The sequence below is a fragment of the Xenorhabdus stockiae genome (assembly GCF_002632825.1).
GTDB classification, from domain to species: domain Bacteria; phylum Pseudomonadota; class Gammaproteobacteria; order Enterobacterales; family Enterobacteriaceae; genus Xenorhabdus; species Xenorhabdus stockiae.
Genome location: NZ_NJAJ01000010.1, coordinates 1 through 57671 on the forward strand (window position 1 = coordinate 1; position 57671 = coordinate 57671).

General features: G+C 43.1%; 47 protein-coding genes (1 of these 47 running past the window's edge). 32 read left to right on the top strand and 15 right to left on the bottom strand.

Going from position 1 to position 57671, the window contains the following annotated elements:
- Nucleotides 1-165 precede the first annotated feature (165 nt).
- Together Xsto_RS21375 and mdtD are read left to right on the top strand one after the other, a co-directional pair.
- Nucleotides 166-423, top strand: coding sequence for a hypothetical protein (locus tag Xsto_RS21375; protein ID WP_169926600.1), 258 nt, complete (start codon nt 166-168; stop codon nt 421-423).
- 112 nt (nt 424-535) lie between these two features.
- Nucleotides 536-1933, top strand: coding sequence for a multidrug transporter subunit MdtD (gene mdtD, locus Xsto_RS06530; protein WP_099124452.1), 1398 nt, complete (start codon nt 536-538; stop codon nt 1931-1933).
- A 45-nt stretch (nt 1934-1978) separates the two neighbouring features.
- Here mdtD and rbsK read toward each other — a convergent pair whose 3' ends face one another.
- Entirely contained in the window at nt 1979-2908 is a 930-nt protein-coding gene (gene rbsK / locus Xsto_RS06535; protein ID WP_099124453.1) for a ribokinase, read from the bottom strand.
- A 307-nt stretch (nt 2909-3215) separates the two neighbouring features.
- Between rbsK and ravA the strand changes: the two genes are divergently transcribed.
- Nucleotides 3216-4718, top strand: a complete 1503-nt coding sequence (gene ravA / locus Xsto_RS06540; RefSeq protein ID WP_099124454.1) for an ATPase RavA — start codon at nt 3216-3218, stop codon at nt 4716-4718.
- Between the two features lie 4 nt (nt 4719-4722).
- On the top strand, nt 4723-6180 hold the full coding sequence (gene viaA / locus Xsto_RS06545) for an ATPase RavA stimulator ViaA (RefSeq protein ID WP_099124455.1): 1458 nt from the start codon (nt 4723-4725) through the stop codon (nt 6178-6180).
- A gap of 27 nt (nt 6181-6207) precedes the next feature.
- On the opposite strand, the gene asnA is transcribed toward viaA, so the two are convergent.
- The gene (asnA, locus tag Xsto_RS06550; protein WP_099121050.1) at nt 6208-7200 is read right to left on the bottom strand and encodes an aspartate--ammonia ligase; all 993 of its coding nucleotides are present in this window, start codon (nt 7198-7200) and stop codon (nt 6208-6210) included.
- Between the two features lie 166 nt (nt 7201-7366).
- Here asnA and asnC point away from each other — a divergent pair, with 166 nt between their 5' ends.
- The 15 genes from asnC to glmS all read left to right on the top strand — a co-directional run bounded on the left by asnC (nt 7367) and on the right by glmS (nt 22448).
- A complete protein-coding gene (gene asnC, locus Xsto_RS06555) occupies nt 7367-7828 on the top strand; it encodes a transcriptional regulator AsnC (protein WP_099110088.1) in 462 nt (153 codons plus the stop codon).
- 92 nt (nt 7829-7920) lie between these two features.
- Entirely contained in the window at nt 7921-8361 is a 441-nt protein-coding gene (gene mioC, locus Xsto_RS06560) for an FMN-binding protein MioC (RefSeq protein WP_099110087.1), read from the top strand.
- Nucleotides 8362-8734: 373 nt separating this feature from the next.
- The gene (gene mnmG, locus Xsto_RS06565) at nt 8735-10624 is read left to right on the top strand and encodes a tRNA uridine-5-carboxymethylaminomethyl(34) synthesis enzyme MnmG (RefSeq protein WP_099124456.1); all 1890 of its coding nucleotides are present in this window, start codon (nt 8735-8737) and stop codon (nt 10622-10624) included.
- Between the two features lie 12 nt (nt 10625-10636).
- Nucleotides 10637-11251, top strand: coding sequence for a 16S rRNA (guanine(527)-N(7))-methyltransferase RsmG (gene rsmG / locus Xsto_RS06570; protein WP_099124458.1), 615 nt, complete (start codon nt 10637-10639; stop codon nt 11249-11251).
- Between the two features lie 615 nt (nt 11252-11866).
- On the top strand, nt 11867-12244 hold the full coding sequence (gene atpI / locus Xsto_RS06575; RefSeq protein ID WP_099110084.1) for a F0F1 ATP synthase subunit I: 378 nt from the start codon (nt 11867-11869) through the stop codon (nt 12242-12244).
- A 31-nt stretch (nt 12245-12275) separates the two neighbouring features.
- Nucleotides 12276-13100, top strand: coding sequence for a F0F1 ATP synthase subunit A (gene atpB / locus Xsto_RS06580; protein ID WP_099110083.1), 825 nt, complete (start codon nt 12276-12278; stop codon nt 13098-13100).
- A gap of 49 nt (nt 13101-13149) precedes the next feature.
- Nucleotides 13150-13392, top strand: coding sequence for a F0F1 ATP synthase subunit C (gene atpE / locus Xsto_RS06585; RefSeq protein ID WP_038266976.1), 243 nt, complete (start codon nt 13150-13152; stop codon nt 13390-13392).
- A 54-nt stretch (nt 13393-13446) separates the two neighbouring features.
- Nucleotides 13447-13917 (top strand): F0F1 ATP synthase subunit B, encoded by a 471-nt coding sequence (gene atpF, locus Xsto_RS06590; protein ID WP_099110082.1) that lies wholly within the window; start codon nt 13447-13449, stop codon nt 13915-13917.
- Nucleotides 13918-13929: 12 nt separating this feature from the next.
- A complete protein-coding gene (atpH, locus tag Xsto_RS06595; RefSeq protein WP_099124460.1) occupies nt 13930-14463 on the top strand; it encodes a F0F1 ATP synthase subunit delta in 534 nt (177 codons plus the stop codon).
- A gap of 14 nt (nt 14464-14477) precedes the next feature.
- The gene (gene atpA / locus Xsto_RS06600; protein ID WP_099110080.1) at nt 14478-16019 is read left to right on the top strand and encodes a F0F1 ATP synthase subunit alpha; all 1542 of its coding nucleotides are present in this window, start codon (nt 14478-14480) and stop codon (nt 16017-16019) included.
- A gap of 72 nt (nt 16020-16091) precedes the next feature.
- Nucleotides 16092-16955 carry a F0F1 ATP synthase subunit gamma gene (atpG, locus tag Xsto_RS06605; protein WP_099110079.1) on the top strand — a complete coding sequence of 288 codons (864 nt, stop codon included), beginning with the start codon at nt 16092-16094 and terminating at the stop codon, nt 16953-16955.
- Between the two features lie 34 nt (nt 16956-16989).
- Nucleotides 16990-18372 (top strand): F0F1 ATP synthase subunit beta, encoded by a 1383-nt coding sequence (gene atpD / locus Xsto_RS06610; protein WP_099110078.1) that lies wholly within the window; start codon nt 16990-16992, stop codon nt 18370-18372.
- A 21-nt stretch (nt 18373-18393) separates the two neighbouring features.
- Nucleotides 18394-18816: a F0F1 ATP synthase subunit epsilon gene (locus Xsto_RS06615; protein ID WP_099110077.1), complete on the top strand. Its 423-nt coding sequence runs from the start codon at nt 18394-18396 to the stop codon at nt 18814-18816.
- 233 nt (nt 18817-19049) lie between these two features.
- A complete protein-coding gene (glmU, locus tag Xsto_RS06620) occupies nt 19050-20480 on the top strand; it encodes a bifunctional UDP-N-acetylglucosamine diphosphorylase/glucosamine-1-phosphate N-acetyltransferase GlmU (protein WP_099124462.1) in 1431 nt (476 codons plus the stop codon).
- Nucleotides 20481-20618: 138 nt separating this feature from the next.
- Nucleotides 20619-22448 (top strand): glutamine--fructose-6-phosphate transaminase (isomerizing), encoded by a 1830-nt coding sequence (gene glmS, locus Xsto_RS06625; RefSeq protein ID WP_099124463.1) that lies wholly within the window; start codon nt 20619-20621, stop codon nt 22446-22448.
- Nucleotides 22449-22786: 338 nt separating this feature from the next.
- On the opposite strand, the gene Xsto_RS06630 is transcribed toward glmS, so the two are convergent.
- Nucleotides 22787-23773 (bottom strand): YecA family protein, encoded by a 987-nt coding sequence (locus Xsto_RS06630; protein WP_099124464.1) that lies wholly within the window; start codon nt 23771-23773, stop codon nt 22787-22789.
- 79 nt (nt 23774-23852) lie between these two features.
- Nucleotides 23853-24149 carry a TM2 domain-containing protein gene (locus Xsto_RS06635; RefSeq protein ID WP_099124466.1) on the bottom strand — a complete coding sequence of 99 codons (297 nt, stop codon included), beginning with the start codon at nt 24147-24149 and terminating at the stop codon, nt 23853-23855.
- A 649-nt stretch (nt 24150-24798) separates the two neighbouring features.
- On the opposite strand from Xsto_RS06635, the gene Xsto_RS06640 reads away from it, so the two are divergent.
- Both Xsto_RS06640 and Xsto_RS06645 read left to right on the top strand, forming a co-directional pair.
- Complete coding sequence (locus Xsto_RS06640) at nt 24799-25095, top strand: hypothetical protein (RefSeq protein ID WP_099124467.1); 297 nt, start codon at nt 24799-24801, stop codon at nt 25093-25095.
- 95 nt (nt 25096-25190) lie between these two features.
- Nucleotides 25191-25757, top strand: coding sequence for a 3'-5' exonuclease (locus Xsto_RS06645; RefSeq protein WP_141554494.1), 567 nt, complete (start codon nt 25191-25193; stop codon nt 25755-25757).
- A gap of 61 nt (nt 25758-25818) precedes the next feature.
- On the opposite strand, the gene Xsto_RS06650 is transcribed toward Xsto_RS06645, so the two are convergent.
- The gene (locus Xsto_RS06650; protein WP_099124470.1) at nt 25819-26967 is read right to left on the bottom strand and encodes a hypothetical protein; all 1149 of its coding nucleotides are present in this window, start codon (nt 26965-26967) and stop codon (nt 25819-25821) included.
- A gap of 82 nt (nt 26968-27049) precedes the next feature.
- On the opposite strand from Xsto_RS06650, the gene Xsto_RS06655 reads away from it, so the two are divergent.
- Both Xsto_RS06655 and Xsto_RS06660 read left to right on the top strand, forming a co-directional pair.
- Nucleotides 27050-28075: a Fic family protein gene (locus Xsto_RS06655; protein WP_099124472.1), complete on the top strand. Its 1026-nt coding sequence runs from the start codon at nt 27050-27052 to the stop codon at nt 28073-28075.
- 146 nt (nt 28076-28221) lie between these two features.
- The gene (locus Xsto_RS06660) at nt 28222-28869 is read left to right on the top strand and encodes a CPBP family intramembrane glutamic endopeptidase (RefSeq protein WP_099124474.1); all 648 of its coding nucleotides are present in this window, start codon (nt 28222-28224) and stop codon (nt 28867-28869) included.
- A 69-nt stretch (nt 28870-28938) separates the two neighbouring features.
- Here the strand turns inward: Xsto_RS06660 and Xsto_RS06665 are convergent, their stop codons facing one another.
- The 3 genes from Xsto_RS06665 to Xsto_RS06675 all read right to left on the bottom strand — a co-directional run bounded on the left by Xsto_RS06665 (nt 28939) and on the right by Xsto_RS06675 (nt 31553).
- The gene (locus Xsto_RS06665; RefSeq protein ID WP_099124476.1) at nt 28939-29571 is read right to left on the bottom strand and encodes a LysE family translocator; all 633 of its coding nucleotides are present in this window, start codon (nt 29569-29571) and stop codon (nt 28939-28941) included.
- A gap of 66 nt (nt 29572-29637) precedes the next feature.
- Nucleotides 29638-30573, bottom strand: coding sequence for a LysR family transcriptional regulator (locus tag Xsto_RS06670; RefSeq protein ID WP_099124477.1), 936 nt, complete (start codon nt 30571-30573; stop codon nt 29638-29640).
- A gap of 74 nt (nt 30574-30647) precedes the next feature.
- On the bottom strand, nt 30648-31553 hold the full coding sequence (locus Xsto_RS06675) for a LysR substrate-binding domain-containing protein (protein WP_099110067.1): 906 nt from the start codon (nt 31551-31553) through the stop codon (nt 30648-30650).
- 104 nt (nt 31554-31657) lie between these two features.
- On the opposite strand from Xsto_RS06675, the gene Xsto_RS06680 reads away from it, so the two are divergent.
- The 5 genes from Xsto_RS06680 to Xsto_RS06700 all read left to right on the top strand — a co-directional run bounded on the left by Xsto_RS06680 (nt 31658) and on the right by Xsto_RS06700 (nt 38507).
- Entirely contained in the window at nt 31658-32743 is a 1086-nt protein-coding gene (locus tag Xsto_RS06680) for a tartrate dehydrogenase (RefSeq protein ID WP_099124478.1), read from the top strand.
- A gap of 325 nt (nt 32744-33068) precedes the next feature.
- Entirely contained in the window at nt 33069-34682 is a 1614-nt protein-coding gene (locus Xsto_RS06685) for a BCCT family transporter (RefSeq protein WP_099124480.1), read from the top strand.
- 42 nt (nt 34683-34724) lie between these two features.
- Nucleotides 34725-35846: an aromatic ring-hydroxylating oxygenase subunit alpha gene (locus tag Xsto_RS06690; RefSeq protein WP_099124482.1), complete on the top strand. Its 1122-nt coding sequence runs from the start codon at nt 34725-34727 to the stop codon at nt 35844-35846.
- 10 nt (nt 35847-35856) lie between these two features.
- Nucleotides 35857-36822, top strand: a complete 966-nt coding sequence (locus Xsto_RS06695) for a PDR/VanB family oxidoreductase (RefSeq protein WP_099124484.1) — start codon at nt 35857-35859, stop codon at nt 36820-36822.
- Nucleotides 36823-37058: 236 nt separating this feature from the next.
- Nucleotides 37059-38507 (top strand): flavin-containing monooxygenase, encoded by a 1449-nt coding sequence (locus Xsto_RS06700; protein ID WP_099124486.1) that lies wholly within the window; start codon nt 37059-37061, stop codon nt 38505-38507.
- Nucleotides 38508-38859: 352 nt separating this feature from the next.
- Here Xsto_RS06700 and Xsto_RS06705 read toward each other — a convergent pair whose 3' ends face one another.
- The 3 genes from Xsto_RS06705 to Xsto_RS06715 form a co-directional block, all read right to left on the bottom strand.
- Nucleotides 38860-43815, bottom strand: coding sequence for a DNA repair ATPase (locus Xsto_RS06705; RefSeq protein ID WP_099124487.1), 4956 nt, complete (start codon nt 43813-43815; stop codon nt 38860-38862).
- 95 nt (nt 43816-43910) lie between these two features.
- A complete protein-coding gene (locus Xsto_RS06710; protein ID WP_099124600.1) occupies nt 43911-46133 on the bottom strand; it encodes a flotillin family protein in 2223 nt (740 codons plus the stop codon).
- A 178-nt stretch (nt 46134-46311) separates the two neighbouring features.
- On the bottom strand, nt 46312-46947 hold the full coding sequence (locus tag Xsto_RS06715) for an OB-fold-containig protein (protein ID WP_099124489.1): 636 nt from the start codon (nt 46945-46947) through the stop codon (nt 46312-46314).
- Between the two features lie 466 nt (nt 46948-47413).
- On the opposite strand from Xsto_RS06715, the gene asd reads away from it, so the two are divergent.
- Both asd and Xsto_RS06725 read left to right on the top strand, forming a co-directional pair.
- Nucleotides 47414-48520 carry an aspartate-semialdehyde dehydrogenase gene (gene asd / locus Xsto_RS06720; RefSeq protein WP_099124490.1) on the top strand — a complete coding sequence of 369 codons (1107 nt, stop codon included), beginning with the start codon at nt 47414-47416 and terminating at the stop codon, nt 48518-48520.
- Nucleotides 48521-48863: 343 nt separating this feature from the next.
- A complete protein-coding gene (locus tag Xsto_RS06725; protein WP_099124492.1) occupies nt 48864-50069 on the top strand; it encodes a hypothetical protein in 1206 nt (401 codons plus the stop codon).
- Nucleotides 50070-50327: 258 nt separating this feature from the next.
- Here the strand turns inward: Xsto_RS06725 and gyrB are convergent, their stop codons facing one another.
- The 4 genes from gyrB to dnaA are packed head-to-tail and all read right to left on the bottom strand — an operon-like array spanning nt 50328 to nt 56433.
- The gene (gyrB, locus tag Xsto_RS06730) at nt 50328-52742 is read right to left on the bottom strand and encodes a DNA topoisomerase (ATP-hydrolyzing) subunit B (RefSeq protein ID WP_099124494.1); all 2415 of its coding nucleotides are present in this window, start codon (nt 52740-52742) and stop codon (nt 50328-50330) included.
- Nucleotides 52743-52781: 39 nt separating this feature from the next.
- Nucleotides 52782-53909: a DNA replication/repair protein RecF gene (recF, locus tag Xsto_RS06735; protein ID WP_099110053.1), complete on the bottom strand. Its 1128-nt coding sequence runs from the start codon at nt 53907-53909 to the stop codon at nt 52782-52784.
- A gap of 30 nt (nt 53910-53939) precedes the next feature.
- Entirely contained in the window at nt 53940-55040 is a 1101-nt protein-coding gene (dnaN, locus tag Xsto_RS06740) for a DNA polymerase III subunit beta (RefSeq protein WP_099110052.1), read from the bottom strand.
- Between the two features lie 4 nt (nt 55041-55044).
- A complete protein-coding gene (gene dnaA, locus Xsto_RS06745) occupies nt 55045-56433 on the bottom strand; it encodes a chromosomal replication initiator protein DnaA (RefSeq protein WP_099110102.1) in 1389 nt (462 codons plus the stop codon).
- A gap of 760 nt (nt 56434-57193) precedes the next feature.
- On the opposite strand from dnaA, the gene rpmH reads away from it, so the two are divergent.
- Together rpmH and rnpA are read left to right on the top strand one after the other, a co-directional pair.
- Nucleotides 57194-57334 (top strand): 50S ribosomal protein L34, encoded by a 141-nt coding sequence (gene rpmH / locus Xsto_RS06750; protein WP_038267117.1) that lies wholly within the window; start codon nt 57194-57196, stop codon nt 57332-57334.
- An 18-nt stretch (nt 57335-57352) separates the two neighbouring features.
- Nucleotides 57353-57671: the 5' portion of a ribonuclease P protein component gene (gene rnpA / locus Xsto_RS06755; RefSeq protein WP_099110051.1), read on the top strand. It continues 41 nt past the right edge of the window; the window shows 319 of its 360 coding nt (coding positions 1-319); it begins with the start codon at nt 57353-57355; its stop codon lies off the right edge, out of view.

The window sequence follows — 57671 nt, forward strand, 5'->3', positions numbered from 1 at the left end:
ACTCTTCAATTAAAAGTTTGATGCTCAAAGAATCGTTACTGTTAGTTCGTAATGAATTAACTGCTTCAGTCACTCTTCAAGACTTTAATCTTTTTTTGCCTTTCGGCTGTCGATAGTGTCTTGCGAGTGCCCACACAGATTGTCTGATTAATTTGTTAAAGAGCAATGGCAACCGAACCTTTCGTTCCGGGTTGCGAGGCTGCGTATCTTACGCTTTTTGCCTCCGGAGTCAAGCGATTATTTTCGCTTTCCTGCCGCTGGCCTTCGCGGCATGTTGCAGCTCAGCGTCGGTCAGTGGTGGCGCATTATAGGGAGTTTTTCGGCCCTGACAATAGTTTTTTTGCATTTTTTTTTCGTTCGTTTTTTTTTTCAACAAATTCAGCAAAAATGTTCATTTTGAATTCAATTATTGATGGCATCTAAAGCGATTTTAAAATTCATGCTGCGAAACTAGAAATCTACTGGGTATATTTTTATGCATTAAAATGATACTTAGTTACCAAATAATCATCATGACAACATCACAGGACATCTAATGGTCAAATCTGCGCGCAGCATGTCCGGATTGCCTTGGATTGCAGCAATGGCTTTTTTTATGCAATCCCTGGATGCAACAATCCTGAATACCGCACTTCCGGCAATTGCAAAAAGCCTAAACCACTCTCCATTAGCAATGCAGCCAGCTATTGTCAGTTACACATTAACTGTAGCAATGTTGATTCCAGTCAGTGGTTGGTTAGCAGATAGGTTTGGTACTCGGCGGGTTTTCATTTATGCCGTGTCCTTATTTTCTTTAGGTTCTCTTGCCTGTGCATTATCCAGCTCACTTTCTTTTTTAGTCATTTCACGCGTTGTGCAGGGGATCGGCGGCGCAATGATGATGCCCGTTGCTCGTTTGGCTTTATTACGGGCTTATCCGCGTAGCGAACTATTATCTGTGCTGAATTTTGTCACGATGCCCGGATTAGTAGGCCCTATTTTAGGACCTCTGCTTGGTGGGGTATTAGTAACTTATGCAACTTGGCACTGGATATTCATTATCAATATCCCCATTGGCTTATTAGGCATTATTTACGCCAAAAAACATATGCCCAACTTTACTATGCCAAAAAGTCCCTTTGATTTTGCTGGATTTGTGATGTTCAGTTCAAGCTTAGTGATGATTTCAGTCAGTCTGGATTTATTTGGTAATAGCCCATTACCGAACTATGTTCCCGCTGTAGTATTCGCTTCCGGGATTATGATGCTATTCGGGTATTGTTTTTATGCCAAAAGACACCCCAACCCACTTATCAGTCTTAGTTTATTTGAAACTAGGACATTCTCGGTTGGTATCGGCAGTAATATTGTGACGCGTTTAAGTACTGGCTCACTTTCTTTTCTTATTCCGCTGATGCTACAGGTAGGTTTCGGTTATTCAGCTATTATTGCAGGCATTATGATGGCACCGAATGCCATTGGCGCTATTCTAGCCAAATCTTTTGTCTCTCGGATACTGTCACGATTCGGATACAGAAATACCTTACTCTGGATCACAATCATTATCGGTCTCATGATTGCCCAGTTTTCGCTGCAATCCCCAGAACTGTCACTCGTGTTTTTGATTATCCCTCTATTTATATTGGGAATGGTTATGTCTACTCAATTTACAGCGATGAACACAATTACTCTTGGTGACTTAAACGATAATAATGCAAGTACTGGGAATAGCCTGCTTTCTGTAGCCCAACAATTATCCATTAGCTTAGGGGTCACAGTCAGTGCGGCAATCCTGCGGTTTTATGATGCAACAAATTATGGTTCTACTATAGATAACTTTCACTATACCTTTCTTACGATAGGTATGATTACGCTAACTTCTGCCTTTATCTTTCTGTTCTTAAAGAAAGAGGATGGTATCAACTTGGTTAAGAAAAAGCGGCCTAAAAAATGATGTTACGCCCGCAAGGCGGGCAACGTACTTTGATGATTATTCCGGTTAACCTTGCTCAGACAAAAACTCATCAACTTCATTTCGCCAAGGAATAGAAGGCTGTGCTCCACGACGAGTCACTGCTATCGCCGCCGCTGCATGGGCAAAACGAATTGCTGATAAAATTTCTTTTCCTTCTAATAGTCCCGTAACCAAAGCTCCATTAAATGTATCTCCTGCAGCAATCGTATCGATAGCTTTTACCTGAAACCCAGCAATCACTTTACCTTGCTTACCTTGTTCGCTGAGCCATACTCCACGACTCCCTAATGTAATGATAACTGTCTCTATTCCTTTATTATGCAGAACATGAGCCGCTTTTTCTGCTCCTGAATCATCTGTTACGGCAATACCTGTCAGATATTCTACTTCTGTTTCATTAGGAGTAATAATATCTACCAGAGAAAGTAGTTTATCTGAGATTTTTTGGGCTGGAGCAGGATTAAGGATCACTTTGGTATGATATTTTTTCGCTATCTCCGCAGCCAACAATACAGTCTCTAATGGTGTTTCCAACTGCAGCAGTAACGCATCTGCCTCCCTAATAACTTGTTCATGGTAGCGGAGATATTTTGGTATCAGTGCACCATTTGCACCCGCATTAATACCAATAACATTTTCGCCCTGTTGATTAACAAAAATCAGAGCGACTCCTGTTGTTTCACCTTCAATCATTTCTATGGCAGAAGTATTGATATTATCTTCTATTAATTGCTGACGAATACGTTGACCAGCATCATCCTGACCAACACAGGCAATAAATGTAATATCAGCCCCACAGCGACCAGCAGCAACTGCCTGATTTGCACCTTTTCCCCCGAATGCTACCTGATACTGTTGCCCCTGCACCGTTTCCCCTGCCTGAGGAAACGATTTAAGATTCAATATATGATCGACGTTAATACTTCCCATCACTACCAGTTTTGCCTTACGCATTATATTTACTCCTGTTCAAGGATCCTTCAGTTATCAAAAATAACAATCGTACAATGACAATGATTTTTAGTAATACACTCTGTGAACGGTAATAGTGGTATCAGTTTTTGTTCTCGATAAATATCTACATCTTTTACAAGTATCACTTCAGATACCCCACAAAGTTAATGCTAAATCAATTCCATAGGTAGAACCAGAAATTGGCAGTGCAACAAAAATTCAACAAATATTCATCAAAACCTTTGCATAGATAGTTTTTTACCTATAAATAAAGGAGAGTTACTATTTGAGCTATGGTGTTCACGATATGCAATTGGTTGAGAAAATAGCCCGGCTAAGTCAGTATCTGGAAAGTGGGTTGTATGAAAGACGACAGACCATCAGGCTTTGTCTACTGGCTGCTTTATGTGGAGAAAGCGTTTTCCTTCTCGGACCTCCGGGCATAGCCAAGAGCCTAATCGCGCGTCGGATAAAATTTGCTTTTCAGAATGCCCGTCATTTTGAATACCTGATGACACGTTTTTCCACCCCGGAAGAGATTTTCGGCCCTCTCTCTATTCAGGCGTTAAAGGATGAAGGCCGTTACCAGCGTCTTACTGAAGGCTATTTGCCTGAGGCTGAAATTGTTTTTTTAGATGAAATCTGGAAAGCAGGGCCTGCTATTTTAAATACGCTACTAACAGCAATAAATGAAAAAAAATTCAGAAATGGCAATCAGGAAGAACAATTACCAATGAGGTTGTTGATCACCGCGTCTAATGAACTACCTGATGCCAATAATGGCCTGGAAGCACTTTATGATCGCATTCTGATCCGGCTTTGGCTGGATAATATTCAGGAAAAGAAAAGTTTTCATGCTTTACTCACAGATCACAGCAATGAAAATACCAATCCTGTACCCGATCACTTTCAAATTATCCATGAAGAGCTTGATCAATGGCAGAATAAAATCAGCCACATCTCCCTTCCGATCCCTATTTTCGAGTTGATCTATCAGCTGCGTCAGCAAATTAATGCTATGGAAAATACGCCTCATACCTCGGATCGCCGATGGAAAAAATCTATTCGTTTGTTACAGGCCAGTGCTTTTTTCAGTGGAAGAAACTCTATATCTCCCCTGGATCTCGTTCTACTAAAAGACTGTCTATGGCACGATCTGAATACTTTAAAACTTACCCCTCAACTTCTGCATAATTTACTGACAGAACAAGCTTATCAACAACGCTCTTTAACCCACAAAATGGAAGTTCTATACCAACAGTGGATGAAAGCCAGACAAGATGAAACCCCTCATCCACCTTTACAGCTAACCACAAAATTATCAGTTTTTGGTCACCATACTTACTATTTGCTCCCTGAAAATATAATCGGTGAGAAGCTGACACTATTTCTGTCACCTTCATTAAATTTACATGATCTCGCTGTTAATTTTATCGAAGTAGATAAATCTCATCTGGAAAAATCCCTTAAAAAGAACAGTGACACTTTATCTGTCCGGTTAAATGGAATTGGTTTTCCACAAAAAATTCCTTTTGAAGTTAACAAAAAAAATCAAATTGAAATGCTGGATATCAGCCGAAATAGTGCAGTGTTATGTCTATCTGAACAAAAACAGATAACCCTGAAAAAAGAGCAGGTACAGTGGAAGGAAAAACTCTTATCTATTGGCGATGAAATCCAACACCAGCATCAATTGTTTAGCCAACATCAGCCCTGCTTATTTATCGAGACACATTGGCTGGCTGATATTGAGCTAAGTTTTTCCCAATTAACCGAGGAGCTTCAGAAATTGAGATCAAAAATGGGGTAATGACATGCTAACTCTGCCTGCTCTCGATCTTCTACTCGCCATAAATGAAAGCGATTTGATCGAGGAAATTATCTTAACATTCTTAAACACTCCTCAATTGATCATCTTCTTTAAAAATTTTCCCGGAATAAAACAAGCATTACTGAAAGAAATTCCAGACTGGCGAAAAACATTGCAGCAAAGGATCGAGGAAACCTTTATTCCTCCACCTCTGGCTGAGGAATTTTATTTATATCAACAAGTAACAATAATGGAACCTGCTGAGTTTTTTCAGAAATTACCCCACATTGTTGAAAAGATAGAAAAAATTAAATCCTCTTTTGCTAATGATGCTTATAAATTATGTCAGCGATCATTTCAGGGCAGCAAAGCTGGGCACATATTGTTTATTCAACACTGGCGCGCATGTCTGATCCATCAAACAACGGCAATTCATAAGACATTATTGGAACAAGAAAAGGATCTTTTTCTGACAGAGATCCAGAAACGATTAGTAATAGCAAATCATCTTGCTCCTATATTCAATGAAAATGATCAAGCTGCGGGGTGCCTATGGGATATGAGCAAAGGCCAGTTTCAGCCTACAGAACATAACATATCGCTACTAACTCAATATTCTGAGTTTCTTAGTCAACAGCCAGAATTGGAAAGACTGACTCAACTACTGGGTCATAGCCAAACGGCTAAATCACTTCCTAAAGACAGCCCTGCTCTGGAGTCATTCACACAAACTGAACGTATTCCTGATACTGTGCCAGAACAAGTCAGCGGACTTCACCAAGGTGATGACATTCTGAGAGTTCTGCCTACAGAGCTGGCCATGTTAGGGATTGAAGAACTGGAGTACGAATTTTATCGTCGACTAGTTGAAAAAAAACTACTGACCTATCGCTTGCAGGGAAATAGTTGGCAAACAAAAACTGTTTTAAAACCTGCTATTCATCATCACAACGAAAAGCAGCCCAGAGGACCATTTATTGTCTGTGTGGATACTTCCGGTTCGATGGGAGGCTTCAATGAACGTTGTGCAAAAGCATTTTGCCTTGCTTTGATGCGTATCGCACTGGCTGATAACCGCCAGTGTCATATCATGCTGTTTTCCACAGATATCATTCATTATGACTTAACATCGCAGAATGGGCTGACTCAGGCAGTGAATTTTCTGGGGCAAACATTCAGGGGAGGAACTGATCTGGCCTTCTGCCTAGAAACGGTAATAAGAAAAATGGAACAACACATCTGGAAAGATGCTGACGCTGTTGTAATTTCAGATTTCATTGCCCAGCGTTTACCGGGCGATCTAATCCATCAGGTACAAAATCTGCAACAGCACCAACAACACCGCTTCCATGCGGTCTCCCTGTCCAATTACGGGAAACCCGGTATCATGCGAATATTTGATTACATCTGGCGCTTTGATACCGGGATTACAAGCCGTTTACTGCGAAAGTGGCAGCACTGAAAACTTAATCCTTTCAAAAAAACAGAATTACAGGACACCTTCGACAGATTCAATCACTTCTGGTGACCAAACACCACACTGAACCTGACCAATATGCGCCATTTGCAGCAGCAGCATCACTAAACGGGACTGACCAATACCACCACCGATAGACTGTGGCATCTCACCTTTCAGCAGAGACTGGTGCCAGTCGTACTGCAAGCGATCTTCATCACCGGACAGTGCAAGCTGACGCTCCAGCGCTTCAGCATCAACACGGATCCCCATTGAAGAAATTTCAAAAGCATCCTGCAAAACAGGGTTCCAGACGATAATGTCACCGTTCAGGCCAAGGAAACCATCGCTGTTTGTTGTTGTCCAATCGTCATAGTCCGGTGCACGAACATCATGTGCCTGACCATCAGACAGCTTACCGCCGATTCCCATCAGGAAAACAGCACCAAATTCTTTTGCAGCCGCACGCTCACGACCTTTGGCATCCAGATCTGGGTAACGTTTCAGAAGCTCTTCACTGTGCATGAAGTGAATTTGATCTGGCAGGAACGGTGCCAGACCAAACTCCTTACTTACTGCTTGTTGTGTTTCTTTTATCGCTTCGTAGATTTTACCCACTGTCTGTTTTAAATAATCGAGTGAGCGGCAACCTTCACCCACTACTTTTTCCCAATCCCACTGATCAACAAAGACCGAATGGATAGGAGTCAGGCGATCCTCATCAGGACGCAGAGCCTTCATATGCGTATACAATCCTTGTTCTGCCTGAAAACCAAAGCGGCCCAGAGTCTTACGTTTCCATTTAGCCAGAGAATGAACCACTTCAAACGTAGCATCAGGCAGTGTCTTAACCTTCACCTGTACCGCTTTTTCGTGGCCTGACAGGTTATCCTGCGTACCATCACCAAGACGGCTCAGAATTGGCCCCTGCACTTCGATTAAACCAAGTTGCTTCTCTAGCAAACGTGAAAAGTAAGATTTCACAAAACTAATCTGCTGCTGTTTTTCAATAAAGGATGTTTTCATGATGCTGCTCTCTAAATTTTTTAGTGACCCTGTGTCCTGTTGATATATATTAAGCAACAAAACAGAGTATAAATTCAATATCTGATAATAAAAATATACACTAATGCAGATAAACGATAATTTTTACACTATAAAAATGAATATCATTTAAAAATAGGGATTAAAAATGGCAGAAATTTATCAGATCGATAATTTAGACCGAGACATACTTCATGCTTTAATGGATAACGCGCGTACACCTTACGCTGAACTAGCCAAAAAATTCGCAGTCAGCCCGGGCACGATCCATGTTCGCGTAGAAAAAATGAAGCAGGCGGGAATTATTTCCGGCACTCGGGTTGATATTAGTGCTAAACAACTTGGGTTTGACGTATGCTGCTTTATTGGCATCATCCTGAAAAGCGCGAAAGACTACCCAGCAGCATTACAAAAGCTCGATATGCTGGATGAAGTCGTTGAAGTCTATTACACAACAGGGCATTACAGTATTTTTATCAAAGTCATGTGCCGGTCTATCGAATCTCTTCAAGATGTACTTATTAACAAGATCCAAACTATTGACGAAATACAGTCAACGGAAACACTGATCTCACTACAAAACCCGATCATGAGGACTATCAAACCCTGATCCTGAAAAACCTATAACCATATTATCCACAGGTAGATCCCGACAGACTCACAACGTACAATAGTTGCTCTTTAAATTTAGCAAGGATCATGATGAGCACGATAACCTTAATCAGCGGAAGCACAATGGGCAGCGCTGAGTACGTTGCTGAGCATATGGCAGAGATCTTGGATAATCTTGGTTTTTCAACAGAGATACTACATGGCCCTTCACTGGATGATTTGCCTCTGAATGGGCTATGGATTGTCGTCACATCAACACATGGGGCAGGGGATTTACCTGAAAATCTTCAACCTCTCGCCAATGAGATCGTACAGCAGAAACCTGATCTGAGTCTTGTAACATTTGGCGCTGTCGGGATTGGAAGTTCAGAATATGACACATTTTGTGGTGCAATAAGATCATTGGAACAATTATTAGAAGATCAGCAGGCAAAAAGGATCGGCGATCGACTGGAAATAGACATCCTGCAACACGAAATTCCGGAAGATCCAGCTGAAGAATGGGTCAAAGAATGGGCAAAGTTACTCTGATCAGATTAATTTTTTAGCGATCAACTGTGGATAACTTAGCTAAAAAGCAGGGGTTAACCCGTAGTTATCCATTTAATAATCATGTTTCAATCTAGCGGTTGTGTATAACTAGCTATTTAGATCCCAGCTTATACTGAGTTGGATCACGGATCATTCACAGCAAATGATCCTTTTCAGCATCATGATCTTTCTATGGAAAATCCACTTATCCACAGATGATCGCGATCCTAATAAAAGATCTAATAAAGAGATCTTTAAATAAAAAGATCTTATTTTAAATAATGACGATCACTCCTACTTGGTCTAATGGCCAAACTTGAGTAGAATTCTCTCCCCAATGCAAACTAGCATTCTTACAATTGAAGGTTCGCACATGTTTTATCCAGAACATTTTGACGTCATCATTATCGGCGGTGGTCACGCTGGTACTGAAGCAGCAATGGCAGCCGCACGTATGGGGCGTCAAACCTTATTACTGACTCACAATATTGATACTTTGGGCCAGATGTCATGTAATCCAGCCATTGGTGGGATCGGTAAAGGGCATCTGGTAAAAGAGATCGATGCACTTGGCGGCCTAATGGCAAAAGCAACGGATCTGGCTGGTATTCAGTTCAGAACACTTAATGCCAGCAAAGGCCCGGCAGTTCGTGCAACACGTGCACAAGCTGATCGTGTACTGTATCGACAGGCTGTAAGAACTGCACTGGAAAACCAGCCTAACTTGATGATCTTCCAGCAGTCAGTCGAAGATCTCATCGTTGAAAATGATACCGTTACCGGTGTTGTTACTCGTATGGGGCTGAAATTCAGGGCAAAATCTGTTGTTCTGACAGTTGGTACTTTCCTTGATGGAAAAATTCACATTGGTCTGGAAAATTACAGCGGCGGACGTGCCGGTGATCCTCCAGCGATCGCTTTATCACATCGTTTACGTGAATTGCCTTTGCGTGTTTCCCGACTGAAAACAGGTACACCACCTCGTATCGATGCAAGAACCATTGATTTCAGCCAACTTGAACAACAATTTGGTGATAACCCAACACCTGTATTTTCTTTCATGGGAAATAGGGATCAACATCCACAACAGATCCCGTGTTACATCACTCATACCAACGAAAAAACCCATGAAGTGATCCGCAATAATTTGGATCGCAGTCCGATGTATGCGGGGATCATCGAAGGGATCGGCCCACGCTACTGCCCTTCTATCGAAGATAAAGTGATGCGTTTTGCCGATCGTAATGCGCACCAGATCTTCCTTGAGCCAGAAGGGCTTACCAGCAACGAAATTTATCCTAATGGGATTTCAACCAGCCTGCCATTTGACGTACAGATGCAGATAGTCCACTCCATGAAAGGTATGGAAAATGCACGGATTATCCGTCCTGGTTACGCGATCGAATATGACTTCTTCGATCCACGGGATTTGAAACAGACACTCGAAAGCAAATTTATTAATGGTTTGTTCTTTGCAGGCCAGATCAACGGTACAACCGGTTACGAAGAAGCCGCGGCTCAAGGATTATTGGCCGGTCTAAACGCTGCCCGTTATGCTACTGAAGAAGACGGTTGGTTTCCTCGTCGTGATCAGGCTTATATCGGTGTGCTGGTTGATGATTTATGTACCTTAGGAACAAAAGAACCTTACCGAATGTTCACATCACGCGCGGAATATCGTTTGATGTTACGTGAAGATAACGCCGATCTACGTTTGACAGAACAAGGCCGTGAACTAGGGTTAGTTGACGATATGCGTTGGGAACATTATTCCCGTAAAGTTGAAATGATCGAGCAAGAGCGCCAGCGTCTGAGTAATATTTGGGTTCATCCACACTCTGAAAGCCTGGATGAGATCAATCAAGTGCTGAAAACCCCATTGTCCAAAGAAGCCAATGGTGAAGATTTACTCCGTCGCCCGGAAATGAACTACGAATTGCTAACATCAATGCCACGTTTTTCACCGGGGCTGACTGAACCTCAGGCAGCAGATCAGGTTGAGATCCAGATTAAATACGAAGGTTATATTGCCCGGCAGCTGGAAGAGATTGAAAAACAGCTACGTAACGAAAACACAGTATTGCCTGTTGACCTTGATTACAAACAAGTCAACGGACTTTCGAATGAAGTTGTTGCAAAACTGAATGACCATAAACCAAGTACAATTGGTCAGGCTTCACGTATTTCTGGCATTACACCGGCAGCGATCTCCATCTTGCTGGTATGGTTGAAAAAACAGGGTTTATTGCGTCGTAGTGCCTAAGAGGACAAAGTTTTGTTTAACAAATTGGAATCGTTGTTAGCGAAGACAGACATTATTTTATCGTCGGAGCAAAAACAGCAACTTGTTGACTACGTTAATATGCTCAACAAATGGAACAAGGCTTACAATCTGACATCTGTTCGTGATCCGGAACAAATGCTGGTTCGCCATATTATGGATAGCATTGTCGTTAATCCATTCCTTCAGGGAACTCGCTTTATTGATGTTGGAACAGGGCCCGGCTTACCGGGCATTCCACTGGCAATTGTACGGCCTGACTCTCATTTCACCTTACTGGATAGTTTGGGGAAACGCGTCCGTTTTCTACGCCAGGTTCAACATGAGTTAGGGCTCACTAACGTTGAGCCAGTACAGAGCAGGGTTGAGGAATTCACTCCTGAGGTGCTTTTTGATGGAGTGATCAGCAGGGCTTTTGCATCTTTGCAGGATATGCTGTCATGGTGCCATCACCTTCCTAAAGCCACTGATGGGCGCTTTTATGCGCTGAAAGGCATAGTGCCGGAAGAGGAGTTGACTCAGTTACCTTCGGGGATCAGTCTTGATGCAGTCATTCCGCTTTTGGTTCCTGAGCAAGAAGGGCAGCGCCATTTGGTGGTACTTAAGTAAAACAGATTTTGTTGTTTATCAATAAAAGTTTAAATAATTAGTGACGTCAGCCACAGTTATATTGTTACGGACGTTACTAATTATCTTCCCTATCTTTTCATATTTATTTACCGATAGATCACAGAAAAATAACTTTCATTTTATATTGAGCAAATTGTTCTTTCTAAGAAGAGACATCCATTTTCTTTATAAATAAATTTTAGAGAAAGTGTTCAAAATAAACCTTTAAGATTTTTTGCTGATATATTGAATAAAACTTTATAGCTATAATATTAATTATTTGATTTTATATAGAAAAAATAAAAGGCAGCCATCACAAATTTAATGGTAAACGGTATTAATGTTTTGATTGAATGTGATATGTATCACGTTTGTTTTTGGGCTCGATAGATTAAACGTTACAAAATACTAAATAGTATTTGTGAGCAATCTACCATCAAAGTTAGAAATTTAAATTATTATTCACTTTTTCGCTACTTATGGATTGAATTCATTTCGTCTGCCCGTATAATTTGCACGTTTTTGTCACTTGACACTCTTAAGCAAAGACAGTTTTATACAACATTCAGCAAAGCCTGATATGTAATGGTGTACTTCAGGGAGAAAACAAAAGTCATGTCTGTATCCCTTTATAGCGGTAAAATTGCACTGAAACTGTTGCTTTTGCAGTTAATGACTTTTGTTATTCTCAGTGCGGCTTTTTATACCAGAAGTATCGAATGGGGCGTTTCTGCTTTTGCTGGTGGGTTAGCATTTTGGCTGCCAAATGTCATTTTTATGCTGCTCACTCACTTTCAAAAGGTAAAAGAAGAGGGTGTACCTGTACGCATTGCATGGTTCTTCGCTATTGGTGAAGGGGTTAAAGTTATCACCTCGATAGCTATGCTGATAGTTGCCTTAGGGGTGTTCAAGGCGGCATTTGCACCACTTGGTGTGGCCTATTTAGCGGTGCTGATTGTGCAGATCATCGCACCTGCCGTAATGAACGGTTAGTGTTTTTAACAATAAAAGGGTAAAAAGCATCATGTCTGCATCAGGAGAAGTTTCAACTTCAGAGTATATAAGTCATCACCTGAGACACCTTCAGTTAGACTTGCGTACCTTTGAGTTGGTCAATCCCCAAGCTAGTGGCTATGAAGCGACGTTCTGGACGTTGAACATTGACTCGCTTTTTTTCTCCGTCGTATTAGGGATGTTGTTTCTGTTTGTATTCAGGAAGGTTGCCGTTAATGCCACTGCTGGCGTGCCGGGTAAATTCCAGACTGCAGTAGAAATGATTATCGGTTTCGTTGATAACACTGTTCGTGATATGTATCACGGAAAGAGCAAAGTGATTGCCCCTCTGGCTTTGACTGTGTTCGTCTGGGTGTTTTTGATGAACGCATTGGATTTGCTACCAATCGATCTTATTCCTTTAATCGGTGAACATGTCTTCGGCCTGCCTGCTCTGCGTATTGTTCCAACAGCAGATGTTAGTGTCACTATGTCGATGGCGCTTGGCGTCTTTGTCCTCATCCTATTCTATAGCATTAAGATGAAAGGAATCGGTGGTTTTGCGAAAGAGCTGGGGTTACAGCCTTTCAATCATCCTCTGTTTATTCCTATTAACTTAATTTTGGAAGGGGTTAGCTTGCTGTCTAAACCTATATCACTCGGTCTGCGACTGTTTGGTAATATGTATGCCGGCGAACTGATCTTTATTCTTATTGCGGCTCTCTTACCGTTTTGGTCACAGTGGATGCTCAGCTTACCATGGGCTATTTTCCACATACTGATTATTACGTTACAAGCCTTTATTTTCATGGTTCTGACGATTGTTTATCTGTCGATGGCATCTGAAGAGCATTAATTTTATCAATCATTAATAGTGTTTTAACTGAAACAAACTGGAGACTGTCATGGATATAAACATGGATCTGCTGTACATAGCTGCCGCTATTCTGATGGGTTTGGCTGCTATCGGTGCTGCGATCGGTATCGGCATCCTTGGGGGCAAATTCTTGGAAGGTGCAGCTCGTCAGCCTGATCTGATCCCTCTGCTGCGTACTCAGTTCTTTATCGTTATGGGTCTGGTTGACGCCATCCCGATGATCGCTGTGGGCCTGGGCTTGTATATGATGTTCGCTGTCGGTACCAAGTAACTTACAGAACTGAAAATTAAGCCGATTCATTAATTGAAATAGAGGTATTGTGCCGTGAATATTAACGCAACAATCCTCGGCCAGGCCATCGCGTTTGTCCTGTTTGTTTTGTTCTGTATGAAGTATGTATGGCCACCAATCATGGCGGCCATCGAAAAGCGTCAGAAAGAAATTGCTGACGGTTTGGCTTCAGCAGAGCGTGCTAAAAAGAACCTGGACTTAGCGCAAGCCAATGCGACCGACCAACTGAAAAAAGCGAAAGCAGACGCACACGCTATCATCGAACAGGCTAATAAACAAAGAGCCCAGATTATTGATGATGCAAGGACTGAAGCTGAGCTGGAACGTAGCAAAATAGTAGCGCAGGCTCATGCTGAAGTTGAAGCTGAAAGCAAGCGTGTTCGTGAAGAGCTACGTAAACAGGTTGCGCTGTTGGCTATCGCAGGTGCCGAGAAGATCATCGAACGTTCCGTGGATGAAGCTGCTAACAGCGACATCGTTGATAAACTGGTCGCTGAACTGTAAGGAGGGAGGGGCATGTCTGAATTTGCTACTGTAGCTCGCCCCTACGCCAAAGCAGCTTTTGACTTTGCTGTGGAACACCAATCTCTCGAACACTGGCAGAACATGCTGGCGTTCGTTGCAGAGGTAACCCGCAATGAGCAGGTTGGTGAGCTGCTTTCCGGTTCATTAGCACCGGAAACGTTAGCCAATACCTTTATCACTTTATGTGATGATCAGGTAGATGAGCATGCTCGTAACTTTATTCGTGTCATGGCAGAAAATGGTCGCTTGCTGGTATTGCCAGAAGTCTTCCTGCAATTTATCCAATTGCGTGCATCACTGGAATCAACAATTGATGTTGAAGTGATATCTGCGTCCGAACTGAATGAGCAGCAGCAGGCTAAAATTTCTGCGGCGATGGAAAAACGTCTGTCACGCAAAGTGAAGCTGAATTGCAAAATTGACAAGTCTGTTATTGCCGGCGTGATTATCCGTGCGGGTGACATGGTGATCGATGGCAGTATTCGTGGCCGTCTGGATCGTTTAACAGACGTCTTGCAGTCTTAAGGGGACTGGAGCATATGCAACTGAATTCCACCGAAATCAGCGAACTGATCAAACAGCGTATTGCTCAGTTCAATGTGGTGAGCGAAGCTCACAATGAAGGTACGATTGTTTCCGTTAACGACGGTATCATTCGTGTCCACGGTTTAGCCGATGTCATGCAGGGTGAGATGATTGCACTGCCTGGCAACCGTTATGCAATTGCACTGAACCTGGAGCGAGACTCCGTGGGTGCGGTTGTTATGGGTCCGTATGCTGACTTGGCCGAAGGCATGAAAGTCAAATGTACTGGCCGTATTTTGGAAGTACCTGTTGGTCGTGGTTTGCTGGGTCGTGTTGTTAACACACTGGGTGAGCCAATCGACGGTAAAGGTGCTGTTGAGCACGATGGTTTCTCCCCAGTAGAAGTTATCGCTCCGGGGGTTATTGATCGTCAATCCGTTGACCAGCCTGTCCAGACAGGTTACAAATCTGTTGATGCCATGATCCCAATCGGCCGTGGTCAGCGTGAGCTGGTTATCGGTGACCGTCAGACAGGTAAAACTGCACTGGCGATTGATGCGATCATTAACCAACGTGATTCCGGTATCAAATGTATTTACGTAGCGATTGGTCAGAAAGCCTCTACTATTGCTAACGTAGTTCGTAAACTGGAAGAGCATGACGCACTGAAAAACACCATCGTTGTTGTTGCATCTGCTTCTGAATCTGCTGCCCTGCAATATCTGGCACCGTATTCTGGCTGTGCGATGGGTGAATACTTCCGTGATCGTGGTGAAGATGCCCTGATTGTTTACGATGACCTGTCTAAACAGGCTGTTGCTTACCGTCAGATTTCTCTGTTGCTGCGCCGTCCACCTGGACGTGAAGCATTCCCTGGTGACGTTTTCTATCTGCACTCCCGTCTGTTGGAGCGTGCAGCGCGTGTTAACGCTGAATATGTTGAAAAGTACACCAATGGTGAAGTGAAAGGCAAAACAGGTTCTCTGACAGCACTGCCAATCATCGAAACACAGGCTGGTGACGTTTCTGCATTCGTACCGACAAACGTTATCTCCATTACTGATGGTCAGATCTTCCTTGAATCTGCTCTGTTCAACGCAGGTATTCGTCCGGCGGTTAACCCAGGGATTTCCGTATCCCGTGTAGGTGGTGCTGCTCAGACTAAGATTATCAAGAAACTGTCTGGTGGTATCCGTACTGCTCTGGCTCAGTACCGCGAACTGGCGGCATTCTCCCAGTTTGCATCTGATCTGGATGATGCGACTCGTAAGCAGCTGGATCATGGTCAGAAAGTAACTGAGCTGTTGAAACAGAAACAGTATCAGCCAATGTCTATCGCACAACAGGCTCTGTCTCTGTTTGCTGCTGAGCGTGGCTATCTGGAAGATGTCGAAATCGCGAAAGTGGTCAGTTTCGAATCTGCGCTGTTGGCGTATGCTAGCCATGAACATGCTGATCTTCTGAAAGAGATTGACCAGTCTGGCGATTACAACGGAGAGATCGAAGCGAAGCTGAAAGCTCTGTTGGAATCCTTCAAGGCGACTCAGTCCTGGTAACACTATTCGGCCCTGTTTGATTCTGTTTAATGAAAAAACACGGGCCGTCTGGTTGAATACGGAGAAGCAGAAATGGCCGGCGCAAAAGAGATACGTACCAAAATCGCCAGTGTGCAGAACACGCAGAAAATCACTAAAGCGATGGAAATGGTCGCCGCGTCCAAAATGCGTAAAACGCAGGACCGCATGGCGGCCAGCCGTCCTTATGCAGATACCATTCGCAGCGTGATTGGACACCTTGCGTTAGGTAATCTGGAGTACAAACACCCATACCTTGAAGAGCGTGAAGTTAAACGCGTTGGGTACGTGGTTGTTTCTACTGACCGTGGTTTATGTGGCGGTTTGAACATTAACTTGTTCAAAAAATTGCTGATAGAAATGAAAGACTGGTCTGATAAAAAAGTCCAGGTTGATTTGGCACTTATTGGATCAAAAGCGGTTTCTTTCTTTTCTTCTGTTGGTGGCAACGTTGTTGCCCAGGTAACAGGGATGGGAGATAACCCATCATTGTCCGAATTGATCGGGCCAGTCAGCGTCATGATGCAAGCATATGACGAAGGGCGTCTGGATAAACTGTATATAGTGACAAACAAGTTCCACAATACAATGTCTCAGGTTCCGACAATCACTCAGTTATTGCCTCTGCCAGCCGGAGACGATGAAACACTGAAGAAGAAGTCCTGGGATTATCTGTATGAACCAGATCCTAAGGCGCTGTTGGATACCTTGCTGCGTCGCTATATAGAATCGCAAGTTTATCAGGGCGTCGTTGAAAACCTGGCTAGTGAGCAGGCCGCACGAATGGTAGCGATGAAAGCCGCGACTGATAACGGTGGCAACCTGATCAAAGAGTTGCAGTTGGTTTACAACAAAGCTCGTCAGGCCAGCATTACTCAGGAACTCACCGAAATCGTTTCGGGTGCAGCTGCGGTTTAACAGCTAGGTTTACGAATTACGTAGAGGATTCAAGATGGCTACTGGAAAGATTATCCAGGTAATCGGCGCCGTGGTGGACGTCGAATTCCCTCAGGACAGCGTACCAAAAGTATACGATGCCCTTGAGGTTAAAAACGGTGAAGAAAAACTGGTGCTGGAAGTTCAGCAACAGTTAGGCGGCGGTATCGTTCGCTGTATCGCAATGGGTACTTCTGATGGTCTGCGCCGTAATTTGGAAGTGACTGATTTAGGTCATCCAATCGAAGTCCCTGTTGGTGAAGCGACTCTGGGTCGTATCATGAACGTACTGGGTGACCCGATTGATATGAAAGGTGACATTGGCGAGCAAGAGCGCTGGTCAATTCACCGTACTGCACCAAGCTATGAAGAGTTATCTAACTCTCAGGAACTGCTGGAAACCGGTATCAAAGTAATGGACCTGATTTGTCCATTCGCTAAAGGTGGTAAAGTCGGTCTGTTCGGTGGTGCGGGTGTAGGTAAAACCGTTAACATGATGGAGCTGATCCGTAACATCGCGATCGAGCACTCCGGTTACTCTGTATTTGCAGGTGTAGGTGAACGTACTCGTGAAGGTAACGACTTCTATCATGAAATGACAGACTCCAACGTACTGGACAAAGTATCTCTGGTATACGGTCAGATGAATGAGCCACCAGGAAACCGTCTGCGTGTTGCTCTGACCGGTCTGACCATGGCGGAAAAATTCCGTGATGAAGGCCGTGACGTTCTGTTGTTCGTCGATAACATTTACCGTTATACCCTGGCAGGTACCGAAGTATCGGCACTGTTGGGTCGTATGCCATCTGCGGTAGGTTATCAGCCAACGCTGGCGGAAGAGATGGGTGTTCTGCAAGAACGTATCACCTCTACCAAAACTGGTTCAATCACTTCCGTACAGGCTGTTTACGTTCCTGCGGATGACTTGACTGACCCATCACCAGCAACAACCTTTGCTCACTTGGATGCAACTGTTGTACTGAGCCGTCAGATCGCATCTCTGGGTATCTACCCAGCGGTTGACCCACTGGATTCAACCAGCCGTCAGCTTGATCCACTCGTTGTTGGTCAAGAGCACTATGACGTAGCTCGTGGCGTTCAGTCTATCCTGCAACGTTATCAGGAACTGAAAGACATCATCGCGATTCTGGGTATGGACGAACTGTCAGAAGATGACAAACTGGTTGTTGCTCGTGCTCGTAAGATCCAGCGCTTCCTGTCTCAGCCATTCTTCGTTGCAGAAGTATTTACCGGTTCACCAGGTAAATTCGTTTCTCTGAAAGACACCATCCGTGGCTTCAAAGGCATCCTGAACGGTGATTATGACCACCTGCCAGAGCAGGCGTTCTACATGGTTGGTACCATCGAAGAAGCTATAGAAAAAGCTAAGAAGCTTTAATACGGCTGACGGGAGGTTGATATGGCTGCAATGACGTTCTCCCTGAACGTAGTCAGCGCTGAAAAACTGATGTTTGAAGGGCTGGTACAGAAAATTCAGGTGACTGGTAGTGAAGGTGAGTTGGGGATTTATCCTCAGCACACTCCGCTGCTTACTGCCATAAAACCTGGCATGATACGTATTGTTAAGCAGTTTGGTGAAGAAGAGTTTATCTACCTGTCAGGTGGTATTCTGGAAGTTCAGCCAAACGGCGTGATCGTACTGGCCGATACAGCGATCCGTGGTAAGGATTTGGATGAAGCCAAAGTGCTTGAAGCCAAGCGCAAGGCGGAAGAACATGTCCGTAATTCCCACGGCGATGTTGATTATGCTCAGGCATCTGCTGAATTGTCGAAAGCGATTGCAAAACTTCGTGTAATCGAACTGACGAAAAAGCTGATGTAGGATTACCTAATAAATTTCAAATATTAACTGATAAAGTTAAATTTGAGAGATAAAAGGTAAATACCCAATGGATTTCGAATTGCATTGAGATAATTGGAAAGACAGAGGGTAAGGCAGTAGATAAAAAGCCAGTTAGTCATGCTAACTGGCTTTTTTGCATTACGAAATATGTAGCAATTTATTTCGTAAACAGGTTTACTTTTATACTTAAAATCGGAATTGTCAGGTTTCTTATGTCTATTACATCCAACGCAACTGTTTCCAAGCCAATAACTTCCAAATCAACGAGTGCAAAAAGTGTTGTGATACTGGCTGCGGGAAAAGGAACCCGCATGTATTCTGACCTCCCTAAAGTCCTGCACTCACTGGCAGGAAAGCCGATGGTTCAGCATGTCATTGATACTGCAATGGCATTGGGTACCCAAAATGTTCATCTGGTATATGGGCATGGCGGCGACCTGATGAAACAAACTCTTTCAGGCCAGAAAAACGCTAATCAAAACCTGAACTGGGTATTGCAAGCAGAACAGCTAGGTACTGGCCACGCGATGCAGCAGGCGGCTCCACATTTTGCCGATGATGAAGATATTCTGATCCTCTACGGCGATGTACCACTGATTGCTCAGGATACGTTAGAACGTTTGATTGAAGCTAAACCAGAAGGCGGTATTGGCTTATTAACCGCTATTTTGGATAACCCGACCGGATATGGTCGTATCATCCGTGAAAATGGCGAAGTCACAGGGATCATCGAACAAAAAGATGCGACTGACGAGCAGCGTAAAATCAACGAAATCAACACCGGCATTCTGGTCGCAAACGGTGGTGATTTGAAACGCTGGTTATCTAAACTGGAAAACAATAACGCACAAGGTGAATACTACCTGACAGACGTTATTGCACTTGCACATCAGGAAGGCCGTCAGATTAAAGCTGTTCATCCAAGCCGTTTAAGTGAAATGGAAGGGGTTAACAACCGTCTTCAGCTTTCTGCATTAGAACGTATTTACCAGTCTGAACAAGCGGAGAAATTATTGCTGGCGGGTGTCATGTTACTCGACCCGGCTCGTTTCGATCTGCGAGGAACATTAGAGCATGGCCGCGATATTACCATTGATACCAATGTCATTATTGAAGGTCATGTCGTATTGGGGAATAACGTTCAGGTAGGCTCTGGCTGTATTCTGAAAAACTGCGTTATCGGTGATGGTGCGGTAATCAGCCCTTATACTGTAATAGAAGACTCTGAACTCGCGGCTGAATGTACAGTCGGGCCTTTTGCTCGCTTGCGTCCGGGTTCTAAACTGGCGGAAAAAGCCCATGTCGGCAATTTCGTTGAAATGAAAAAATCCTCCCTTGGCAAAGGTTCCAAAGCAGGGCACCTGACTTATTTGGGTGATTCTGAAATTGGAAGTAATGTAAATATCGGTGCAGGAACCATTACCTGTAACTATGATGGCGCCAATAAATTTAAGACTATCATTGGTGATGACGTATTTGTGGGTTCTGACAGCCAGCTTGTTGCCCCTGTAAACATTGCTAAAGGTGTCACTATCGGCGCAGGAACCACCGTAACAAAAGATGTTGCTGAAAATGAGCTGGTTATCAGCCGTGTTAAGCAAACTCATATTAGGGACTGGAAACGTCCTGTTAAGAAAAAATAAATAAGATATACCCATAATAAAACCCCATCTCTACAAAGCTCGGGGACCGGTAAATCCAGAACGAGATTTGCCGGAACACAATCAGGTTGTGAGACATAAAAAGGGCGTTTACAGCCCTATTTTTAGGAATAAAAACACATGTGTGGAATCGTTGGTGCAGTAGCACAGCGTGATATAGCAGAAATACTGATCGAAGGTCTTCGTCGTCTGGAATACCGTGGCTATGACTCTGCGGGTATGGCTGTCGTTGACAGCGAAAATCAGATGACTCGTCTGCGTGAAGTGGGCAAAGTACAGATGTTGGCTGATGAAGCTGATAAACAGGCTGTTATCGGTGGTACAGGTATTGCTCATACCCGTTGGGCGACGCACGGAGAGCCAAACGAACGCAACGCTCACCCTCATGTTTCTGAACATATTGCGGTTGTACATAACGGGATTATTGAAAACCATGAAGAACTGCGTGAAGAACTGAAAGCACGTGGTTATGGTTTCTCTTCAGATACCGATACTGAAACCATTGCTCATCTTGTGCACTGGGAACAGCAACAAGGTGGCTCATTGCTGGAAATCGTACAGCGTGTTATCCCACAATTGCGCGGCGCTTATGGCACCGTCATTATGGATAGCCGTCAACCAGACGTGCTGGTGGCTGCGCGTTCCGGTAGCCCATTAGTGATTGGTCTGGGTGTAGGTGAAAACTTCCTGGCATCTGACCAGCTGGCATTACTGCCGGTGACTCGCCGCTTTATTTATCTGGAAGAAGGCGACGTTGCTGAAATCACCCGCCGCACTGTTCGCATTTTTGATGTGCAGGGCGAAGCCGTTGAGCGCGAGCAGATTGAATCCAGCGTTCAGTATGATGCAGGTGACAAAGGTGTTTACCGTCACTACATGCAGAAAGAGATTTACGAACAGCCAATGGCGATTAAAAACACACTGGAAGGCCGTGTGAGTCATGGTGAAGTTAATCTGTCCGAGCTGGGAGCTAACGCAGCAGAATTACTGTCTCAGGTTGAACATATCCAGATCGTTGCCTGTGGAACGTCTTTCAATGCTGGTATGGTTTCCCGCTACTGGTTTGAATCACTGGCGGGTATTCCATGTGATGTAGAAATCGCCTCTGAATTCCGTTACCGCAAACCAGCCTGCCGTAAAGGCAGCCTGTTGATCACCCTGTCCCAATCCGGTGAAACAGCGGACACACTGGCAGCACTGCGTTTATCCAAAGAACTGGGTTACCTGACTTCCCTGACCATCTGTAACGTTGCGGGTTCCTCTCTGGTACGCGAATCAGACTTTGCTCTGATGACCAAAGCGGGCGCAGAAATTGGCGTAGCATCCACCAAAGCGTTTACTACTCAGCTAACCGTATTGCTGATGCTGGTGGCTTATATGGGGCGCCTGAAAGGTGCTGATGACTCTCTGGAGCAGAATATCGTTCATTCCCTGCATGCGTTACCAAGCCGCATTGAAAGCATGTTGTCGAAAGACAAAGTGATTGAAGCACTGGCAGAAGACTTCTCTGAAAAACACCACGCATTATTCCTTGGCCGTGGCGATCAATATCCGATCGCGGTTGAAGGTGCTCTGAAACTGAAAGAGATCTCTTACATCCACGCAGAAGCTTACGCAGCGGGTGAACTGAAACACGGCCCACTGGCACTGATTGATGCGGATATGCCGGTTATCATCGTTGCACCAAACAACGAACTGCTGGAAAAACTGAAATCCAACATTGAAGAAGTCCGCGCTCGTGGCGGTCAGTTGTACGTCTTCGCCGATCAGGATGCTGGTTTCACCGACAGTGAAAACATGAAGATCATCTCCCTGCCACACGTAGAAGAACTGATCGCGCCGATCTTCTACACCGTGCCACTGCAATTGCTGTCTTACCACGTTGCCTTGATCAAAGGTACCGATGTGGATCAGCCGAGGAATTTGGCGAAATCGGTGACGGTGGAGTGATCGCGTAATATACGCATGAATCAAAACTAAATATTTTCTTAATCCGGTCATGCATTAAGCAGGCCGGATTTTTTTATGCTCAGCGATATGATTTAACCTAAACGTACGATATCGTGACGAGCAGAATTCGGGTTAACCACTCTATTTCACAAGCAATCTAACTATTGGGTTCATGACTTTTTTGGATGTAGCCCCTGACGTCGTTGCGTTTTACACACTGCTTGGACTTGTTTAACTGGGAATGCCTGCATCCAATGGTACAACCCCCATATTTTCAAAGGTTCAGGATTTATTGGCGGCAATAAAGTTGTTTTAGCAATCCCATACCCGCGCGCGTATTAAACTGCAAACCGGAAAGTCTGCGTCAGCAATGGCAGGATATCTGCTTTTCTGGGTAATGCGTTTTCAATAGGACCCCATTTATATTCAATCGTTACAAATCCCCAAAACTGCAAAAAACGCGCGATAAAGCGAGATTCAATCACCATTTTGAGTGACTCTGTTGGTGAAAAGTACTCATCCGGTATGAACTGATGAAGTAAAGCAGGGAATGCAGTAGTGACTTCTTCACTTAATTGATCAACAGAACCATGGCATTGTAGACGCCAAACCATAAACAGCCAGAAAGTGCGTATATCAATGTCTTCCCAATTGTCCAAGTAGCCCCAATTATACTGTGTGGTTGCGGCTTCTAGCATAGGTAAGAAAAAGGCATTAATGCCATGGGTTTGATATTGCTTCTGCACATCTTTTTTCACATAGTAGCGACCACTTCTACGGTAAATAATGCCAGCAATTTCTGCCAATATCCGAGTGTAATGCAGTGCATTAAATTTATCTTCATTACTACCAGAAAATTCATTGATCCTAATAAACTTAGCCACTGGAAATTCAGGCAACAAATCACAGGCTTGTTTTACCAGTTTTGTGGGTAAGTTACCTTTGGTGGTCGCTTTAAATGAGCCTTCATTCTGCATCGCTTCATCTAAGATTAACCCTAAATAGCGCATCACTGGGCTACTTGATAAATCATCCGGCGTGTTGATGGTGACACAAGACAATTGATCGAATGGCGCATACATCCAATTGTTCATTTGGGTTGGTGATAGGCCACAAAACTCAGTATTAGGCCGATTATTATGCTCATTTACTCTATGTTGAGTAACCGCATTTAGCTCATCTAGCGTCAGATTTGGGTTCATAGCAGCGAATTGCGAAATATCATCTAACAATTTCGCCTGTTGCTTTGAAACGCTATCCATACAACAACGTTTGTATTTTTTCCCGCTGCCACAGGGACAAGGATCATTTCTGCCAAATTTCATTTAAAATTGCTCTATTTTATTTTTGCTGATGTACGATTTCGGTACTGCTTACCCCATTTTAATTAAACTTATTAGAGGGTTAACCATACTTACGGGCAAACTCTTCATCGGAATTGCACAAGTAAATAATGAATTCAATGAAAGAAATGATGTAAGGGATGAACGTCCAACAGAAAATCAGATATAAAAAGCCTTGCACGATTTTACCCAGATAAAACTTATGAACGCCAATACCCCCTAGAAAAAATGCTAAGAGCGCAGCAGCGATACGGTTTTTAGTTCCTACAGTGCCTTGTATTGCACCACAGTTTGGACACGCCTTAGCTGTTTCGTGAATTTTATTACCGCACCCGCGGCAAAACACCATACTCGACATTGAGCTTAATCCTTTTAATTAACCTGAGTTTTGGATAAAAATCGACTAACTGCCTGTTTCAGAAGAAAGTTTTGGTAAATGTTGAAAAACTGCTCTGAGGGAGAACAAGCTATGGTTAAGCTAGTAGAAATTTTTTATCGTGTCGACGATTTTTGTCATTTATTCATTCTTCCGGCTGGAGTCAATTACCCTAACCTAATAGATATCCTATCTTAAATAGTAGTTACAAATTTATTCTAAATATAGATAAAAAAGTAAAATGAGGCTTCCATAAGACACCCACCTCAGCCTCACTTATACTCACTGCTTCCGAACTGTAGTGGCACACGGAATTTGATTGTCTGAATAGATATGATATGCATTACTATGCAGAGGACCACTTCTAGGTAACGTATTCTCTGCTTGAGGTACATAGGCTGCTTTATTTTATGCAAGAGGCTGGGGAGCCACTGTACTGGCTGATTAAGTATGAGCACACAAAAAGCGCAGAGGAAATAACTCGGGCTGTACACAGTTGGAACCAGCACAAGCAGCAATTTACTCTAAGGCAAATTGAAGTTGCCGTTAAAACCCTCAATAAAAATCATTGGTTAGCATTTTAACTTAAGGTGGAACTAATTGTGGCTATTAAAACGAGAGGAAATTTATTATGAAACTAAAAAAACTTAAGAAAGAGCTCGATGCGTTAAAGTTAATGGAAAAAGATCCTGATGTGGTTGGTTATGTACTGTTTAACACGCGTAATCGTCGATTTGTGACGCTGGATGAAAATGAGTTTGGTATGGTGATGTACGCGGATGATATCGAAGAAGCCTACTTGGCACCGTCACGGTTTGCCGCATTAAGGGATATTGATTTTTTGCCGGAGCCAGACAAATTTGATACCGCGGCTGTCCCGGTTGTTGATAATCCTTTATTTGGTTTAATGCTTAAAGATCCTATTTGAATTAATACGATAAATAAGAAAGGATAATAATAGTGTTTGATCCAGAAAAGTATCCCGATAAAGCAACTATCCTTAAAATTATTAAGGAAAAAAAGATGTTCCGAGAAAGAATTATTACACAGGCCCATCAATGGATCACGGAACGTGCCTATATTCTGGATACTGAAACCACAGGTTTAGATAAACAGGCACAGGTCGTTGAGATAGCTGTTACAGATATCGATGGGAAGGAGATTTTTCAGCGCTATCTCCGCCCTTCTGTACTGATTGATCCTGAAGCCCAAGCTGTCCACGGTATAACCCTGAGTGCTTTGAGTAATGAACCTCAATGGCCGCAGATTGCTGATGAACTTATCCCGCTTTTGGCCAGCCGTCCTTTGATTATTTTTAATGAAAAGTTTGATCTCAGGCTTATAGCCCAGACTGCGAAGGCATTTGCGATGTATACACGTTGGATAAAGCAGTTGCAGTCTCAGTGTGCAATGGAATTAGCTGCTCAGTTTTATGGCGCAACAAACCGATATGGCACTATTTCACTGGCCAATGCAGCACGGGCTGCGGGAGTGTCAGTAAAGGGAAAAGCGCATACGGCAGTAGTGGATTGCCAGACGACTGCCGCAGTGGTTCGTTCCATTGCGGATTTATACTCTCAGCTAAAGTAGGAAGTTATCCTGCTCACTGTATTCCCCGCCCAAAACAGCCACAAAAGGACGGGGAATTAAATTACATACTACCCTGATACTTATTAATTTCCTGATTGAGTAATTCCAATCGTTGAACTAATGTTCTTCTTCTCTCTATACCCTTGGCAAATAACTGATAAATAGTCACAAATTCGGCTAATGAATTATTAATCTGATAAGCCGCGTACAGATCTTTTATTTCTCTGACCGCTTTATCGTAAGCGCTGGCATGGCCTTGTTCACTGTATGTCTTCGCATTTTTCCAGTGAATTTCTTTTGCGGCAAAGACCGCATTGAGCCGTTTTAATGTTGCAAGCCGCTCTTGTTCGCGCTCCCTTTCTTCAGCCAGCAAGCGTTCCCGTTCCATTTCCTCATTCGCAGCCTGCCAATAAGTATGAAGTGAGGAAGGATTCAGCCAATATTGATAATCATCGCTGGTTGATGGTTTGCAAACCAATGCCCGCGCTTGATGTACAGTCAGTTGTCCTTTATCAAATAAGGATTTCAATAACAAATCTTTATCTGCATCAGATAGCTGATTAATTTGCTCTTCTGTGGTCAACTGCTTAACCTCAGCGGGATGTGCTGATGATGATTTAAGCAGCATACCCAAAGCCTTGTATGCTGCTGGAGGAATACCGAATAATTCTGCAAATGCCAATTGTGCTTCAGATAATTGATTAAAATCGAAATTAATCAAAGGGAGTTCGGACAGCGTCTCATCGTTATCAAATGCGAGTTTCAGCCAGGGGAGATATAGCAGACGGTAATCTCCTCTCAGCAACTCTGAACGTAACTCAACCAAATGATTCAGATAATCACTTGCATCAGCATCGTCCATATAATAATCATTTTCATCCACAGAAAATGTGAATAGTACGTACCCATTCACATTCTCACAGGTTACAGAATCACCATCATCAATGCGCATAAATACCGGCGGGATCGTATCTAACGGTACTTTTAGGTAGAAAATAATCTGGCCCCAATTCGCATAGTAAAGCCCGATATCAAAATACTGAACCATTAGTTTATCTGGATCAGCTTTTAAATCACTGTAATTATAATGAACAGTAAAATGACTCGAACTGATTTCAGCACGGCTGGAGATCATTCTCAGACTGGCTTTTTGCTGTGCGGACAGCACGCCATCCAGCCGTTCAAAATGGTAATATTGGTATTCACTCATAGGCAGAATTCTATAAATTCAGGTTAATATGATGTTGTGATAACCTCACTTTAACACTTGGTCAATTCAAGAGGAAATTAATGTGGCGGCCTACCAACCTCCTTACCGTATCACTCCATCTATACTTAATCGTGTTATAGAAATAGGTGAATTATTGGGGCGCTGGTCAGTACAAAGTGAGATGAATTCTCCTTTGTTACGTAAAGAAAACCGGATTCGCACAATACAAGCATCATTGGCTATTGAGCATAATAGTTTATCGATCGAGCAAGTCACAGCAATTATGAATGGTAAACGTGTATTGGCTCCTGCAAAGGATATTCAGGAAGTACACAATGCCATATTAGCTTATGAGAAATTACCGGATTGGCGTAGTCACCAATTATCTGATTTATTAGCCGCACACCGATTATTGATGATGGGATTAATTGATTTTCCGGGGCAATTACGTGGCAATGATGTTGGTATTTATCGTGAAAATAAACTTATCCATATGGCACCTCCTGCCAGCCAAATATCCCGTTTGATTAACGAATTACTTACATGGTTAAAGCAAACTGATATCCATCCGTTAATTGCCAGTTCTATTTTTCATTATGAGTTTGAATTTATTCATCCATTTGCTGATGGTAATGGCCGCATGGGCCGTTTATGGCAAACGTTGATTTTGAGTGAATGGCGCTCGGAGTTGGCATGGTTGCCGGTTGAAACCATTATTCATTATCAGCAGCAGGCATATTATCAGGTGCTTAGAGAATGTGATAAGACCAGTGATTGCACGGTATTTATTGATTTTATACTGGAAAAATTAGCTGAAGCACTTAAGGAAAGTATTGATACAGAACAGCAGGATACTATCTTAGAGTCGGAAGAAATGTCGGTACAAATGTCGGTACAAATGTCGGAAGAAAATACACAACAACTGAACGCGACTGCGAAAAAAATCCTGTCTATTATTGTCAATCATCCAGCTATAACAATATCTCAACTAGCTGGTGATTTAGGCGTTACTCCTAGAACAATAGAACGAAATATTAAAGTATTGCAGGAATGTGGGTATTTAATTCGGGTTGGTGCGAAAAAAGGGGGATATTGGCGGGTTAGATAAAATTGGTTGATTTTAATTTTAGTTAGATCATTTTTAGATCCCTGTGAATTCGAACAATTAGCCCCAATCCTAATAGGATTTTACGACTATAATTTAGCGAATTTCATGGTATAACATCATCATTTAAACGGAAGTTACCCTAAAGCATGATGCAATACACAGATAGAGTTACCCATTCATTAATTTGCATAGCAGTTTATATCGGCTGGTTTGCCTTGTCTTTCCTGTTGATTTTCTTTCCTAATGCGGTAGAGCTATATCGTGCTAACTTAGCTCTGCCTGTATTATTTATTCTTATCTGGTTACCTTATTCACTCCTTTGCTGGAGTAGTTATCAGAAAAAATTTAACTTAATGCCTCTTGGGAAATTACGATTGGTAGATCTCGTATTACCAGCTTTAGCTGTATTTACATTGATGTGTATACATGGAGTTCTTGGCAGAGAAGAATCTTGGATTTCAAATCTTGCTGATTTATCTGGTATTACTCTTTTTTTATATATAATTTCTATGTGTATAGCAGCACCCATTATCGAAGAGATTGTTTTTCGTGGTTTTTTATTGAATGCAGGAATAGGTTATGGAAAAATAGGAAAAAATATAGCCATTATAATAGCATCATTGCTATTTTCTGCCGCGCATATGCAATATTCATCACCAACTACTTTTATTATGTTATTTGTGTTTTCCGTTATCCTTTGCCATGTAAGGATATATACTCGCTCTCTGATTACACCGATAGTACTACACGCTCTCTACAATACTTTTATCTCTGTTATTTTATTCTATTATTAACTCACCAAAGGGTATGGGGATTACCATACCTTTGTTTTTTTTTACTTTCAACGAATAAATTTGTTAACCTTAAATCTGACTCATTAATAAGTTAATTGCTAAACCAATAAAAATAAGACTTGTTACTTTATTTAAAATAGTTTGTACTGATGAATCATTCTCGATAAATTCATGTAAAAAACCAGACAAGTAAGATATCATCGTAAATGAAATAAAAGCTACGCCGACAAATATCAATCCCAAGTATAATAATTGTAGTGAAACAGGCATTGCTTCTTCATGGTTACTGATAAACTGTGGCAAGAAAGCCAAAAAGAAAATAATTACTTTGGGGTTTGATAAATTCATTATCATCCCTTTTTTAATAAGTTTTCTGCTTTTACTGAAAAATTTAGAATTATCCTTGAGGCAAATAGGATTGGCATTGAAAGCTCCCCATGCCAGATAGGTTAAATAAAGTACTCCGAGCCCTCTAATAATCTCAAAAGCGATAGTATTTTCCCGTATTATTGCAGCAATACCTAATGAAACTAAAGATGTATGTATTATTAACCCGAGACACAATCCAATGGTAATGGATATACCTGTTTTCCGTCCGTTCAGGGCTGATTGGCTTAAGACTAAAATATTATCTGGCCCCGGTAAGAAGCATAAAAATGTTGATATTCCAATAAATGGAATGAGTGTTTCTATTGATGGCATTATATTTTTCCTGGGTTGGCTGGATAGTATATTAATGCCATTAATCTTCTTGTAAATATGATAAATCTACTTGTGGGTATGAATTAATTTCATACCGTATTTTATCGTCCTTTCAAGGTGATTTTTGATTAAAGGTAAGCAAAGTTCTCTGAACCATTTATGTTCCGGGTCTTCATGGTGTTTAGCATGCCAGAGTAAGTAGTATTGTTGTGGCTTGATATCAATAGGTAAGGTTTTTATTTTTAAATCATATCGCTGAGAAAAATCAGCTGCGATATGCAGTGGCATGGTCAGCATTGTGTCCGTTTTTAATACCAACTCAATGGCTGATTGGAAAAAAGGAACTGTTGCGAAAATATGTCGTTTCCGGTTCATTATCGCTAATTGTTGATCAATCGGGCTGTTTTTATCTCCACCGCCACTGATGAGAATATGTCGGCCATTAATATAGTTGCTGATCGTCATATTGTTATTATAATGAGGATGGTCGTTCCTGAATACCACTACAAGCGGGTCTTCCGCCATTAAATTCCCGTATAAATTATCGGGTACTGAATCAGCAATTGTTGCTACTAAATCCACATCCTGCTCAGCTAAGTTATACAGGTTATCCTTATGCCATTGTTTATATTCAATACTGATATTAGGTGCTTCTTTTTCAATATGGCTCAATATAGAAGGTAAAATAGCCTGAGCAACATAATCGCTGGAAGCTAAAGTAAACTTTCTGTTGCAAAGACTTGGTTCCATTAATTCGGGTGAATAAAGATTATTTAACTGTTGAAGTAAGGCCGGAAGTTGTGCTTTCAGTTTTTCTCCTTTTTTCGTCAGGATGAACTGATTGGCTTCCCGCACAATAATTCTGTCATGAAAATCTTCACGTAGCTGATTTAATGTTTTACTCATTGCAGACTGGGTAACATTTAACTGTTTTGCAGACTCGGTCAGGTTAAGTGTTTTCAGTATTGATACCAGCGCAGGGAGCAATTTATAATTATTCAAGGTGTGATTTCCATATATTAAATGGACAATGATTTTATGTAATAAGAGTGTGCTTATCTATGAGAAGTATCACTCTATTCCAAATAATGCTCCTTAAAATAACGCTCTAAAAACTCAACTGTTACTCTGATACGGGCGGACATAGCCAAGCGTGTAACGTAAACCGCCCAGATATTCGCTGATTGGTAATATTCCGGCAGGATATGTACTAACGCCCCTGATTTAATACTTTCTCTAACATCCCAATATGATCGCAGGATAATACCGTGTCCATCCAGACACCATTGGTGAATGATCTCACCGTGATTGGATGACATTGGTCCAGTGACTTTTATTGATTGAACTCCTGTGCTGTTTTGTAGTTTCCAGATCCCGAACGGATGATCCCGCTCTTTGATCACCAGACAGGCATGAGAAGGGAGTTCATTAATTGATTTTGGCACTGAATGACGGGCAAGATAATCCGGTGATGCACAGAGGATCCGGCGGTTAGATGCCAGTTTGCGGGCAATAAGATTGTCATCAATCTCATCACCAATACGAATATCGAGATCAATCCCTTCGGTCGCCAGATCAACAAGACGATCTTCCACATCAAAACGAAGATCGAGCTGTGGATAAGTCTGGATCAATGCTGATAATGCCGGAGCAACGAACTTCCGGCCAAAGCCAAAACTACTGGTAATTCTGATCTTTCCCTGCGGTTCTTGCCGAAGTTCACAGAGCTCATCCATCATCTGGTTAACATCGTTCAGAATATGCTGCGCCCATTCATAAATCCGCTCACCATCTTCTGTGATGGATACCCGACGTGTGGTTCGGTGTAACAGACTGACATTCAATACATTCTCTAATATCGCAATGCGCTTACTGATAAAAGCGGGAGAGGCACCGATCTCTTCCGCAGCGGCGGCAAAACTGGCTCTTTTCGCCACTAAAAGAAAAACGCGTAGATCCTGTAAAAAGGGAAGATTATTCATAGATTGTAAATTATATTTCTACATTTTTAGTATTGAATACAAATCAGTCAATTATAAGATATCCAGAAAGTCAATTCTGTACCCTGATAAATGAGATATACTCGATGAAAAAAACGTTTAAAATTGCAGCAATTCCGGGTGATGGAATTGGTCATGAAGTGCTTCCTGAAGGTATTCGGATTTTGCAGGCGGTGGCTGAAAAATGGGATCTTCATTTATCGTTTGAATATTTTGAATGGGCCAGCTGCGATTATTATCTCAGGCACGGCAAAATGATGCCGGATGACTGGTTTAATCAATTAATGCAATTTGATGCCATTTATTTTGGCGCGGTAGGCTGGCCTGAAACTGTGCCTGATCATATATCACTTTGGGGATCATTACTTAAGTTTCGCCGTGATTTTCAGCAGTATGTTAATTTGCGTCCTGTACGTTTGTTACCGGGAGTGCCTTGCCCGTTAGCGAATAAGAAACCGGAAGATATCGATTTCTATGTCGTCCGAGAAAATACTGAAGGGGAATATTCTGCTATTGGGGGGCGTTTTAATCAAGGAACAGAGCATGAAGTGGTGATTCAGGAGTCGGTTTTTACCCGCCGTGGGGTTGATCGCATTCTGAAATATGCATTTGAATTAGCCCGGAGTCGTCCCCGTAAATTATTAACTTCTGCAACGAAATCCAATGGGTTATCGATAAGTATGCCTTACTGGGATGAGCGCGTTGAAGAGATGGCAAAACAGTACCCTGATATTAAATGGGATAAACAACATATTGATATTCTTTGTGCCCGCTTTGTGTTGAATCCAGAGCGGTTTGATGTTGTTGTCGCTTCCAATTTATTTGGTGATATTCTTTCCGATCTTGGGCCGGCATGTACCGGAACTATTGGAATTTCCCCTTCTGCTAATCTAAATCCGGAAAGGAATTTCCCTTCTTTGTTCGAACCTGTTCACGGCTCTGCACCGGATATTTATGGCAAAAATATTGCTAACCCGATTGCTATGATCTGGGCCGGAGCCATGATGTTACAGTTTTTAGGTGATGGAGATAAACGTTATCAGGGTGCTCATGATGATATCTTAGCGGCGATTGAAGCGGTAATCGCGCAAGGCATTGTGACCCCGGATATGAAAGGAAAGGCATCAACACAGCAGGTGGGAGAAGCCATCGTTGGGCATTTGAATGCTTAAAATTATTCTTTTCTAAAAAAACATTATTTTCTAAAAACCATATTCTTTATTGAGGATATGGTTTTTTATTATCTGATTTCAGACTGATTCTGAACTAACATCACAAAACATTAATTACGATATGTGTTTTATCTATTTACTGTTTGGCTAATTGTTTAAATAGTGTAGCGACACTATATTTTTATTGTTAACAAAAAGAAGCGATAAGTTTTGTTCTTACTTAGTTGCACGTTTTCCTTTTGTCCTGTCCATAACAACGATAGCAGGCAATTTTGTGTATCCATAAAAAATAAGGAGATATACAAAATGGTAAAGCGGAGGTTTTATGCTGAGCAACCCAAAGAAAGATATTCCGTTAGTTGTCATCAGTCTGGTTTGTATTATTGTGATAGCAATAACACTCGGTGCATTTCCTGAAAAAACAAGTGTTATTGCTAATGCAATTTTTAATGGTCTGACTCGTTTGCTTGGGTCAACCATTCAGATTTTAGTGCTTGTCGCTTTGATGTTTGTTCTTTATCTGGCACTGAGTAAATACGGCAATATTCGTCTTGGCGAAGGGAAGCCAAAATATGCTACAGCACCGTGGTTATGCATGTTTATTTGTGCGGGGCTTGGTTCATCGACGTTATATTGGGGGGTGATGGAGTGGGCCTATTACTATAAAACGCCTGGTCTGAATATTGCTCCTCATACGCCTAAGGCTCTGGAATACAGTATCAGTTACTCTTTTTTCCATTGGGGAGTCAGTGCCTGGGCTACTTATGCTTTGGCTTCATTGGTGATGGCTTACCATTTTCATGTCAGAAAAAATAAAGGTCTGAGCCTGTCAGGGATCATTTCTGCCATTATCAAAATCAATCCTCAGGGTTTTTGGGGGCGTTTGGTTGATATGACATTCTTAATTGCGACGGTAGGCGCATTAACGATTTCGTTAGTAGTGACTGCATCGACATTAAGTGGTGGGCTTTCAGTGTTAACCGGCATACCGAACAATTTTATGGTTCAGGCCGGAATCACATTATTAGCCGCATTAATTTTCAGCTTAAGTTCTTATATTGGCATTGATAATGGTATGCGGCGATTAAGCCAGATGGTGGGTTGGGGTGCATTGGGGTTTGCGTTTCTGGTTCTGATGGCAGGGCCGACAGAATTTATCATTAATAATATTATTCATACCATTGGTCTGACGACGCAGAATTTCCTACAAATGAGCTTGTTTACCGACCCTATGGGGGATGGCCAATTTACCCGTAGCTGGACTGTTTTCTATTGGCTGTGGTGGATTTCATATACTCCCGGTGTTGCTATGTTTGTGACGAGGGTCTCTCACGGGCGAAAAATTAAGGAAGTGATTTGGGCATTGTTATTAGGCAGTACGTTTGGCTGTTGGTTTTTCTTTGGGGTTCTGGAAAGTTATGCGATGCACCAATTTATTACCGGAGCCATTAATGTCCCTGAAATATTAAATACGTTAGGTGGTGAAACCGCGGTTCATCAACTATTGAATGCGTTGCCATTCGGCCAGTTTTTCCTTATTGCCTATCTTTGCATTATGATTATTTTTCTGGCCTCACATATGGATGCGGTGGCCTATACGATGGCAGCAACCAGTACCCGTAATTTAAGTGAAGGTCAGGACCCCAGCCGGAATTTACGTCTTTTCTGGTGTGTGGTGATTACACTCATTCCCCTTTCGATTTTGTTTACACAAGCTTCTCTGGAAACAATGAAAACAACGGTAGTGCTGACAGCACTCCCCTTTCTGGTGATCCTATTATTTAAGGTCTATGGTTTTATTCGCTGGATAAAACAAGATTACGCACATATTCCTGCCCATCTTATTGATACTTCTGAACAGCAGGAGAATGTTGTTATTCCGGTGCCGATAAAAGTAAAAAATACTAACAATACCTTCATCCACGACAGCAATAACTAACAAAACAGTCAATGAACGTCATAAGAAGATTAAGGAATTGATATGAGCATCCAACATCCTGATTTCACATTGCCAAGAGATTTTTGTGCAAACCCGACAGAAGCTTATACCATGCCAGCCCGTTTCTATACTTCTCAGAGTGTATTTGATTATGAGAAAGAAGCGATTTTCGCTAAGAGTTGGATCTGTGTTGCACACATCAGCGAGTTGGCTAACCCGAATGATTACATTACGCGCGAAATTATTGGTGAAAACATTGTCATCGTGCGTGGGCGTGACAAAGTATTACGGGCATTTTTTAACGTTTGTCCTCATCGTGGACACCAGTTATTAAAAGGGGAAGGTAAGGCAAAAAATGTGATCACCTGCCCTTATCACGCGTGGGCCTTTAAACTTGATGGCACCTTAGCACACGCGCGTAATTGCGAAAATGTGGCCAATTTTGATAAAGAATTAGCGACTCTGACTCCTGTTAAACTGGAGGAATACGCTGGTTTTGTCTTTATTAATATGGATGTAAATGCCGGTACAGTTGAACAACAGTTGCCGGGATTAGGAGCCAAAGTATCGGAAGCCTGCCCTGAAGTTTACGATTTAAAACTGGCTGCCCGTTTCACGACATCAACTCCTGCTAACTGGAAAAGTATTGTTGATAACTATCTGGAATGTTATCACTGTGCTCCGGCCCATCCGGGTTTTTCTACTTCTGTTCAGGTTGATCGCTACTGGCATACTATGCGTGATAACTGGTCATTGCAATTTGGTTATGCTGTTCCCTCAGAGCAATCTTTCAAATTTGAAGGTGAATCTTCATTCCATGGTTTTTGGTTATGGCCTTGTACTATGTACAACGTTACGCCCATTAAAGGCATGATGACGGTTATTTATGAATTTCCGGTTGATGCGGAAACAACGCTACAACACTACGATATTTACTTTACCAATGAGGACCTGACGCAGGAGCAAAACGATTTGATCGAATGGTATCGCGATGTTTTTCGCCCGGAAGATCTTCGTTTGGTTGAAAGCGTACAAAAAGGGCTGAAATCCCGTGGCTATCGTGGTCAGGGGCGCATCATGGCAGATAGCACAGGAAGTGGGATGAGTGAGCATGGTATCGCTTATTTCCATAATCTTATTGCGCAAATCTACCATGAAGAATGAGGTGTAGTTTATGGCTAGTTATCAAATGGTTGGTGTCATTGTCAGTGATATTGAAACAATAACGCCAACCATTAAGCGTTTCACGTTAATACCTGATCAAAATACGCATTTACCCTCGTTTACTGCTGGCAGTCATATTTTTGTTCAAATGCAGGATGGTAGCAGTAATTATAGTAATGCCTATTCGTTGCTCAATTCTCCTTTTGATGAACAACGTTATCAAATTGCAATTAAGCGGGAAGCGCGTTCACGCGGTGGTTCGGCATTTATGCATGAAAAAGTCACTATTGGGGATAAACTCTTTGTTTCTGAGCCTAATAATTTATTCTCAATCGTGCCTGAAGCCAAAAAACATATCTTAATTGCGGGTGGAATCGGGATCACGCCATTTATGTCTCACCTGCATCAGCTGGAACAGCAAAATGCAGATTATGAACTTCATTATTGTTACCGGAATGCCAATGAAAACGCATTCTGGCAGGAATTAATGACATCAGAATTTAAAGATAAAGTTGTTTGCCATGTTTCATCTGAAGGTTCCCGTATTGAGCTGGAGACTTTCATCGCTCAATTGCCTGAAGGAAGCCACATTTATACATGCGGTTCAAATTCATTGAGTGAAGGTGTAAAACAAGCGGCACAAAAAGCCGGATTTCCCCAATATCAGTTACATTTTGAGCAGTTTGCGGTTGAAGATAAAACCGGGGATGCTTTTACCCTTGTGCTTGCCAGATCAGGAATTGAACTGGAGGTCGATAGTGAATCGACAATTCTGCAAGTTATTGAAAGAAATAACGCCGCAGTGGTTGAAAGTTTATGCCGAGAAGGGATCTGCGGAACTTGTGAAACGGCGATTTTAGAAGGTGAGGCTGATCATCGTGATCACTATTTTAGTGATGAAGAAAGAGAGAGCCAGACATCTTTGCTGATTTGCTGTTCCAGAGCGAAAGGTAAACGGCTAGTGATTGATTTATAATGAAAGTCTTTCCTAGGGCTACGCGGAATATTCAGTAGCTCTATACTCCACATTGTTGCTGACCGCGCTGGCTTATTTTTATCACCATCATTGCTGTACAAATTCTATCCCTCCCCCGGCCTCGATTAATGTTAGTCCCCCCTCATAAATACAAATGGTTGTTTTATTGAATAAAAAATAACATGTTGCGATGGTGGGAAAATGTCCTCGTCAGAAAATACCTTATAGGGGGGAATATGAATAATCATTACGATGTTTTGATTATGGGGGCTGGTGTTTCTGGTATCGGTATGGCATGCCATCTAGCCAGAGAATGCCCTGATAAGAAAGTGTGGATATTAGAGCGTCGTCGTGCAATTGGTGGAACATGGGATTTATTCCGTTATCCGGGTATTCGTACTGATTCGGATATGATGAGTTATGGCTATAAATTTAGTCCCTGGACAGAAACCAGTATTTTTGCTGATGGGCCTTCAATCAAACGTTATCTCCGTTCAGCGATGGAGGAGTATAAAATTGATAAAAAAATTCAGTTTGGGATAAAAATAATCCTCATTAATTGGTCAAATAAAAGCCGTCAATGGGAGATTACAGCAATTGATGAGGCCAGCGGTGAAACCCGGCAGTTTACCTGCAATTTTCTGATCGGTGCGACAGGTTACTTTAACCATGATGAGCCTCATTCCCCCAAACTTCCCGGACTTGAAGATTTCAAGGGCCCGGTGGTTCATCCGCAACATTGGCCTGAGACTTTAGATTACAAACGGAAACGGGTTGTTGTGATTGGAAGTGGTGCGACAGCGGTAACTTTATTGCCGGCAATGGCTAATGATACAGAACATATTACTATGCTACAGCGTTCTCCCAGTTATATTTTTTCAATACCGGGCAGGGATAAATTCGCTGAATTTTTTAAAGGCATTATTCCTCAGCGTTGGATTTATGCCCTGAGCAGAGAGCGTAATATATTATTTTTCAGTTACCTGTATAAGATAAGCCGATATTTTCCCAATATGTTGAGAGCATTTTTGCTGGGACTAGCCCAAAGGAAAGTTGGCCCTGACTTTGACATGAAAAATCTTACGCCTGAGTACATGCCGTGGGATGAACGATTGTGTTTTGTGCCCGACAGTAATTTTTTTAAGATAATAAGAGAAGGAAAAGCATCGATTGTTACTGATCATATTAAGAATATTACTGAGAATGGCATTTTGTTGCAGTCTGGTAAGGAGTTACCGGCAGATATCATCGTAACAGCGACAGGTTTACAATTACAGCTTATGGGGGGGATTGGGCTTTCCATTGATGGGCAACCGATAGATCCTAGTAACATTATGTTTTATAAGGGAACATTGATTCGGGATATTCCTAATTTTGCTTACCTGTTTGGGTACATTAATAATGCCTGGACATTAAAAATTGATCTTTCAGCGGATTATATATGTCGTCTGTTCCATGAAATGGATCGTCGTCAGGCTATGGTTGTGACTCCACATGCGCAGCCGGATGAGATTGTGGTGGATGAGAATATTTTCGGGGCGCTGAAATCCAGTTATGTAAAACGAAGCGGTGATGCTCTTCCCCGTCAGGGACGCAGCGAAAACTGGCGTGTGTCACATGATTATCAAAAAGATAAACAGGTTTTACGTCAACCAGTAGATGATCCGGCTTTGGAGTGGACATAATTATCAACAGTCCGTTATCGTAACGGACTGTCATCTGCGGGTAATCAGGTTAAGCAGTGAGGTTAGCCCTATCAGGATATAAAGGCGTTGTTTAAACCATATAGCCATCATTATCTACCTCCGTTTAAAATGCCTATACACTTCGTCTTTCAAGTTACCTCTTTGTTGGCTGCACTCGCTCACTCCAGTCACCGTTTTTATAAACATACGGTTATCTATGCTCCTGAGGATTGATGAAAGGCTCCTGCCTTTCACCGAAGGCAGCCTTTGGCTGGGTAAATTCGTTCCCGACGAATTTGTTACTCCCTTGCCGCCGCGACGTATCTTGAAATTCATTGTGTATAAATTCTTTTTAGTTATGCCCTAATGCCTGAACACTCTCAACCAAATCAGCAAGCTGAGCTACAACCCGATCGCCTACATCGGCGTTATCGCCACCCAATGCTTTATTGCGCATAAAATCACGCTTTATCTGCTGCCAGCGCAGTTCTTCTTCTGGTGTCAGGGTGCCACGAAGTTCGGCCAGTTTAAGTAAGTTTTCTTCTGCTCCACTGGTCAGTAGTTGTGCTTCTCCCAGATAGTGATCATCCAGAATGCGCTGTATTTCAGCTTCATTCATGACCGCAGAAACTTTTTCACTGAGTTTATTCATATTGCGGTAACTGCCCTGTAGTTTGAACGGTGGTTCTGTCCGGTATTTGTCTGACTGGGCGGCACTGGCAATATATTGCTGGTTAACTTTGAAAACGACACTTCTCATGATTAACAGCCGTTCAAGGATTGCGACGATTTCAGTAATTTCAGCATCACTATATGGGTAACTTAAGGCATTGCCGGAGAAGGACTTGCCCATTGCTTTATCGATAAACAGGTAAAGATCGTTCATATCGCGTAATGCCAGCGGAGCCAATACCGGATTTGAAGTCAGGCTGTTTTCGATATAGCTCAGCGTGAAGGCTTCTTCCATACCTCCCAGTACTTCACCGAGGTTATAAATATCGGCACGGTTTGCCAGCATATCAGGGATTTTGAATAGCTCACCGGATTCGGTATAGGGGTTACCGGACATAACGACGCAGAATTTTTTACCGCGCATATCGTAAGTTTTGGTTTTGCCTTTCCAGACACCTTCTATACGCCGTGTTCCGTCGCACAGAGAAATAAATTTTTGCAGAAATTCAGGATTGGTATGCTGAATATCATCAATATACAGCATCACGTTATTGCCCATTTCCAGTGCCAGATTCAGCTTTTCCAGCTCCTGACGGGCTGTCGCATTCGGTGCCTGAGCCGGATCGAGTGATAGTACATCATGCCCTAATGCCGGAGCGTTAATCTTCATGAAGATCAGGCCAAGACGGTTAGCGATATATTCCATTAGGGTGGTTTTACCGTAGCCCGGTGGGGAGATCATCAACAACATTCCCATCAGATCTGTTCTTTTACCTTCTCCGACAGCTCCAATTTGTTTGGCAAGATTATCGCCGATTAATGGCAGATAAACATCGTTGATCAGTTTATTGCGGACAAATGAACTCAGTGGTCGAGCCTTGAATTCATGCAGCTTTAGGGATTGGCGCTGCTGATTCAGGACACCCTGACGTAATTCCTGATAATGATGATAAGCGGGGATAAATACCTTGCGCTGTTTTCTCATGCGGCCGAAATAGTCATCAAGGCTGAGCGTCAGCGTCTGGTTAATGATGGAAGGATGTTCGCCAATTAAATTGGTGACAGTAAAGTGCAGATCGACTTCACTGAAGCGCACGTTAAGTGATTTATCCAGTACGGTCAGGGCGACAGCTTCCGAAATATAATCTTTTAGTGGTGCAAATTCAGCTAAGGAGCAAAGCCCGTTCAGCCAGTTCTCCACCAGCGTCCAGCGTTGAGCAAAGCGCTGGCCGAGATTCTGCTGTGAGTGAATGAAATCACCCCACATATGCGCTTTTTCCAGCGCAGATTGCAGGCCTTCCAGCAAGGTTCGGGCATATTTACTGAAAGTAAATTCTACTGTCATGCGACTCAGCGCCAGACACAAATATTCTGCGGCCTGTGTTTGTTGATAGGGTTCACACCTGATTGGATGGCGTTCACGGAACAGGCTTATTTCTGCTTCTATTTCGGCTTCCAGATCCCGTAAACCGGCATCATTACGGAACAGTTGATAAATATTGGTGCAGGTGCGAGCGCGTTCCGGCCACAAAGATGGCTGTTTTTCTTGCTGAACTTGCTCCCAGAACAGAACAGCAATCGCTCTGGCATGGGGATTGAAACGAAGAAGATCGGCACTTTCCCCTACAGGAATGAGTTTGCGCAGAATGGCGATGGCATCATGATCATGAATCCCTTTTTCATACCCTTCTTTATAACGGGGAGCGGCAAAATCACGCACGGTTTTTTCCAGCATATCCGGCTGGCTAATCAGGGATTTTAGCCCATCCAGTGTTAATCCGGCCTGCTCTTTGCTGGCTGAGTAGATAAGTGAATAAGCAAGGTATTCTGCCCGATAGACTGAGGGGGATTCAGATTCAAGGGAAATCGCCCAGTAGGGTTTCAACGATTCAAGTTCCGGGCTGTTTATCGGCTCCTGATAATCTGTACCGGTTAAATGCAGATATAATTTGTCGCCTCGGGGCAGGATGGTCAGATCCAGTTCTTGTGTATTCACACTGAAACGATGACGAGGCCCAAGTTTGATAATATTGCCGCCATCTTCGTAGATATCCTTTTTATCCCGCAGGCTGCGGATCGCCTGATCGCGTGCGGCCCTGAATTTGGCATCAATATCATCCGCTTTAACACTGTCTTTCAGATCACGCAGACGCCCGATAATTTCACGGGCTTTCAGCGACAGGGTATCAGCAGCAAAGAAGGCGTTCAGTTCATCAAGAGAAGAAAATTTGGCTGTTCTGCGATTGATGCTGTCCAGTAAGCGTTCTGCTGCAACCTGTAAATTCTGAGCTTTGCGCTGACGCTCATCCAGCAGTGATTGTTTGTGCGTTTCAAATGTTTCCAGCAACTCTTCGCGTTTATCCAGAATGTCATTCAGGAATTCATCGTGGTCACTGAACTGGCTTTCAAGTTCTTCCAGCTGAACTAACAGGCGTGAGAGTTGTTCTTCACAACGTTCGGGGTCAGTGGAAAGTGTCAGGGCGTTGGTGATCCCCTGACTGAACAATTTAAATTGAGCACTAAATTGTGCGACGGATTCAACAGCGCCTTTTTCTTTGCGGCGCTGTTGCAGTCTGGCTTTGGCCTGATTCAGCAGGGCGTAAATTTCAGAAATGGATTCAATAATATGCGTTTGCTGGGTTGTATCTTCAAATTTCAGTGAAGCCATCAGGTTTGACAGCATATCCAGATCGGCTGACATTTTCTCCATGCCCGCCAATGGTTCTGTCAATTGGGCGCTGTTAGCCGCTTCTTGTATTTGCTTATCCAGTATTTGTAACTGTTGATTGAAAGGCTGTAATGCTTTGTTGCTGGCGAGGAAATCTGCGGTTGCCAGTGAAATACGTTGTTGACTGTCAGCCAGCTGTGCTTCCATTTCATCAAGGCGGACGAGGTCAATATAACGGTGGTCACGCAGGGTAATTAAGTGACCACGCTGGATACTCAGGTTGTTTAAGGCATCAATATATTGCTGAGTTTCAGTCCAGCTTTCCGGCAGCATGGCAATCATCAGCTCTTTTTGATGCGATGTGGCCTCATTCATCGCCCGGACGGATTGACGACGAATACTTTCGACTTTTTCGTATTCATCCAATACGCGTTCGCCGGTATTGGCGATCTCTTTGAGAAGTGCTGCAATATGCAGGCTCTGTTCGTCACTTAGCCAATAGTAGATATCCACCAGACGGCGGGTATCCTGACAAAGTTTTTCATAAAGCTGAGAAGAGATCTGCTGTTGTTCAATTTCCTTAGCTATATGGTAAAGATCGGAAATTCCCCGCACCAGTTCAGCATTACCGATACGTCCCAGAAAGCTGTTTTTTGCCGGTTGGCGGGCGGCATATTCGTCAGAATAGAAAGGGGTTTGCCAGATTTGCATCGGATGGATGCGTGTTGGCTCATCTGACTGGCCTTCGAACAGTACCATCTGACCATCTTCCAGCATGGCATAACCGTGCCCGAACAGCGGGTTTTGTAGCTTACGTTCGATCAGGTTGTAATTGAACAGTGCCAGCCGACCGAGTTTTGGCTCATAGAAGATATACATAACATCTTCGCCATTCGGGGAGCGGCGAACCCGCCTGAAACGCATTCCGTCCATGGGCTGATCAAAGGTTTTGTACTCGCCGTTTTGCAGATAATAGCCACCGGGGAAAATAATACCGTGATCTTCCGGTAGCTGAATACAAGCTAATCCAATGGCATCAATGCGTTGTACCGTCTGAGTCAGCGTGTTGTAAACCAGATAACGCCATGTATCCTCACGATAAGGCAGAATTTTCAGCAAAACCAGACTGCCTGTCTGAGCATATTCGATCTGCGCATCATCCAGTGATTGGGTTTTATCCAACACCGCTTCCCGATAAATACCCAACCCATCTTCGGTATTGTTTTCACATTTGATGGTCAGATCGCCACCAATCGTTTCCACAAATACTGTATCGAGAATGTTCATATGTGGATAGCGACCATGAACGGTATTTTCCCGTGTTGTTCGCTGCCATTCAAAATCATAGGCCGGAGGCAGGGCAATATCACGTTCACCGCGATTATCGATATACCTGATTTCGGTTTTATCGCTGGAGATTGCCCAGCGGAATACGCGGATATCGGTGATACGCTCACCAATCTGGAAACTGGCAAGGAGTTTGCCATCCCGCTCAACCAGTTCCAGTAATTGGGTGTTTTTATAGTAGGTATAGAGTTCGTGGAAATCCTGCACAAAGCTGGTGATGTTAAGAAACGTGCCCGATAACGGGACGGATTCAACATCATATTCATCATTTTCTTTTTTTAGTTTGTACAGGGAGAAAACATCTTCGACCCGCGTTTCTTTTTTCAAGCCAAGGAAAACATTGTAGCCAAACAGTAGCCAGTCACCGACGCGGACAATATCCCTAGCAACGCAGTTATTTTCTGTGCGGATACGGATACGACCAATAATATCTGTCTGATTTTTGCCAAATTCTTCCAGACGGCGGCTATTCAGCAGGCTGACTTTTTCGTGTAGCTGCTGGCCTTGTTCAGACAGACGATTGCGTAAGATATCATAGGCTCCACCTTCAGCGACGGCGTTATCCAACAATTCCTGTTCGCGGGTGTTTACTTGATTATCATTCAGTTGGCTATCTGACATGGCGTAAGTGTTTCCTTGCTTTATGAGATTAATTCGGGTTTCAGGGCATGTGAATTGCCCACCGGCACGGTTGCCGTGGCGGTGGGTATGACTGATTACTCTTCGGAATTATCTTTATTCGGGCTTTTTGGCGTCTGATCTTTTTGATTGCCACTGAACATATTGACCAGAGACTGGACTTCCGGATTTTGTAGCAGGGCGTTGAAATCCAGTTTTTTCTCACCGACTTCTTTTTCCACAAATTTTTCTACAATGCCTTTATCGCCTTTACCCGTCAGCAGCTTATCAACGGCTGATTTGACTAATGGGCTTTTGTCCACCACGCCATTAATGGCTTTGCCGACAGTAAGCGCTTTGGAGAAGGTATTGAAGAAACTACCGTCGCCACCCACGATATCAATGTTGGTTTTGCTGAGTGCCGCTGCCAGAACTTCTGCCTGCTCTTTGGCGATCTCTTTATTAGCGGCAATGGCAGACATGGCCTGCTCAAAGTCTTTCTCAAGACGCATACGGAATTCTTCGTGATCACGGGCAGTATCGTTAAGGTTGCCCATGGCAGTGAATTTATCGGTCAGACCATCAGCTTCTGCTTTCAGGCGCTGGCGGATAACTTCAGCCTGTGCTGTACCCAGCTGGCCTTCACCGCGAGCCTGTGCTGTCAGTTTTTCTTCCAGTACTTTGGCATCCACCAGACCCAGTTTTTCTTTGGCGTGAGCTTGCTGCTCGTCACCACGAGCCTGAGCTGACAGTTTCTCTTCCAGAACTTTAGCTTCTGCCAGCCCTTGTTTTTCAGAGGCATCAGCCTGAGCTTCCATGACCCGCGCTTCAGCCAGACCTTTTTCCTGTGTACCACGAGCTTCTGCCAGTAATTTCTCGGCAATGATATTGGCCTGAACCAGACCTTCTTTCTCTTCTGCTTCAGCTTTAGCCTGACGAATACGGGCTTCAGCCAGACCCAGAGCCGCTTCTTCCGCTTCAATACCTTCAGCCATCCGTTTTTTCGCTTCAGACTGTTTAGCGGCGGCTTCGAGTTCTGCCTGTGCCATTGTGCTGATTTCCAGTGCTTTGTATTTTGCACTGTTCTCATCCGCTTCGGCCTGTTTCACCTGCCGAACCAGCTCCTGCTCTGCCTTGGCCTGAGCATCAATAATGGTGATTTGTTTCTTGCGATCAGCCTCAGAAATCATGCGGACTTCTTTAATACGCTCTTCTTCCTGCGCAACGGTTTTTTCTACTGCGACACGTTCACGAATGACGTTGGAGATATTTTTGCGCTCTTCTTCCAGTGCTTTCTCTTTTTCGATGCGCTGGAGTTCGACTTCACGCTCGCGGGAGACAATTTCCAGCTCTTGCGCGCGAGTGACCTTTTCCATCTCAATGATTACGGCCCGTTCGCGGTTTTGTTGCGCCACCTCCACTTCACGCAGGCGGTTCTCTTCGCGAATTTCAATTTCCTGTTGGGTCTGAATACGGGCCTGCTCTGCTTTCAGACGCTCTTCTTCTTTGACTTTCAGGGTTTCGGCTGTTTCACGGGCACGAATGCTTTCAATTTCACGTTTCTGGCGGGCTTCTGCATCAGCCTGTTGGCGCTCTAAAGCAAGGCTGGCTTCGCGGGTTTCCACGTTTTTCTTCTGGATAGCCAGTTCCTGATCCCGCTCTTTCTGGTTGGTTTCAATATTATGAATTGCCGTAATTTCAGTGATCTTACGGATACCTTCGGCATCGAAAATATTGTTCGGGTCCAGCGAATTTTTCGGCGTTTGTTCCAGATAATCGATGGCAACGTCTTCCAGAGCATAACCATTTAAATCTTTGCCGATCACATCAACAATACGGTCGCGGAAGTTCTGGCGGTCTTCAAACAGTTTTGATAGTTCGAATTGTTTACCAACCGTTTTCAGGGCTTCTGAGAATTTTGCGCTAAACAGGGCGTTGACTGCGTTATGGTCAGATGCGCGCTCAACACCGATAGATTTTGCCACTTTCAGGACATCTTCCGTGGTTTCATTGACGCGCAGATAGAAAGCAACCGTAATGTCTGCACGCAGGTTATCTTTACAGATCAGGCCATCTTTACCCCGACGATCCACTTCCAGCGTCAGCAGGGAGATGCGCATAAATTCTTTCTTATAAATAACGGGATAGACCAGTGCACCGGTGAAATGCACTTTGGGCTGAGCTGACATATCGTTAACGATCAGGGCGGTTCCCTGTGGGACTTTGATATAAAACGCTTTGAAAAGCCCAAAGAAACCCAGAATGACGATAATAATTGTCGCAATAATTATCAGGAAAGGCATGAAATCAGCCAAGTTAATATCTGACATGTGTATGTGTTTCTCCATTTTGTTTTAGGGCAAACATTGTCGAGCAAACCTGTTCGGGGTTAACGTAATTCCCCGGAGTTTAAGCTGCTATTCATCCATGACCGGAATGTAGAGTGAGGCATGTCAGATAGCAAAATTTATGGTACTGGGTTTAGTAACAAGAACGTTGTCACAATCTGAATTCATCTTCACTGACGACGGTATAACTGTTCGTTGTGGCGTCGTAGCTAATAAGGACGACACGATCCCCGCGGGCAATGCCATCACTTTCTGGCGCACGAATCTGCAAGATAAGGCTGGCACCATTGTTATTCATCAGTGCTTCGCCCCGTTGTTCGGTGACTATGGGAGAACGGACTTCAGCGATTTTCCCGATTAAATTATCAACACTGTTGGAACGATTAAGTTTGGCGAGTTTCGGTTGTAACGGGCGCAGGAGCATGGTTGTCAGTAATAGGGCAATAAAACCAACGATAAACAGCGCCACTGTACCAAGTAAGTAACGGATTAAATCAGTTTCAATGAAACGCAGCATTAAATGTTCGCTGAAATAGCCCAGCGGCCAGCCGATCAGAGTAATCAGAGTGATAATAATGGTGACGGGAATTCCGCTCAGGCCAAGTTTTGTTAACCATCCAGCCAGAACAGAAGCATCAGAGGTATCGAAACTATCTACATCGATATTAAGAATATCAATGTCTAATAAGCCAAAAGCAGCACAAATCCAATAAAATAAAACAATAAGTAATAGCCCGCTGAAAATAACCACCGGGAAAGCTAAGCAGTTTTGTAAAAAAAGCTCCATTGGAATGCTATCTCTGGATGATAATAATTTTTAATAATACTCAATTAAATCAGTTTTCAAAATAACTGAATAGAGGAAGAGATGGTTTTTTTCAATCTTATTGTAATAATTGAAAATTGTTATTTATTTATATTTTTATAGTGAAGGATAAAATAATTTATTTTCTTGATTGGTTGTTATTCTGTATGGAAATAAAAATAAGTGTAAGGGTATTTAAGATGTAAATTCAGAACGGAATATCATTTGATATAATTAATAATATAAATTATAAGTTAATTAATCATTTTTCGATAGCTAATTATACTGGCTGAAAAAGAACTAAGATGAGCTGTAAAAAATGGTGCTTAACATCACAAAACTGTTATCCCTGTAGTGCATAAATTTACTTGCACCTTTTCACATATTTTGTCAGCTTTAGTGGTGTCAGGGGTGCTGACAACGACTTTTTTAAGACAGGGTAAAGATGATGAAAAATGTAGGTTTTATCGGCTGGCGTGGCATGGTTGGTTCAGTATTGATGCAGAGGATGATCGAGGAAGGGGATTTTAATGAGATTAACCCCGTCTTCTTTACCACTTCCCAACACGGGCAAGCAGCGCCGGAATTTACAGGTAAATCAGGTGTATTGCAGGATGCTTTTGATCTTGAAGCACTCAAAGCACTGGATATTATTATCAGCTGTCAGGGGGGAGATTATACCAATAACATTTACCCTAAACTGAGAGCAACGGGCTGGCAAGGGTATTGGATTGATGCAGCTTCTGCACTGCGTATGAATGATGATGCAGTCATTATCCTTGATCCTGTTAACCATCAGCACATTCAGGACAGCCTGAATAAAGGCATTAAAACGTTTGTTGGTGGTAACTGTACTGTCAGCCTGATGTTGATGTCATTGGGTGGTTTGTTTGCTAATAACTTGATTGAGTGGGCGTCAGTTTCAACTTATCAGGCCGCTTCCGGCGGTGGTGCTCGTCATATGCGCGAACTATTGACGCAAATGGGTATGCTGCACAATCAGGTTGCGGATGAACTGCAAAATCCGGCTTCTGCTATTTTGGATATTGAAAAGCGCGTTACAGACTTTACTCGCAGTGGCACGTTGCCGACAGATCAATTTGGCGTTCCGCTGGCGGGAAGTTTGATCCCGTGGATTGATAAGCAGCTGGAAAATGGCCAGAGCCGCGAAGAGTGGAAAGGGCAGGCGGAAACCAACAAGATCCTGAACACAGGTAACGATATTATTCCGGTTGATGGCCTGTGTGTTCGCGTTGGCGCATTGCGCTGCCATAGTCAGTCATTTACCCTGAAGCTGAAACGAAATATTCCGATCCACGAAATTGAGACGTTGCTGGCCTCCCATAATGAGTGGGTTCGCGTTATTCCAAATGATCGTGAGCTGACCATGCGCGAATTAACACCGGCTGCGGTGACAGGGACTCTGAATACACCGGTGGGACGCCTGCGTAAGCTCAATATGGGACCTGAATATCTGTCTGCCTTTACGGTTGGTGATCAGCTGCTGTGGGGAGCGGCGGAGCCATTGCGTAGGATGCTGCGTATATTGTTGTAGAAAATCAGTCTATTACAGAGGTTTCCCGCCAATATGGATAATACCGCTTTAAGTGAGCGGTATTTAAAAATATTGGATGCATGTTTTTTTGAAAAATTTAATTCTTAGTATCTTTCATATACGGGTGATAACTTTTTGTCATTAGATTTTTAAAAGCACTCACTTTATAGTGATTGTGTTAATTAGTTGTACTTATTCATTTTGGACTTATTTTTACCTCTCACTAAATATAGCTAAAAATAGCGAAGGGTTTACTTACTCTTCTCATTGTATCGAGAAGATAATTGTATATATCATTGTTGTTATTATTTTTTATAAAACAAAATACGATAAAGGTGAAAAAATGGATAACTATTCTTTAGATGATGATATTTATGTCCCCTCAATGTATTGGAAATTCGATAATCCGTTTTTAATATTTCCATTAGGTCACAAAGGTGAAGTGTTCACTAAAGTAACAACAACGCTGAAGGATAAAAATGGGACTTCTTTACCAAATAAAAAATTATTCATTATCTCCGACTCTTACAAATTTCCAGATGGAATAATTATATATTACTCCAATCATAAAGATGTTATAGAAATTGAAAAACATAACGGTATTGATGGTTTTTATATTGAATCAGATGATAATGGTGAAATATTATTTTTTATAAATGTTGTTAAGCCCCAAAATCTTATTTTAATATTATCCAGCAGCTTTGCTACGAGTGATTCTTTTTACCAGCAAAATGCATTATTTATTACTAATCAAATAATTACAAACTATCCCGATGATTTTCCTCTTCCAGATATTATAAATTTGCATGGTAGAAACATATACTCCACTGGTGATGGTAAATTTTCATTTAATATAGATATAATGAAAAATACGGATATTGGTAAATTGTGTTACATACTATTTTTTGTTGATGGTAGGTATACCAAAAAATACATTTTTTTTGATAAAGATCAAATAAATGGTAAGTTTGTTTTACCTAGTGGGATTTTTGTAAATAACAGCTTGCAAAACTTTACTTACATTATTTTCGATGAAGAAAATGGAAAGCCTTACCCACACAAATCTCCTCCACTAAAGATTAATTATACCAGAACCCCGAATGGACCATGGCCTGATGTTAGTAGGGTATATAATCCATGTGTAGTTACTAATAGCAATGGAGATGTTGTTGAAGGCAATACTATTACTTATCAGGATATAAATACCGATCCTAATAGTTCAGTTGGTCTATTCATGAAGATTGTTGGAACAGCTGATACGGATAAGAATCCTTCACTTCCTCCAATGGGAGCAACAGTCATCGGTAATGTATATATTACCGCTGCTAATGGTAATTTTAACTGGACAGGTACAGCGGAATTGATGATTAAGCCTGGGGGAATAAATTGGACAACTATCAACATACCTCGTGATTTTCTAGAAAATATACAATCTTTTCCTAATGGCCCTGCAAAAATCTATTTTGACTATCAGGTTGGTTCAGATTCTGATTTGTATATTACTTATGGCCAAATTTGGTCTGGATTTATCGATACAATGAAAAAGTAATTAAGTTATATGTAAAAATATTTTTCTATATCATCATGAACAATGATTATTTTTATATTCATTTAATACATGGTTTCAGCTTTAACGATATGAACAACGTCTGAATTGATGAGATGTTTGAAGGAAAATCTTCATTCATGGAATGATTGTTTACAGTATATGAATTGAAGAAAATGATTTTCTTATTATATGAATGAAAGTTCGATGATAGTTATTATCCCGGATAATAATTAATTATCCGGGATAAAGTTAGCAATATTAAATATCAATATTTGCTGCTTTCAGCGCATTCTCTTCGATAAATGCACGGCGAGGTTCAACCGCATCGCCCATCAGGGTGGTGAACAGTTGATCCGTTGCAATGGCATCTTTCACAGTAACACGCATCATACGGCGGGTTTCCGGGTTCATCGTGGTTTCCCACAATTGCTCAGGGTTCATTTCTCCCAGACCTTTATAGCGCTGAATAGAAAGACCGCGGCGTGATTCTTTGCTCAGCCATTCCAGCGCTTGTTCAAAGCTGCTCACAGGCTGACGGCGCTCACCACGTTCAATGTAGGCACCTTCTTCAATCAGGTTGCTGATCAATTCACCCAGTTTGCTGATGCGACGGTATTCGCCACCGTGAATGAAATCGAAATCCAGATTGTAGTTGGTATCAACACCGTGGGTACGGATACACAGAACCGGCTCATAAACCTGACGTTCGCGGTTTTCATGGATCTGATAGCTGTAAGTGCTGCCATGCTGCTCTTTATCATTCAGGCGAATAGTCAGGGCACTGACCCACTCTTCCACTTTGGTCTGATCGGTTAAGGTATCTTCTGTCAGTTTCGGATGATAGACCAGATTGCTCAGTAACGCCTGAGGATACAAACGCTCCATACGTTTGATGATTTTTTGTGCGGCATTGAATTCAGTGACCAGCTGTTCCAGTGCTTCACCTTTCAGAGCCGGAGCATGTGGATTGGTATACAGTGATGCGCCATCCAGTGCGATGGACATCTGATACGCTTCCATTGCATCATCATCTTTGATGTATTGTTCTTGTTTGCCTTTCTTCACTTTGTACAGTGGTGGCTGGGCAATATAGACATAACCACGCTCAATGATCTCAGGCATCTGGCGATAGAAGAATGTCAGCAACAGAGTACGGATATGGGAACCATCAACATCGGCATCGGTCATGATGATAATGCTGTGATAACGCAGTTTGTCTGGGTTGTACTCATCACGGCCGATACCACAGCCCAGTGCGGTAATCAGGGTTGCCACTTCCTGTGAAGAGAGCATTTTGTCAAAACGCGCTTTTTCAACGTTCAGGATCTTACCTTTCAGTGGCAGGATTGCCTGATTCTTACGGTTACGCCCCTGTTTTGCAGAACCGCCCGCAGAATCACCCTCCACTAAGTAGAGTTCAGAGTGAGCCGGATCACGTTCCTGACAGTCAGCCAGTTTGCCCGGCAGACCAGCTAAATCCAGAGCACCTTTACGGCGGGTCATCTCACGCGCTTTACGTGCTGCTTCACGGGCACGGGCTGCATCAATGATTTTACCGACAACGGTTTTGGCATCGTTCGGATTTTCCAGCAGGTATTCCACCAGCTTCTCATTCATCAGCGTTTCAACGGCGGTTTTCACTTCAGAGGAAACCAGCTTGTCTTTGGTCTGAGAAGAGAACTTCGGATCTGGAACTTTAACAGAGATAACGGCAATCAGGCCTTCACGGGCATCATCACCGGTCGCGCTGACTTTGGATTTTTTGTTGTAACCCTCTTTATCCATGTAACTGTTGAGGGTACGGGTCATCGCGGTACGGAAGCCCACTAAGTGAGTTCCCCCATCGCGCTGAGGAATGTTGTTGGTGAAGCAGTAAATATTTTCCTGAAAACCGTCATTCCATTGCATAGAAATTTCAACACCGATACCGTCTTTCTCGGTGGAGAAATAGAAGACATTCTGGTGAATCGGGTTTTTATTGCGGCTCAGGTATTCAACAAATGCTTTGATTCCGCCTTCGTAATGGAAGAGATCTTCAGCATTAGTACGTTTATCAACTAAACGGATGGAAACACCGGAGTTCAGGAATGATAATTCGCGCAGACGTTTTGCCAGAATATCGTATTCGAACTCGGTGTTAATTTTGAACGTATCCATACTAGGCCAGAAACGCACGGTTGTTCCCGTTTGTTCTGTATCACCGACCACTTTCAGTGGTGACTGTGGAACCCCATGCTGGTAAGTCTGTTCGTGCACTTTGCCGTCACGACGGATAGTCAGTTCCAGTTTTTCAGATAAGGCGTTAACAACAGAAACCCCTACGCCATGCAGACCGCCGGAAACTTTATAGGAGTTGTCATCGAACTTACCCCCCGCATGCAGCACGGTCATGATGACTTCCGCTGCTGAAACACCTTCTTCTTCGTGTATGCCGGTAGGAATACCGCGGCCATCATCCTGTACAGAAACAGAGTTATCTGCATGGATAGTAACAACTATTTTGTCACAATGACCTGCGAGGGCTTCGTCGATAGCGTTGTCAACAACCTCGAAGACCATGTGGTGCAGGCCAGTACCATCATCGGTATCGCCGATATACATGCCTGGACGTTTACGAACAGCATCCAGCCCTTTTAATACCTTGATACTTGAGGAGTCATATGTATTCGACATCAACGTTTCTCGCTTATCTTAATCCTGTGGTTGAACCTCTTACCCTTCGTCTTTCGAATCGTCGTTCTGTTGGCTGAATTCGAAATCCATAGGGCATATTTTGCCATGTTCTACGCTAAACATCCTGCTATTTACGTCAATCATGTCTGCAACCTGCTCGGGTGTAATGGCACTGACAAACACCTGAGCCTGCGTAGATTTCAGACGCTCGGCTAATAACTTACGACGGCCGGCATCCAATTCAGAGGCAAAATCATCAAGCAGATACAGGCATTTTTGCCCGCTCTGTCGGGTGAAATATTCACCCTGCGCTAACCTAAGAGCACACATCAGTAACTTAAGCTGACCACGTGAGAGCATATCCTCTACAGATGTGCCGTCTGCCCTGATCCGCAGATCGGCCTTGTGGGGGCCGGATGCGGTATAGGTTAATGCTTTATCGCGCTCAAACTGCCGCGCGAGGAGTTCTGCATATTCACTCTCTTTGTCCCAGCCCTGCTGAAAAGAGATATTGAGAGTGAATTCAGGTAAAAACTGTTTACAGGTTTTCTCAATATCTTCCGCAATACCTGCAATATATTCAGCCCGCCATTGGCTTATCTGAGTTGCCAATGGTGCAAGCTCATGATCCCAATGCTGGATCTGGCTATAGCGGGTGACTTGCCGTAATGCCGCATTCCGTTGTTTGAGCAACCTTTTCAGATTAGCCCAGCCAGCAAAAAAACGCGGTTCATTATGAAAGCAACCCCAGTCGATAAAAGCCCGACGGTATTTCGGGCCGCCATTTAACAACGTAAAACCTTCCGGAGTGATAAGCTGCATCGGCAGCATTTTCGCCAGCTCTGCAATTTTATGCCCATCACTGCCATCTATTCTGACTTTGCTGTCACCCTGACGGTTTTTGCTCAGCCCAACGGATAACGTTCGCTCGTGGGATTGCTGTTCTAGTCTTCCATGAAGAATGAATTCTTCACTATCATGGCGGATAACTCTTCCCGCCTGAATGCTACGAAAAGCGCGCCCGTGACCCAATGTGTAAATGGATTCCAGTACGCTCGTTTTTCCGCTGCCATTCGGCCCGACCAGAAAATTAAAGCCCGTCGCCAATGGCAGGTCGGCATTGGCGATATTACGAAAATCGCGGATCAATAAACGCGAGAGAATCATGTTCAATGAGTTAATATACAGGCGTATTATTTACAGGCGCATCGGCATCACGACATATGTCGCGGCCTGGCTGGCTGAATTCTCTATTTTTACACTGGATGTGGCATCCGTCAGCAGCAAACTTACCTGCTCGCATTTCAGTGCATTGAGAACATCCAGTACGTAGCTGACATTAAAGCCGATTTCCATTTCCGTGCCCTGATAGCTGACATCAACAATCTCTTCTGCTTCTTCCTGCTCCGGGTTATTGGCAGTAATTCTGAGCTGATTTTCGCTCAGGTAGATGCGAACCCCACGAAATTTTTCGTTGGATAAAATCGCTGCTCGTGAAAATGCCTGCTTAAGCGTGTCACAGTTTGCTATCAGTGTCTTATCCGGATTTTTCGGCAGGACACGGCGGTAGTCAGGAAAACGCCCATCAACCAGTTTTGATGTAAATATGAAGTCACCAACGTGGGCGCGGATATTGTTGCTGCCGATCTGCAATTGAAGCGGGTTATCTCCGCCATCCAGTAATCGCATCAATTCAATAACGCCTTTACGTGGAACAATCACCGAGTGTGAAGGCAGACTCTGGCCAATATTCATGGAGCAGACAGCCAGACGGTGGCCATCTGTGGCAACAGTACGCAGTTCTTCCCCTTCAGTTTCGAACAGCATACCGTTCAGATAATAGCGAACATCCTGATGCGCCATTGAGAACTGGGTAGACTCAATCAGGCGTTTCAGTGTTGCTTGCGGGAGTGAGAATTCAACTTCACTTTGCCAGTCATCCAGATTGGGGAAATCGGAAGCAGGCAGAGTAGAGAGCGAAAAGCGGCTACGGCCGGATCGAACCAGTATGCGATCACCATCCAGCTCAACGCTGATTTCGGCACCGTCAGGCAACCCGCGCCAGATATCAAAGAATTTACGCGCCGGAATGGTGGTCGCACCCTGTTCATGTGGCTGAGTGAGCGTCACCCGAGCCTTCATTTCCATTTCTAAATCTGTACCTGTCAGTAACAGGGAGCCTTCTGTCACCTGCAACAATAAATTACCTAAAATAGGCAGGGTAGGGCGGCCGCCTAAAGGGCTGCTGACCTGTTGCAGGGGTTTTAATAATTGCTCACGTTCAATGATAAATTTCATAGCGCTAGGAAGACAATGTTCTGATTAAGTTAGAAAAATCTTCTTTGATATCATGACTCTCTTCACGCAGTTGTTCGATTTTACGACATGCGTGAAGTACCGTAGTATGGTCACGACCACCAAAGGCATCCCCGATTTCAGGCAAGCTGTGGTTTGTCAGCTCTTTTGCCAGCGCCATTGCCATCTGTCTTGGACGGGCAACGGAGCGTGAACGGCGCTTGGAAAGCAGATCGGCAACTTTGATTTTGTAATATTCAGCAACTGTTTTCTGAATATTATCAATCGTTACCAGCTTTTCCTGTAGAGCCAATAAGTCACGTAATGCTTCACGTACAAAATCAATAGTAATCGCCCGACCCGTAAAATTGGCATTGGCGATAACCCGATTCAAAGCGCCTTCGAGTTCACGAACGTTGGATCGCAGGCGTTTAGCTATAAAGAAGGCCACTTCTCCCGGCAACTGAATCTGGTTTTCGTCTGCTTTCTTCATCAGAATCGCAACACGGGTTTCCAGCTCCGGTGGTTCAATGGCAACGGTCAGACCCCAGCCAAAACGGGATTTTAACCGATCTTCAACGCCATTAATCTCTTTTGGATAGCGATCTGATGTCAGAATAATCTGTTGATTACCTTCCAGCAGGGCATTGAACGTATGAAAGAATTCTTCTTGGGATCGCTCTTTATTAGCGAAAAATTGAATATCATCGATAAGCAGGGCATCTACTGAGCGATAATAGCGTTTAAATTCTTCTATCGCATTGTTCTGCAAAGCCTTAACCATATCCTGAACAAACCGTTCAGAGTGCATGTATACCACTTTTGCATTGGCTTTGCGCGCCATGATGCTGTTACCGACAGCATGTAAAAGGTGGGTTTTACCTAAACCAGTGCCGCCATACAGGAACAGAGGGTTATAAGCTCCGCCCGGATTATCGGCAACTTGCCTGGCTGCGGCTCTGGCGAGTTGGTTGGATTTACCTTCGACAAAGTTATCGAATGTATGCTTTGGATTCACATTCGAACGATAAGATAACTCAGGCTGCGCTTTTGCATTATCCCAGCTAGGGCGTACAGATAAACTGGATGGAGCAGCAACCACCGGCATATCAGCAATGATTTTCTGAGATGTAGACTGGCTTGCTGAAACAGGCTTATTACCTACTTCAAAACGCAGTAACGGTACTTCAGGACCACAGAAATCATTTAATAACAAATTGATATTATTTATATATTTCTCTCTGACCCAATCCAGCACAAAGCGGTTGGGTGCATAAAGAGCCAAAGTGTTATCACTTAGTTCTGCCTGAAGGGGTCGTATCCACATACTGAATTCTGTGGCAGGTAACTCATCCTGCAATCGGGCAAGACATTGCTGCCAAAGCGAAAGTGACACGGCGAACTCCCCTAAAACAAGACCAATAAAAGAAACTGGAATAATAGATGCGTTATACTGGGCACAAGGCATTACTCTTTATCGATAAAGGTGCTCTCGATAAAAATATTACCGATGAGAACATTTATCGATGAGAAGACTCGCAGTACCTTGTGGCGATTTCTAGTTTCATCGCTCTCCCAACGATCCGTACAGCGAGATCGGAATCGTGACCGGTGATCATAACGCAAAAGACGACATAAATCCTCATTCTTTTACACAGCTTTGATGCTTTTTATCCACAGGGAGATCACCACGCTTTGGTACGCGGAGAAGATAAAGCCCATAGAAGATACTGTAGTGGAATCATGGTATATAGCAAATTCCATTTAGCTATCGTTTAAAATTCAAAAGGAAAGCAAGAGTATAATTACTATTCAAATAGCAGGATCGGTGTAGGATCCTTGCGCTTTATTGCACAGTCCGTATAATCTTGCACCCTGTGTGTGATGCCAAACGATTTTTTCCGGCGGTGGCTGGTGGAAGTCAGGGTTAACACCTTAGATAGCAAAAACTTTGGGTAGCAACAAGTCTGACATCAGCTGAAACGCGGTCAGACTCGCGTCATCTTGGAATTGACTAAGGGTAGTACATTTTATTACAATCCTGCCTCTTTCTATATATTGATGTTGCGATTGAGGCATCGGTGTCTACTTATTTCCACTGGTCGCCAACGCATTTGCTGAATCAGTTACAAATTTTAAGTTAGGTAGAAATCGCTATGAAACGCACTTTTCAACCATCCGTACTGAAGCGTAACCGTACTCACGGCTTCCGCGCACGTATGGCCACTAAAAATGGTCGTCAGGTTCTGGCTCGCCGTCGTGCGAAAGGCCGTGCTCGTCTGACTGTTTCTAAGTAATAAAGCTAACCATTCCACGTGGTTAAGCTCGCTTTTCCGAGGGAGTTACGTTTGTTAACTCCCGAGCATTTCACTTATGTTTTCCAGCAGCCACAACGGGCAAGTTCCGCAGAGATAACCATCCTTGGACGCCTTAATCAGCTGGGGCATCCCCGTATCGGTCTGACCGTCGCCAAAAAAAATGTTAAACGCGCCCATGAGCGAAATCGTATTAAGCGATTAGCCCGTGAAAGTTTTCGTTTAAACCAACATAAATTACCGTCAATGGATTTTGTGATTTTGGTGAGGAAAGGGGTCGCTGAGCTTGATAACCGTGAGCTAACGGAAACGTTGGGCA

Coding starts and splice junctions, on each gene's coding strand:
- Xsto_RS21375 (WP_169926600.1), top strand. CDS start 166: ATGGCAACCGAACCTTTCGTTCCGGGTTGCGAGGCTGCGTATCTTACG.
- mdtD (WP_099124452.1), top strand. CDS start 536: ATGGTCAAATCTGCGCGCAGCATGTCCGGATTGCCTTGGATTGCAGCA.
- rbsK (WP_099124453.1), bottom strand. CDS start 2,908: ATGCGTAAGGCAAAACTGGTAGTGATGGGAAGTATTAACGTCGATCAT.
- ravA (WP_099124454.1), top strand. CDS start 3,216: ATGCAATTGGTTGAGAAAATAGCCCGGCTAAGTCAGTATCTGGAAAGT.
- viaA (WP_099124455.1), top strand. CDS start 4,723: ATGCTAACTCTGCCTGCTCTCGATCTTCTACTCGCCATAAATGAAAGC.
- asnA (WP_099121050.1), bottom strand. CDS start 7,200: ATGAAAACATCCTTTATTGAAAAACAGCAGCAGATTAGTTTTGTGAAA.
- asnC (WP_099110088.1), top strand. CDS start 7,367: ATGGCAGAAATTTATCAGATCGATAATTTAGACCGAGACATACTTCAT.
- mioC (WP_099110087.1), top strand. CDS start 7,921: ATGAGCACGATAACCTTAATCAGCGGAAGCACAATGGGCAGCGCTGAG.
- mnmG (WP_099124456.1), top strand. CDS start 8,735: ATGTTTTATCCAGAACATTTTGACGTCATCATTATCGGCGGTGGTCAC.
- atpI (WP_099110084.1), top strand. CDS start 11,867: ATGTCTGTATCCCTTTATAGCGGTAAAATTGCACTGAAACTGTTGCTT.
- atpB (WP_099110083.1), top strand. CDS start 12,276: ATGTCTGCATCAGGAGAAGTTTCAACTTCAGAGTATATAAGTCATCAC.
- atpE (WP_038266976.1), top strand. CDS start 13,150: ATGGATATAAACATGGATCTGCTGTACATAGCTGCCGCTATTCTGATG.
- atpH (WP_099124460.1), top strand. CDS start 13,930: ATGTCTGAATTTGCTACTGTAGCTCGCCCCTACGCCAAAGCAGCTTTT.
- atpA (WP_099110080.1), top strand. CDS start 14,478: ATGCAACTGAATTCCACCGAAATCAGCGAACTGATCAAACAGCGTATT.
- atpG (WP_099110079.1), top strand. CDS start 16,092: ATGGCCGGCGCAAAAGAGATACGTACCAAAATCGCCAGTGTGCAGAAC.
- atpD (WP_099110078.1), top strand. CDS start 16,990: ATGGCTACTGGAAAGATTATCCAGGTAATCGGCGCCGTGGTGGACGTC.
- Xsto_RS06615 (WP_099110077.1), top strand. CDS start 18,394: ATGGCTGCAATGACGTTCTCCCTGAACGTAGTCAGCGCTGAAAAACTG.
- glmU (WP_099124462.1), top strand. CDS start 19,050: ATGTCTATTACATCCAACGCAACTGTTTCCAAGCCAATAACTTCCAAA.
- glmS (WP_099124463.1), top strand. CDS start 20,619: ATGTGTGGAATCGTTGGTGCAGTAGCACAGCGTGATATAGCAGAAATA.
- Xsto_RS06630 (WP_099124464.1), bottom strand. CDS start 23,773: ATGAAATTTGGCAGAAATGATCCTTGTCCCTGTGGCAGCGGGAAAAAA.
- Xsto_RS06635 (WP_099124466.1), bottom strand. CDS start 24,149: ATGTCGAGTATGGTGTTTTGCCGCGGGTGCGGTAATAAAATTCACGAA.
- Xsto_RS06640 (WP_099124467.1), top strand. CDS start 24,799: ATGAAACTAAAAAAACTTAAGAAAGAGCTCGATGCGTTAAAGTTAATG.
- Xsto_RS06645 (WP_141554494.1), top strand. CDS start 25,191: ATGTTCCGAGAAAGAATTATTACACAGGCCCATCAATGGATCACGGAA.
- Xsto_RS06650 (WP_099124470.1), bottom strand. CDS start 26,967: ATGAGTGAATACCAATATTACCATTTTGAACGGCTGGATGGCGTGCTG.
- Xsto_RS06660 (WP_099124474.1), top strand. CDS start 28,222: ATGATGCAATACACAGATAGAGTTACCCATTCATTAATTTGCATAGCA.
- Xsto_RS06665 (WP_099124476.1), bottom strand. CDS start 29,571: ATGCCATCAATAGAAACACTCATTCCATTTATTGGAATATCAACATTT.
- Xsto_RS06675 (WP_099110067.1), bottom strand. CDS start 31,553: ATGAATAATCTTCCCTTTTTACAGGATCTACGCGTTTTTCTTTTAGTG.
- Xsto_RS06680 (WP_099124478.1), top strand. CDS start 31,658: ATGAAAAAAACGTTTAAAATTGCAGCAATTCCGGGTGATGGAATTGGT.
- Xsto_RS06685 (WP_099124480.1), top strand. CDS start 33,069: ATGCTGAGCAACCCAAAGAAAGATATTCCGTTAGTTGTCATCAGTCTG.
- Xsto_RS06690 (WP_099124482.1), top strand. CDS start 34,725: ATGAGCATCCAACATCCTGATTTCACATTGCCAAGAGATTTTTGTGCA.
- Xsto_RS06695 (WP_099124484.1), top strand. CDS start 35,857: ATGGCTAGTTATCAAATGGTTGGTGTCATTGTCAGTGATATTGAAACA.
- Xsto_RS06700 (WP_099124486.1), top strand. CDS start 37,059: ATGAATAATCATTACGATGTTTTGATTATGGGGGCTGGTGTTTCTGGT.
- Xsto_RS06705 (WP_099124487.1), bottom strand. CDS start 43,815: ATGTCAGATAGCCAACTGAATGATAATCAAGTAAACACCCGCGAACAG.
- Xsto_RS06715 (WP_099124489.1), bottom strand. CDS start 46,947: ATGGAGCTTTTTTTACAAAACTGCTTAGCTTTCCCGGTGGTTATTTTC.
- asd (WP_099124490.1), top strand. CDS start 47,414: ATGAAAAATGTAGGTTTTATCGGCTGGCGTGGCATGGTTGGTTCAGTA.
- Xsto_RS06725 (WP_099124492.1), top strand. CDS start 48,864: ATGGATAACTATTCTTTAGATGATGATATTTATGTCCCCTCAATGTAT.
- gyrB (WP_099124494.1), bottom strand. CDS start 52,742: ATGTCGAATACATATGACTCCTCAAGTATCAAGGTATTAAAAGGGCTG.
- recF (WP_099110053.1), bottom strand. CDS start 53,909: ATGATTCTCTCGCGTTTATTGATCCGCGATTTTCGTAATATCGCCAAT.
- dnaN (WP_099110052.1), bottom strand. CDS start 55,040: ATGAAATTTATCATTGAACGTGAGCAATTATTAAAACCCCTGCAACAG.
- rpmH (WP_038267117.1), top strand. CDS start 57,194: ATGAAACGCACTTTTCAACCATCCGTACTGAAGCGTAACCGTACTCAC.